The organism is Bacillus bingmayongensis, assembly GCF_000299035.1.
GTDB classification, from domain to species: Bacteria; Bacillota; Bacilli; order Bacillales; family Bacillaceae_G; genus Bacillus_A; species Bacillus_A bingmayongensis.
In genome coordinates this window covers 57,672-114,758 of record NZ_JH921518.1, presented here as the reverse complement: position 1 = coordinate 114,758, position 57,087 = coordinate 57,672, and the positions used below count along the sequence as shown (strand labels likewise).

64 protein-coding genes and 1 pseudogene (2 of these 65 running past the window's edge) are annotated in these 57,087 nt (G+C 34.9%); 50 read left to right on the top strand and 15 right to left on the bottom strand.

All coding sequences use genetic code 11. The features are described 5' to 3' along the window. From Y7E_RS0115175 to Y7E_RS0115165, 3 genes are all read left to right on the top strand, one after another. Window positions 1-206, top strand: the 3' end of a protein-coding gene (locus Y7E_RS0115175) for a Dps family protein (protein WP_017152121.1). Its footprint begins 238 nt before the window's first position; 206 of the gene's 444 nt are visible here — the last part of the coding sequence; its start codon lies off the left edge, out of view; the stop codon is at window positions 204-206. Window positions 207-303: 97 nt separating this feature from the next. After that, window positions 304-759 (top strand): DUF3939 domain-containing protein, encoded by a 456-nt coding sequence (locus Y7E_RS0115170; protein WP_017152120.1) that lies wholly within the window; start codon window positions 304-306, stop codon window positions 757-759. A 280-nt stretch (window positions 760-1,039) separates the two neighbouring features. Then, entirely contained in the window at window positions 1,040-1,990 is a 951-nt protein-coding gene (locus Y7E_RS0115165) for an alpha/beta hydrolase (protein WP_017152119.1), read from the top strand. A 57-nt stretch (window positions 1,991-2,047) separates the two neighbouring features. Here Y7E_RS0115165 and Y7E_RS0115160 read toward each other — a convergent pair whose 3' ends face one another. Both Y7E_RS0115160 and Y7E_RS0115155 read right to left on the bottom strand, forming a co-directional pair. Then, the gene (locus Y7E_RS0115160; RefSeq protein ID WP_017152118.1) at window positions 2,048-3,049 is read right to left on the bottom strand and encodes an LLM class flavin-dependent oxidoreductase; all 1,002 of its coding nucleotides are present in this window, start codon (window positions 3,047-3,049) and stop codon (window positions 2,048-2,050) included. A 105-nt stretch (window positions 3,050-3,154) separates the two neighbouring features. Continuing rightward, on the bottom strand, window positions 3,155-3,346 hold the full coding sequence (locus tag Y7E_RS0115155) for a DUF3896 family protein (protein ID WP_017152117.1): 192 nt from the start codon (window positions 3,344-3,346) through the stop codon (window positions 3,155-3,157). Between the two features lie 184 nt (window positions 3,347-3,530). On the opposite strand from Y7E_RS0115155, the gene Y7E_RS0115150 reads away from it, so the two are divergent. Beyond that, on the top strand, window positions 3,531-5,003 hold the full coding sequence (locus tag Y7E_RS0115150; protein WP_017152116.1) for a flavin monoamine oxidase family protein: 1,473 nt from the start codon (window positions 3,531-3,533) through the stop codon (window positions 5,001-5,003). Between the two features lie 145 nt (window positions 5,004-5,148). Further along, on the top strand, window positions 5,149-5,733 hold the full coding sequence (locus tag Y7E_RS0115145) for a GNAT family N-acetyltransferase (RefSeq protein WP_017152115.1): 585 nt from the start codon (window positions 5,149-5,151) through the stop codon (window positions 5,731-5,733). 34 nt (window positions 5,734-5,767) lie between these two features. Here the strand turns inward: Y7E_RS0115145 and Y7E_RS0115140 are convergent, their stop codons facing one another. Continuing rightward, on the bottom strand, window positions 5,768-6,670 hold the full coding sequence (locus Y7E_RS0115140; protein ID WP_017152114.1) for an aldo/keto reductase: 903 nt from the start codon (window positions 6,668-6,670) through the stop codon (window positions 5,768-5,770). 317 nt (window positions 6,671-6,987) lie between these two features. On the opposite strand from Y7E_RS0115140, the gene Y7E_RS0115135 reads away from it, so the two are divergent. Then, window positions 6,988-7,947, top strand: a complete 960-nt coding sequence (locus tag Y7E_RS0115135; RefSeq protein ID WP_017152113.1) for a CobW family GTP-binding protein — start codon at window positions 6,988-6,990, stop codon at window positions 7,945-7,947. On the opposite strand, the gene Y7E_RS0115130 is transcribed toward Y7E_RS0115135, so the two are convergent. Continuing rightward, complete coding sequence (locus Y7E_RS0115130) at window positions 7,944-8,420, bottom strand: GNAT family N-acetyltransferase (RefSeq protein ID WP_017152112.1); 477 nt, start codon at window positions 8,418-8,420, stop codon at window positions 7,944-7,946. The genes Y7E_RS0115135 and Y7E_RS0115130 overlap by 4 nt on opposite strands. Before the next feature lie 134 nt (window positions 8,421-8,554). Next, window positions 8,555-9,508 carry a metal ABC transporter substrate-binding protein gene (locus Y7E_RS0115125; protein ID WP_017152111.1) on the bottom strand — a complete coding sequence of 318 codons (954 nt, stop codon included), beginning with the start codon at window positions 9,506-9,508 and terminating at the stop codon, window positions 8,555-8,557. 547 nt (window positions 9,509-10,055) lie between these two features. On the opposite strand from Y7E_RS0115125, the gene Y7E_RS0115115 reads away from it, so the two are divergent. Beyond that, window positions 10,056-10,715, top strand: a complete 660-nt coding sequence (locus Y7E_RS0115115; RefSeq protein WP_017152109.1) for an oxidoreductase — start codon at window positions 10,056-10,058, stop codon at window positions 10,713-10,715. Window positions 10,716-10,756: 41 nt separating this feature from the next. Here the strand turns inward: Y7E_RS0115115 and namA are convergent, their stop codons facing one another. Further along, entirely contained in the window at window positions 10,757-11,797 is a 1,041-nt protein-coding gene (gene namA, locus Y7E_RS0115110; protein ID WP_017152108.1) for an NADPH dehydrogenase NamA, read from the bottom strand. A gap of 132 nt (window positions 11,798-11,929) precedes the next feature. On the opposite strand from namA, the gene Y7E_RS0115105 reads away from it, so the two are divergent. The 6 genes from Y7E_RS0115105 (at window position 11,930) to Y7E_RS0115080 (ending at window position 16,957) form a co-directional block, all read left to right on the top strand. Beyond that, complete coding sequence (locus Y7E_RS0115105; protein WP_017152107.1) at window positions 11,930-12,382, top strand: methylated-DNA--[protein]-cysteine S-methyltransferase; 453 nt, start codon at window positions 11,930-11,932, stop codon at window positions 12,380-12,382. Window positions 12,383-12,537: 155 nt separating this feature from the next. Next, window positions 12,538-13,482: a DUF2628 domain-containing protein gene (locus Y7E_RS0115100; RefSeq protein WP_017152106.1), complete on the top strand. Its 945-nt coding sequence runs from the start codon at window positions 12,538-12,540 to the stop codon at window positions 13,480-13,482. Window positions 13,483-13,628: 146 nt separating this feature from the next. Next, a complete protein-coding gene (locus Y7E_RS0115095) occupies window positions 13,629-15,290 on the top strand; it encodes a peptide ABC transporter substrate-binding protein (protein ID WP_017152105.1) in 1,662 nt (553 codons plus the stop codon). A 56-nt stretch (window positions 15,291-15,346) separates the two neighbouring features. Continuing rightward, complete coding sequence (fosB, locus tag Y7E_RS0115090; protein WP_017152104.1) at window positions 15,347-15,763, top strand: FosB/FosD family fosfomycin resistance bacillithiol transferase; 417 nt, start codon at window positions 15,347-15,349, stop codon at window positions 15,761-15,763. A 19-nt stretch (window positions 15,764-15,782) separates the two neighbouring features. Beyond that, window positions 15,783-16,328: a short-chain dehydrogenase gene (locus Y7E_RS0115085; RefSeq protein WP_017152103.1), complete on the top strand. Its 546-nt coding sequence runs from the start codon at window positions 15,783-15,785 to the stop codon at window positions 16,326-16,328. Between the two features lie 11 nt (window positions 16,329-16,339). Further along, complete coding sequence (locus Y7E_RS0115080) at window positions 16,340-16,957, top strand: phosphoserine phosphatase 1 (RefSeq protein WP_017152102.1); 618 nt, start codon at window positions 16,340-16,342, stop codon at window positions 16,955-16,957. Between the two features lie 59 nt (window positions 16,958-17,016). Here the strand turns inward: Y7E_RS0115080 and Y7E_RS0115075 are convergent, their stop codons facing one another. Beyond that, window positions 17,017-17,427: a CotG/ExsB N-terminal domain-containing protein gene (locus Y7E_RS0115075; protein ID WP_017152101.1), complete on the bottom strand. Its 411-nt coding sequence runs from the start codon at window positions 17,425-17,427 to the stop codon at window positions 17,017-17,019. A 183-nt stretch (window positions 17,428-17,610) separates the two neighbouring features. Between Y7E_RS0115075 and cotH the strand changes: the two genes are divergently transcribed. The 8 genes from cotH (at window position 17,611) to Y7E_RS0115035 (ending at window position 25,778) form a co-directional block, all read left to right on the top strand. Next, a complete protein-coding gene (cotH, locus tag Y7E_RS0115070; RefSeq protein ID WP_017152100.1) occupies window positions 17,611-18,687 on the top strand; it encodes a spore coat protein CotH in 1,077 nt (358 codons plus the stop codon). A gap of 393 nt (window positions 18,688-19,080) precedes the next feature. Then, window positions 19,081-19,698: an NUDIX hydrolase gene (locus Y7E_RS0115065; protein WP_017152099.1), complete on the top strand. Its 618-nt coding sequence runs from the start codon at window positions 19,081-19,083 to the stop codon at window positions 19,696-19,698. 152 nt (window positions 19,699-19,850) lie between these two features. After that, window positions 19,851-20,453 carry an undecaprenyl phosphate transporter UptA gene (uptA, locus tag Y7E_RS0115060; protein WP_017152098.1) on the top strand — a complete coding sequence of 201 codons (603 nt, stop codon included), beginning with the start codon at window positions 19,851-19,853 and terminating at the stop codon, window positions 20,451-20,453. A 95-nt stretch (window positions 20,454-20,548) separates the two neighbouring features. After that, a complete protein-coding gene (locus Y7E_RS0115055; RefSeq protein ID WP_017152097.1) occupies window positions 20,549-21,928 on the top strand; it encodes a putative polysaccharide biosynthesis protein in 1,380 nt (459 codons plus the stop codon). A 184-nt stretch (window positions 21,929-22,112) separates the two neighbouring features. Continuing rightward, window positions 22,113-23,054, top strand: a complete 942-nt coding sequence (locus Y7E_RS0115050; RefSeq protein ID WP_017152096.1) for a magnesium transporter CorA family protein — start codon at window positions 22,113-22,115, stop codon at window positions 23,052-23,054. Window positions 23,055-23,253: 199 nt separating this feature from the next. Continuing rightward, window positions 23,254-24,150, top strand: coding sequence for a permease (locus tag Y7E_RS0115045; protein WP_017152095.1), 897 nt, complete (start codon window positions 23,254-23,256; stop codon window positions 24,148-24,150). A 3-nt stretch (window positions 24,151-24,153) separates the two neighbouring features. Beyond that, window positions 24,154-25,023, top strand: a complete 870-nt coding sequence (locus Y7E_RS0115040) for a TIGR03943 family putative permease subunit (RefSeq protein WP_017152094.1) — start codon at window positions 24,154-24,156, stop codon at window positions 25,021-25,023. 248 nt (window positions 25,024-25,271) lie between these two features. Next, a complete protein-coding gene (locus Y7E_RS0115035) occupies window positions 25,272-25,778 on the top strand; it encodes an acyl-CoA thioesterase (protein WP_026049221.1) in 507 nt (168 codons plus the stop codon). A gap of 84 nt (window positions 25,779-25,862) precedes the next feature. Here Y7E_RS0115035 and Y7E_RS31800 read toward each other — a convergent pair whose 3' ends face one another. After that, window positions 25,863-25,949, bottom strand: coding sequence for a YjcZ family sporulation protein (locus Y7E_RS31800; RefSeq protein WP_000505094.1), 87 nt, complete (start codon window positions 25,947-25,949; stop codon window positions 25,863-25,865). A gap of 160 nt (window positions 25,950-26,109) precedes the next feature. On the opposite strand from Y7E_RS31800, the gene cls reads away from it, so the two are divergent. Both cls and Y7E_RS0115020 read left to right on the top strand, forming a co-directional pair. Then, a complete protein-coding gene (gene cls / locus Y7E_RS0115025) occupies window positions 26,110-27,294 on the top strand; it encodes a cardiolipin synthase (RefSeq protein WP_026049220.1) in 1,185 nt (394 codons plus the stop codon). Window positions 27,295-27,326: 32 nt separating this feature from the next. Continuing rightward, the gene (locus Y7E_RS0115020) at window positions 27,327-27,785 is read left to right on the top strand and encodes a spore coat protein (RefSeq protein ID WP_017152091.1); all 459 of its coding nucleotides are present in this window, start codon (window positions 27,327-27,329) and stop codon (window positions 27,783-27,785) included. Window positions 27,786-27,829: 44 nt separating this feature from the next. Here Y7E_RS0115020 and Y7E_RS0115015 read toward each other — a convergent pair whose 3' ends face one another. Further along, window positions 27,830-28,615 (bottom strand): SDR family oxidoreductase, encoded by a 786-nt coding sequence (locus Y7E_RS0115015; protein WP_017152090.1) that lies wholly within the window; start codon window positions 28,613-28,615, stop codon window positions 27,830-27,832. A 188-nt stretch (window positions 28,616-28,803) separates the two neighbouring features. Between Y7E_RS0115015 and Y7E_RS0115010 the strand changes: the two genes are divergently transcribed. Next, a complete protein-coding gene (locus tag Y7E_RS0115010; RefSeq protein WP_017152089.1) occupies window positions 28,804-28,986 on the top strand; it encodes a hypothetical protein in 183 nt (60 codons plus the stop codon). A gap of 111 nt (window positions 28,987-29,097) precedes the next feature. Continuing rightward, window positions 29,098-29,718, top strand: coding sequence for an NAD(P)-dependent oxidoreductase (locus Y7E_RS0115005; RefSeq protein WP_017152088.1), 621 nt, complete (start codon window positions 29,098-29,100; stop codon window positions 29,716-29,718). A gap of 24 nt (window positions 29,719-29,742) precedes the next feature. On the opposite strand, the gene Y7E_RS0115000 is transcribed toward Y7E_RS0115005, so the two are convergent. From Y7E_RS0115000 to Y7E_RS0114990, 3 genes are all read right to left on the bottom strand, one after another. Further along, window positions 29,743-30,225 carry a DUF456 domain-containing protein gene (locus Y7E_RS0115000; protein WP_017152087.1) on the bottom strand — a complete coding sequence of 161 codons (483 nt, stop codon included), beginning with the start codon at window positions 30,223-30,225 and terminating at the stop codon, window positions 29,743-29,745. 1 nt (window position 30,226) lies between these two features. Further along, entirely contained in the window at window positions 30,227-31,534 is a 1,308-nt protein-coding gene (locus tag Y7E_RS0114995) for a hemolysin family protein (RefSeq protein ID WP_017152086.1), read from the bottom strand. A 212-nt stretch (window positions 31,535-31,746) separates the two neighbouring features. After that, window positions 31,747-32,637 (bottom strand): hypothetical protein, encoded by an 891-nt coding sequence (locus Y7E_RS0114990; RefSeq protein WP_017152085.1) that lies wholly within the window; start codon window positions 32,635-32,637, stop codon window positions 31,747-31,749. A gap of 354 nt (window positions 32,638-32,991) precedes the next feature. Between Y7E_RS0114990 and cbpA the strand changes: the two genes are divergently transcribed. The 4 genes from cbpA to Y7E_RS0114970 all read left to right on the top strand — a co-directional run bounded on the left by cbpA (window position 32,992) and on the right by Y7E_RS0114970 (window position 36,352). Further along, entirely contained in the window at window positions 32,992-33,639 is a 648-nt protein-coding gene (cbpA, locus tag Y7E_RS0114985) for a cyclic di-AMP binding protein CbpA (protein ID WP_017152084.1), read from the top strand. Window positions 33,640-34,093: 454 nt separating this feature from the next. Next, window positions 34,094-35,431: a branched-chain amino acid transport system II carrier protein BrnQ4 gene (gene brnQ4 / locus Y7E_RS0114980; RefSeq protein ID WP_017152083.1), complete on the top strand. Its 1,338-nt coding sequence runs from the start codon at window positions 34,094-34,096 to the stop codon at window positions 35,429-35,431. Between the two features lie 66 nt (window positions 35,432-35,497). Further along, window positions 35,498-35,827 carry a chaperone CsaA gene (gene csaA, locus Y7E_RS0114975; RefSeq protein ID WP_017152082.1) on the top strand — a complete coding sequence of 110 codons (330 nt, stop codon included), beginning with the start codon at window positions 35,498-35,500 and terminating at the stop codon, window positions 35,825-35,827. Window positions 35,828-35,845: 18 nt separating this feature from the next. Beyond that, window positions 35,846-36,352, top strand: coding sequence for a DUF1572 domain-containing protein (locus Y7E_RS0114970; protein ID WP_017152081.1), 507 nt, complete (start codon window positions 35,846-35,848; stop codon window positions 36,350-36,352). On the opposite strand, the pseudogene Y7E_RS34450 reads toward Y7E_RS0114970, so the two are convergent. Next, window positions 36,349-36,647 (bottom strand): annotated as a pseudogene (locus Y7E_RS34450) (permease). The gene Y7E_RS0114970 and the pseudogene Y7E_RS34450 overlap by 4 nt on opposite strands. A gap of 20 nt (window positions 36,648-36,667) precedes the next feature. Next, window positions 36,668-36,961, bottom strand: a complete 294-nt coding sequence (locus tag Y7E_RS31795; RefSeq protein ID WP_081584640.1) for a hypothetical protein — start codon at window positions 36,959-36,961, stop codon at window positions 36,668-36,670. A gap of 89 nt (window positions 36,962-37,050) precedes the next feature. Here Y7E_RS31795 and Y7E_RS0114960 point away from each other — a divergent pair, with 89 nt between their 5' ends. From Y7E_RS0114960 to Y7E_RS0114940, 4 genes are all read left to right on the top strand, one after another. Beyond that, the gene (locus Y7E_RS0114960) at window positions 37,051-38,205 is read left to right on the top strand and encodes a stage II sporulation protein P (protein ID WP_017152079.1); all 1,155 of its coding nucleotides are present in this window, start codon (window positions 37,051-37,053) and stop codon (window positions 38,203-38,205) included. A gap of 210 nt (window positions 38,206-38,415) precedes the next feature. Next, a complete protein-coding gene (locus tag Y7E_RS0114950; RefSeq protein ID WP_017152078.1) occupies window positions 38,416-38,913 on the top strand; it encodes a GNAT family N-acetyltransferase in 498 nt (165 codons plus the stop codon). Between the two features lie 11 nt (window positions 38,914-38,924). After that, window positions 38,925-39,665 (top strand): M15 family metallopeptidase, encoded by a 741-nt coding sequence (locus Y7E_RS0114945; protein WP_017152077.1) that lies wholly within the window; start codon window positions 38,925-38,927, stop codon window positions 39,663-39,665. Between the two features lie 23 nt (window positions 39,666-39,688). Next, window positions 39,689-40,135 carry an NUDIX hydrolase gene (locus tag Y7E_RS0114940; RefSeq protein ID WP_017152076.1) on the top strand — a complete coding sequence of 149 codons (447 nt, stop codon included), beginning with the start codon at window positions 39,689-39,691 and terminating at the stop codon, window positions 40,133-40,135. A 376-nt stretch (window positions 40,136-40,511) separates the two neighbouring features. On the opposite strand, the gene Y7E_RS0114935 is transcribed toward Y7E_RS0114940, so the two are convergent. Further along, the gene (locus Y7E_RS0114935) at window positions 40,512-41,690 is read right to left on the bottom strand and encodes an MFS transporter (RefSeq protein ID WP_087957957.1); all 1,179 of its coding nucleotides are present in this window, start codon (window positions 41,688-41,690) and stop codon (window positions 40,512-40,514) included. A 317-nt stretch (window positions 41,691-42,007) separates the two neighbouring features. Here Y7E_RS0114935 and Y7E_RS0114930 point away from each other — a divergent pair, with 317 nt between their 5' ends. From Y7E_RS0114930 to alr, 17 genes are all read left to right on the top strand, one after another. Then, a complete protein-coding gene (locus tag Y7E_RS0114930; protein ID WP_017152074.1) occupies window positions 42,008-42,436 on the top strand; it encodes an NfeD family protein in 429 nt (142 codons plus the stop codon). A 2-nt stretch (window positions 42,437-42,438) separates the two neighbouring features. Then, window positions 42,439-43,407 (top strand): SPFH domain-containing protein, encoded by a 969-nt coding sequence (locus tag Y7E_RS0114925; protein ID WP_017152073.1) that lies wholly within the window; start codon window positions 42,439-42,441, stop codon window positions 43,405-43,407. 307 nt (window positions 43,408-43,714) lie between these two features. Next, window positions 43,715-44,866, top strand: a complete 1,152-nt coding sequence (gene spoIIP, locus Y7E_RS0114920) for a stage II sporulation protein P (protein WP_081584683.1) — start codon at window positions 43,715-43,717, stop codon at window positions 44,864-44,866. A gap of 200 nt (window positions 44,867-45,066) precedes the next feature. Beyond that, window positions 45,067-46,539, top strand: coding sequence for a 4-hydroxyphenylacetate 3-hydroxylase family protein (locus Y7E_RS0114915; protein WP_017152071.1), 1,473 nt, complete (start codon window positions 45,067-45,069; stop codon window positions 46,537-46,539). A gap of 152 nt (window positions 46,540-46,691) precedes the next feature. Continuing rightward, a complete protein-coding gene (locus tag Y7E_RS0114910) occupies window positions 46,692-47,438 on the top strand; it encodes an IclR family transcriptional regulator (RefSeq protein WP_017152070.1) in 747 nt (248 codons plus the stop codon). A 19-nt stretch (window positions 47,439-47,457) separates the two neighbouring features. Next, a complete protein-coding gene (locus tag Y7E_RS0114905; RefSeq protein ID WP_017152069.1) occupies window positions 47,458-48,006 on the top strand; it encodes an FAD synthetase family protein in 549 nt (182 codons plus the stop codon). 28 nt (window positions 48,007-48,034) lie between these two features. Then, window positions 48,035-48,574 carry a 3-hydroxyanthranilate 3,4-dioxygenase gene (gene nbaC, locus Y7E_RS0114900; RefSeq protein WP_017152068.1) on the top strand — a complete coding sequence of 180 codons (540 nt, stop codon included), beginning with the start codon at window positions 48,035-48,037 and terminating at the stop codon, window positions 48,572-48,574. Then, the gene (locus Y7E_RS0114895) at window positions 48,559-49,602 is read left to right on the top strand and encodes an amidohydrolase family protein (RefSeq protein WP_034278614.1); all 1,044 of its coding nucleotides are present in this window, start codon (window positions 48,559-48,561) and stop codon (window positions 49,600-49,602) included. The genes nbaC and Y7E_RS0114895 overlap by 16 nt, the downstream gene beginning before the upstream one ends. Beyond that, the gene (locus Y7E_RS0114890; RefSeq protein WP_017152066.1) at window positions 49,574-50,032 is read left to right on the top strand and encodes a RidA family protein; all 459 of its coding nucleotides are present in this window, start codon (window positions 49,574-49,576) and stop codon (window positions 50,030-50,032) included. The genes Y7E_RS0114895 and Y7E_RS0114890 overlap by 29 nt, the downstream gene beginning before the upstream one ends. Window positions 50,033-50,044: 12 nt before the next feature. Continuing rightward, the gene (locus Y7E_RS0114885) at window positions 50,045-51,514 is read left to right on the top strand and encodes an aldehyde dehydrogenase (RefSeq protein ID WP_017152065.1); all 1,470 of its coding nucleotides are present in this window, start codon (window positions 50,045-50,047) and stop codon (window positions 51,512-51,514) included. A gap of 75 nt (window positions 51,515-51,589) precedes the next feature. Further along, entirely contained in the window at window positions 51,590-52,369 is a 780-nt protein-coding gene (locus Y7E_RS0114880; protein WP_017152064.1) for a 2-keto-4-pentenoate hydratase, read from the top strand. A gap of 32 nt (window positions 52,370-52,401) precedes the next feature. Beyond that, window positions 52,402-53,301 carry an acetaldehyde dehydrogenase (acetylating) gene (locus tag Y7E_RS0114875; protein ID WP_017152063.1) on the top strand — a complete coding sequence of 300 codons (900 nt, stop codon included), beginning with the start codon at window positions 52,402-52,404 and terminating at the stop codon, window positions 53,299-53,301. Beyond that, window positions 53,288-54,313, top strand: coding sequence for a 4-hydroxy-2-oxovalerate aldolase (gene dmpG / locus Y7E_RS0114870; protein ID WP_017152062.1), 1,026 nt, complete (start codon window positions 53,288-53,290; stop codon window positions 54,311-54,313). Before Y7E_RS0114875 ends, dmpG begins: the two co-directional genes overlap by 14 nt. Window positions 54,314-54,316: 3 nt before the next feature. Then, window positions 54,317-55,105: a 2-keto-4-pentenoate hydratase gene (locus Y7E_RS0114865; RefSeq protein WP_017152061.1), complete on the top strand. Its 789-nt coding sequence runs from the start codon at window positions 54,317-54,319 to the stop codon at window positions 55,103-55,105. A gap of 21 nt (window positions 55,106-55,126) precedes the next feature. Continuing rightward, window positions 55,127-55,321, top strand: a complete 195-nt coding sequence (locus Y7E_RS0114860) for a 4-oxalocrotonate tautomerase (RefSeq protein ID WP_026049218.1) — start codon at window positions 55,127-55,129, stop codon at window positions 55,319-55,321. A 119-nt stretch (window positions 55,322-55,440) separates the two neighbouring features. After that, complete coding sequence (locus Y7E_RS0114855) at window positions 55,441-56,217, top strand: Cof-type HAD-IIB family hydrolase (RefSeq protein ID WP_017152059.1); 777 nt, start codon at window positions 55,441-55,443, stop codon at window positions 56,215-56,217. A gap of 200 nt (window positions 56,218-56,417) precedes the next feature. Further along, on the top strand, window positions 56,418-57,087 hold the 5' portion of the coding sequence (gene alr / locus Y7E_RS0114850) for an alanine racemase (protein ID WP_017152058.1). Its footprint extends 506 nt past the window's final position; the window shows 670 of its 1,176 coding nt (coding positions 1-670); the start codon lies at window positions 56,418-56,420; its stop codon lies beyond the right edge, outside the window.

Sequence of the window (57,087 nt, the reverse complement as noted above, 5' to 3'; positions counted from 1 at the left end):
CTACTGTACATGAAGGTACAAGTAAAGAATCAGCTGAAGAAATGGTACAAACATTAGTAAATGATTTCTCAGCAATCATCCAAGAGTTAAAAGAAGGTATGGAAGTAGCAGATGAAGCTGGAGATGAAACATCAGCAGATATGCTATTAGCTATTCATACAACATTAGAACAACACGTTTGGATGTTAAGTGCATTCTTAAAATAAGATATAAAAAAACCTATTGAAAATTCTTTCAATAGGTTTTTTTATGATTTTTCAGCTTTCTTTTTATGGTATAATATAGTAAAAAGGAGGCGATGCAATGTTTCGCTTTTTCAAAAGTGGAAAAGAGGAGAGGTCAATTACGAAAGACGAATTAGAGCAAGCAATGGCTAAATTTCTGGAAACAAATGCAAATATTGTTTATACAGTATTAGTCAATGAAGATTATACAGTGAATTATGATTTGTTAAAACCGTATTTACCAGCATTTCCTACAAATACGTTCATTATAACGAAGGAAACACTGGAGGTATTTGAACATACAGAAGAAAATTTAGAACTCGTAAAAGAGATTGATCTTGTGCAAAGAGCAGTAGACCAATACGTTACAGAAAAAGAAATGTTTCCTATTGTAGAAGACGATGAGAATCGTCTTATATGTGGAATGAAACTAGCACCGTATTTAGATCGTATATTAAAGCGAAATTTATATATTTCAGAGAAGCATTATTTAGTATCCAGTCAGCCGGATAAAAGTAAAAAAAATATTGTTTAACAAAAAACAACAATTATATAATTGTTGTTTTTTGTTACGAAAAGAAATTTGAGTCTAGAATAATAGATTGATTTTTCTGTCTATTGGTGTTTTATTTAATATATAAGAGATTGAGAGGAGCGATGTATTATGAAAAATTATAAGTCAATTAATGAACATTATCCTAAGAATAGAGGTAGTTACTGTTAATTTGACAGTATAGTATTTACCGGAACCTTAGGATAACTGAAAATGTGTTAGAGAAGTATATATCCCTAAAAAGGTTACGGGAGGAATTTATGTGAGTAACATTACGTATACAAGTTTATTAAATGAAACACTAGCATGTTATACAAAGAAAGGGAGTTTAGAAGCGTATCGATATATCACAAAAAATGCTGATAAGGTAACTGGTAATAAAGCTCAAATATATAATTTTAGATATGCATTAGCAAGCGCGTCTGGACTTGAGAAAGAAGCTTTACATATAATGAAAGAAGCGATTGTAGAAAATAAATTTTGGTATAGCTATGAGTACCTAATTACAGACGACGATTTGAAAGCCCTTCATAGATATAAAGAATTTCACCAGATGATTCAGCTATGTAAAGAAAGGGAAGAAGTAGCAAAGAAATCTGAACAAGCTGATTTGAAAATTATACAAGGAAATAACGGTATTGATAACAATTTACTCATTGCATTGCATGGGGATCAAGAAAATATAAAAATAACAGAACCATATTGGCAATCGGTTGTGTCGCAAGGTTATTTGTTAGCATTACCGCAATCTTCTCAAATTCAATTTTCAGAAGGATATGTATGGGATGATATAGAAAAGGGATCGCGTGAGTTAAAGGAACACTATGGAAGTATTGTAGCTAGGAATCGTGGTGAAGTAGAGCATGTAATTATCGGGGGGTTCTCCGCTGGAGCAAGAGTTGCATTACATGCAATCTTAAAGGAACACATTATTGTAACAGGCTTTGTTTTTGTGGCACCATGGATTCCTGAGATTGAAGAGTGGGAAGACTTGCTGAATCAATTGAAAGATAAAGGTATTAAGGGATATATTGTTTGTGGAGATCAGGATGAAGATTGTTTTGAATGTACACAGAAATTTGTGAAGCTATTGGAAACGAAAAATATAAATCATGAGTATAAAGTTATATCTAACTTAAACCATGATTACCCTGAGAGCTTTGAAGAAATATTACAGCAAGTAGTTGGATATATTGCAGGTACAGATTTATAAAAAAGATAGGATAAAAAAGGAGTGCATTACATAGAATGATGCACTCCTTTTTTTGTATTATAAGTCAAAAGCTTCTGCCAACAAACGATATGACTTTAATTTATCCTCAAATTGATGAGTGATGGTTACAATCATAAATTCCTCAGTATTGTAAGCCTTACTCAAGTTTAAGATTTGTTCTTTGACGTATCTTTGATCACCTACAATCATACGTTGACGATTTTCTTTAATTCGGAATCGATCATGGGTGCTATAAGCATAATTTTGTGCTGTTTCAATGGAAGGAGTACCAGTTGTGCGTTTTCCTTGTTCTAATAATAGAATGGATAAATCTAAACTAGATGCGATTTTCTCAGCTTCTTCATTTGTTTCTCCGCAAATAACAAAAATGGAAACAATTGATTTTGGTTTGTCTCCTAAGAAAGATGGCTGGAATTGTTCTTGATAAGCCTGCATCACTTCAGGGCCACCATAACCGTTAATAAACTGAGCGAAAGCGAAGGCTGTCCCTTGTTTTGCTGCAATCATGGCACTTTCCCCACTTGATCCAAGCATCCATATTTCAGGTGCAGTAGGAATGACAGGTGAGGCCTTTAAGTTAGCATATTGATGATTTTCAGGTACTTTGTCATATAAGTACATTGCCACATCTTGAATTTGTTCAGGATATTGATCGAGTGAAACAAGTTTTCCTTCTTGTAACGCTCGAGTTGCGATGGGCATACCACCAGGTGCTCTGCCTACCCCAAGATCGATTCGATTTGGATAAAGTGCTTCTAATACACGGAAATTCTCAGCTACTTTGTATGAGCTATAGTGAGGAAGCATAACGCCACCAGAACCAACACGGATGCGATTTGTTTTTGCTGCAATATGAGAGATGAGCACTTCCGGGCTTGAACCAGCTAAACTGACAGAATTATGATGTTCAGATACCCAAAAACGAGTGAAACCTAGCTTTTCTACTTCTTGAGCAAGTGTTACAGTATTGGAAAAAGCCTCAGTTACTGTACTACCATCGGAAATGGGGGATTGATCTAATACGCTTAATTGAATCATAGAATATACCTCTCTATCCTTAATGTACATTCTATTATATATTTACTTACGAAAAATGCGTAAAGAAATGCTCAAAGGAAAAAGCGAATGCTTTCACACCCGCTTTTAATGAGAAATTCCTCGTTCATAATGATTCATTTCCACTAAAGTTAGAATATATTCGTAGTTATCGATCTCCATCTTAATTTGATTTCGATCCTCTTCAGTTAAATTTACATCTAATAATTTTTTACATAATAGTTGTTTTTTCAATTCTAAATGTTTTTTTGTTTCAGGATAGTCGTAAGTACGTTTCATTTTTATCAATCCTTTCCTTACATTTCCTATCTATATCTTTATTATATGATAAGGAATATGAGATGAGAGCAAATCTCTGTGAATTATTAGTGAATATTCAGAAATGTAATGTGTTGTTCTACTATACTCGTGAATACAATTCAGAGAATCACTGTTTTGTATTTCAAAAGTAAGGGGTGGAATGATGCGAGTGCATACACAATCCCATGTCACAACGGATGAAATGATGGGAATTATTGATAAGGGATTACCAAAAACAGTAGCGCCAAAACAAATTATTATAATTGGTGCTGGAATGGCTGGCCTAGTATCAGCATCGTTACTTAAGAGTGCAGGACATCATGTGAAAATTTTAGAAGCAAATAATCGTGTAGGGGGCCGAATTGAGACTGTTAGAATGAAAGACACTGGATTATATTTAGATGTAGGAGCAATGCGTATTCCTTATATACATACATTAACGATGGCCTATATAAGAAAGTTTGATTTACAAGTGACTCCTTTTATTAATCGGAATGAAACGGATATTATTTATGTAAATGGCAGAAAAACAACGCTGCAACAATATGAGAAAAATCCAAGTATTTTAAGGTATCCAGTTGCAGTGAATGAAGTGGGAAAGACTTCTGAAGAGTTATTATTGTTAGCAGTGCAGCCAATTATTGATTTTATTAAAAGAAATCCAGATAAAAACTGGGGGATTGTTGAAAAAGACTTTGGAAAGTATTCAACAGCACAGTTTTTAAAGTATCACCCTTATCAATATAATACGTATTTTTCGCCAGTAACGATTGAGATGATTGGTGTGCTTTTAGATTTAGAAGGATTTTTAGAAAGGTCATTTGTTGAAACATTACGCTTTATATATATACTGCAGCAGGAAAGTGGTTTTTGCGAAATTAGTGGCGGCAATGATAAATTACCTAAATCTTTTTTACCTCAGTTAGAGGGAGATATTATTTATAATCAAAAATTAATGAAGCTTTATCAACATGATAAAGGTGTGACAGCATATTGCAGACATGAAGAGACTTTTGAATATAGCAGCATAACAGGTGATTTAGTTATTATTACAATTCCATTTTCCACAATGCGCTTTGTTGAAATTGATCCTTTTGATTCTGTATCACATGAAAAGTGGAGAGCGATCCGTGAATTACATTATATGGCGGCTACTAAAATAGGGATTCAGTTTAAAAGTCGCTTTTGGGAAGAGCAAGGGCAATTAGGTGGAAGGATCATAACGGATTTACCAATCCGTTATGCATATTATCCAAGTCATGGTATTGGGACTAAGGGACCAGCTATGATGCTTGGGAGCTATACATGGTCATACGATGCATTATTATGGGATGGATTATCAAAAGGGGATCGTATTTATTATACATTACAAAACTTAGCAACGATATTAGGTGGGCAAGTGTATGATGAATTTATGGCAGGTATATCAAAAAGTTGGACATTGGACCCGTATGCATTAGGAGGGTTTGCAATTTTTCAAGCAGGTCAAGAAACAGAGCTGCAACCAGCTATTGTAAAACCTGAGGGGAAAATATATTTTGCTGGAGATCATACGACGCTTTATCATGGATGGATACAAGGAGCAATTGAGTCTGGAATACGTACAGCGGTAGAAGTGAACCAATTGATTGTATGAGTAGTAGGAAAAGATTATGATGCCTATGAATTAGGAGAGGTATATGTAATTAGATTTGAAAATAATTTAAATTCAGAAAAAACTATTTACTGTGTAGTTTGAATTAAATATTATTATATATAAAAGAAAATAGGGAGTGTTTGTAATGAATCCATTATTACTTGATTTTCCTTCTGAGTTTTACACTGATAGACTTCTTATTCGCATGCCGAAACCAGGGGATGGAAAAGCTGTATATGAAGCGATTCGAGCATCAATAGAAGAATTAAAACCTTGGATGATTTTTGCCCAAAAAGAGCAAACGGAAGAAGAAGTAGAAGCGAGTATAAGAAGGTCACATATTCAATTTTTACAACGTGAAGATTTGAGATTACTAGTATTTTTAAAAGAAACCGGCGAATTTGTAGCTTCTGCTGGATTGCATCGTATTGATTGGGAGATACCGAGATTTGAAATTGGATATTGGATAGATTCGCGCTTTGGTGGAAAAGGTTATATGACAGAAGCGGCGAAAGGGATTATGGATTATGCTTTTACTGAGTTAAAGGCAAACAGGATAGAAATTCGCTGTGATTCACGAAATATAAAAAGTAGAGCGATACCTGAGAGGTTGGGCTTCAACTTAGAAGGGATTTTAGAAAGTAGTGGTGTAGCAGTAGATGGTAACGGATTAAGGGATACGTGTGTGTTTGCGATGACAAGAAACAGGTATGAAAAAGAAGAGCTGTAATGTATTAGCTCTTCTTTTTTTGATTGTTAGAAAATTATGGAACGGGATGTCCATTAGAACTTTCAAAGATGGTAAACCATTGCTGACGATCTAATGTAAGTTTTGTTGCAGCAATAGCTGCCTTCACGCGATCGAGTTTACCAGAGCCAACGATTGGCATCATTTTTGCTGGATGAGCAAGTAGCCATGTATACATGACAATATCGATGCCATCAACATTTAGTTCATTCGCAATCTTTTGTAAAGTTTCGCGTAAGCGTACAGCACGTTCATTTTGTCCTGTAAAGATTTTTCCACCAGCAAGAGGAGACCAAATCATAGGACTAATTCTTTTTTCTTGGCATAGGTCAATTGTACCTTTTTCAAAATGCTCAAGCTGCATTGCTGATACCTCAATTTGATTTGTAATAAGAGGGAAATCTAAATAAGAACTGAGCATGTTGAACTGAGATGGTAAAAAGTTCGATACACCAAAATGACGTACTTTTCCATCTTTCTTTAAACGTGTGAAAGCTTCTGCCACTTCATTTGGGTCCATAAATGGGTCAGGTCGATGAATGAGTAACAAATCAATATAATCAGTATGTAAGTTTTGCAGTGATTGCTCCACACTTTTCATGATATGTTCAGCGCTAGTATTATAATGAGCAATATAACGCTCTGGAAATTTTGGTGATGGGGGAGCGATTCCACATTTTGTGACAATTTGCATATTTTCACGTAAAGAACGCTGTAATTGTAATGCTTCCCCAAATAATGATTCACACGTATATCCTCCGTAAATATCGGCGTGATCAAAAGTTGTAATTCCCATATCCATACAAGATTCGACAAAAGAAAGTAATTCTTGTTTTGACATATTCCAATCTGCTAAACGCCAAAATCCTTGAATGATGCGAGAAAATTCAAGGTTATTAGCCATTTGAATTCGTTCCATTTTGAGTAGACCCCCTTGATGAATGATGATATTTTTGAAAAGGCTTTCTTATTCGGTACTATTATATAGTTATTAGACTGTACTTACAATGAATATATCTTTGTTGTAAAAACGATTTTATCCCGCTATTTGCGGGTAGTAAGCCCCCGCCTCAAGGGTAAGAGAAAGACGAGGAAGATAGGTGAGGGATAACTGTCCCTAAAAGCTCGATTCGTTCAATTAACTATCAGTGGGGCTGAAGAAATTCCACTTATGGAAGTTTCACTTTATCTGTATGGTATAATGTACGAAGATATAGCTATAAGGAGATGTACGAAATGATTCCAGTAACAATTTTAACTGGTTTTCTTGGATCCGGGAAAACAACATTATTAAATCGTATTTTATCAGAAGAACACGGAAAGAAATTAGCGGTTATTGTAAATGAAATAGGACAAATTGGCATCGATAATCAGTTAATTATGAATGTCGAAGAAGAAATTATGGAAATGACAAATGGCTGTTTATGCTGTACAGTGCGAGAAGATCTACTTGTTGCTTTAAAACAATTACTGGATGTAAAAGAAGAAGGGAAAATGGATTTTGATGGTTTAGTGATTGAAACGACAGGTCTTGCAAACCCAGGGCCGATTATTCAAACGTTCTTTTTAGATCCAGTTATTCAATCAGCATACAAAATTAATGGTGTTGTGACAGTGGTAGATAGCTATCATATACATAAACATTTTGAAAAAGGACTAGAAGCGAAAGAACAAATTGCCTTTGCTGATATGATTTTAGTAAATAAAGTAGATTTAATTGAGGAAGCAGAAAAGGAAAAACTTCTTACTGAGTTACAAGGGATTAATCCGATGGCAAAATTAATTCCAACGACAAATTGTGAAGTAGATATTCCTGCTTTATTAGAAATTCAAACGTTTAAAACCCGTGATACACTAGAGATTTACCCGCATAAAGAGCATCATCATTTAGAAGGTGTAAAATCATTTGTATTACGTGAAGAGCGTCCATTAGATTTGCAGAAGTTAAATGAGTGGATGTCAGCTGTTGTTCAAGAGTTAGGAGAGTATTTATATCGATATAAAGGAATTCTATCAATTGATGGAGTAGATCGCCGTATTGTTTTCCAAGGTGTTCATACACTATTTGCTGCTTCTTACGATAGAGAGTGGCAAGAGGGAGAAGAGCGCGTGAGTGAAGTGGTCTTTATCGGGAAAGACATTAATAAAGAATGGTTCCAAGAACATTTTAAAGAATGTGTAAAAAAAGCCTGCTAATTTAGCAGGCTTTTTCTTTCATCTATAAGTAATTCCATTACAACACCAACAACGGGTCCTTCATCGTCAATATCACCAGTTAAGTGAAAACCGAAAGACTCATATAGTCTCATTGCTGGTTTGTTTTCTGGATGAAGACTTAAATAAATTTTTTTACATTGAAATTTTTGTTGTAAATACTGGATGAGTAAGTGGAGAAAACGTTTCGCGTAGCCGTTTCCTTGAAAATGGTAATCAATCATAAAACGATCTAACCATACACTATCATCTTTTGCTGAATACCAACCGTACATTGCGTATCCAATAAGTGTTTCTCCATCATATAAACCTACTGACGTTCCATTTTCTTCATATAGAGATTCCGCTAAAGAAAATGTATTACTTTCAATGAATTGTTGCTGCTCCGTTGCTACGTCTAGAGCAGCGACTGAACGCCAATTATTTGCTGTTACTTCACAAATGTGAAGATTCATAGTTCCAACTCGCTTTCTGAAATGTTATAAAGCTAACACATGGATAATTTTACTTGTTATTTTGTGCAAGTCAAGTTGAAGCGTACGGAAAAAACAGCTGAATAGGATTCAGCTGTCTGATAGGAAATGTAAATTTAACTTGTAGCTTCTTTTAAAGCGTTCACGTTCTCTTCCATTAATGTAAAGTAATCTTTATTTTTCTTCGCATCATCTTCAGAAATAGTAGCCAGGTGATTCAACCGTAAAATTTTTGTTCCTGTTTCTTTTTGAATAACTTCTGCTACTTTTGGAGTAGAGAATGTTTCAAATAGAATATATTTCAAACCATGATCTTTTGCTGTTTTTGTAATGTTAGCAAGTTCTTTTTGTGACGGCTCATCAGAAGCAGAGATGCCAGCAACTGGTATTTGTTTTAAGCCATAGCGTTTTTCCCAGTATCCATATGCAGCGTGAGAAACTAAAATATCTTTCGTTTTTGCATCTGAAATAACAGATTTAAAATGATCATCTAAGTCAGTGAACTTTGTTTGCAGAGCAGCGAAGTTTTTCTCGAATTCTTTTTTATGATCTGGTTGCAATTCTACGAGTGCATCTTTAATTTTTTCAGCTTGCTTCATCGCAAGTGTAGGATCAAGCCATACGTGTGGGTCTTTGTCGTGATGGTGATGTTCTTCCTCTTTATGACCTTCCTCGTGCTCATGGTGTTCTTCTTCTGATGAAGCGATAAGATCGAAACCTTTAGAGGCATTAACAACTTTTACATTCTCTTTTTTTAATGTTTTTTCCATTTTTTCTGCAAAGGGTTCTAATTCTGCACCGTTATATACGAATAAATCTGCCTTTGCAACTTGTACCGTTTGTTTTTGACTTGGCTCATATGTATGAGAGTCAGCGCCAGGCGGATAAATTGTTTCAACATTTACATACTCACCACCGATTTTTTTAGCGAAATCAGCAAGTGGAAAAATGGTTGTATACACAGAGAGTTTTCCATCTTTTTTTGCCAATCCGTCTTTTTTGCCGGTACATCCAGCGAAAATTAATGTAAAAATAAGTATAAAAGAAAATACCATTAACCTTTTCTTCATGTCATTCTCCTCTTTTCTTTCTTTTCCAATTTTATTTTCTCCAAAAATAAGAGAAAAAATATCTTTTTATAGCAAAACGGAATAATTACGTTTTAAGTTGCGAACTTAGTATAATACATCTTTACGAAAGTTGCAATAAATAATAATCATTACGATTTGATTTTGTTATAAAGTTGTCAAAAAGGACAGTATTAATTTTTACGAATGTCGCATATGTGACAACACGTCTTTCATATATTGAGGTAGGGGGTATGAAAAGGGGATGAGAGGTTGGATTACTTAATGGAGGCAATCTTATTGATATTAGCGGTAGTTTTACCATTAACATGTGTTTTGATTTTCCTCAAGACATTAATTAGTAATCTAGGTGACTCTACAATAATTACAAAGCTACCGACAGAGAAAAAAAGAGAGAAGAGTAAGTAAAGCACTTGCATCACGCATAGTGCTTTACTTATGATAGAATAAGTAAAAGGAAACTCCTATAAATAGGATTTGTACTGCCTGGTTGGACGGTATAAAATTAGATAAAGAGGTATAAAGATAAATGAATAAAAGAACAGCCTTAGTACTCGGTGCAAGTGGTTTAGTTGGACAAGAAGTGACGCAGCTATTGCTTGACTCAGATTACTATGATTCGGTTATGGTTTTTGTCAGAAAACCACTGCAATGGGAACATGAAAAGTTACAGCAAAAACAAGTCGATTTTTCTACATTAGAAGAGTATAAAGAATTGTTTGCTGTTGATGATGTCTTTAGCTGTCTTGGGACAACAATTAAGAAAGCAAAAACGAAAGCGAATTTTAAAAAAGTAGACTATGAATATACATTACGAGCAGCTTGTTTAGCAGAAAAACAAGGTGTACAAAATTTTCTTGTTATTTCTTCTATGGGGGCCAATTCAAAATCACTTTTCTTTTATTCACAAGTAAAAGGGAAGATGGAGGAAGAACTTCAAAAGTTGGTGATTGGAGGGATTCATATATTTAGACCATCACTATTGCTTGGGGATCGAGAAGAATTTCGTTTTGGAGAAAGATTGGCTGAGAAGATATTTGGTGTTTTGCCATTTGTATTTAATGGTACTTTAAAAAAGTATAAGCCGATTACAGCCGAACAGGTTGCAAAAGGGATGTATTTAGCGGCACTACGCGAAGAATCTGGTGTCCATATTTATAATTCCACAGAGATTACAATGATGGAATAATGAGAACGAGAAGGGGGAGCCCTTCTCGTTTTTATGTCGTATTAGCGGCGAGTCGGGGCTATTTTACCATGAGCACGTTGATATTGACGTGGCTCTTGTAATTCAAATCCAAGTTCATTGGCTGCTGTTCTTGGAAAATATGGATTACGAAGTAACTCGCGACCAATAAAGATTAAGTCTGCTTCATTATTTGCTAAAATTTCTTCTGCTTGTATACCACTTGTAATTAGTCCTACTGCACCTGTCGCGATGTCCGCTTGTTCTTTTATATGATTTGCATATTTTACTTGATAGCTAGGGTAAACGTCGATTTGAGCAGGGACAACTGCACCAGAGCTGCAATCAATTACATCTACACCTTGTTCTTTCATCCATTTTGCAAATTGAACATAGTCATGTACTGTTAATCCTTCAGGATGATAGTCATTTGCAGAAATACGAACGAATAAAGGACCATTCCAAACTTCATTTACAGCATCAATGATTTCTCTTAAGAAACGATAACGATTTTCAGGTGATCCGCCATATTCATCAGTTCGGTTGTTTGATAATGGAGAAAGAAATTCGTTAATGAGATAGCCATGAGCCGCGTGGAGTTCAATAATATCGAAACCTGCTTGTTTGGAACGGTATGCAGCATCTTGAAAAGCGGAAATTGTCTTTTGGATTAGCTGTTTACTCATTTCTACTGGGATTTTCATTGTATCATTAAATGCAATAGCCGAGGGTGCTACAGCATCTGTATGTAAATCAGCTTTTCGTCCAGCATGTGCTAACTGAATAGCTGATTTTGCGCCATTTTCATGGATGAGTGACACCGTTTTTTGTAACCCTGGAATATGATCATTATTCCATATACCTAAATCTTTATTAGAAATACGTCCCTCAGGTACAACAGCTGTAGCTTCAAGCATAACAAGGCCTACTTGACCAGCTGCTCGAGATGCATAATGGATATGATGGAAATTTGTAACCTTTCCATCTTCGTTTTCTGAAGAGTACATACACATTGGTGACATAACAATACGATTTTTTAATGTAATGTCTTTAATCGTATAAGGTGAAAAAAGATGATAGTCCATAGTTATTCCCCCTTATTGCAGTTTCCTTTATTGTATCATCATCATTTTTGTTTCCATAATGAAACGCTTATTCTCGAAATTTTGTACATATATGTTACAATTACTGAAATGAATCAAATTGGGGGATAGGGCATGTACCGAGCTTATTATGAAAGTGAAATAGGTTTGCTTGAAATTACTGCAAATGATGAAGGGATTACTTCTGTTATTTTTGTGGAGGAACGGAAAGAAGAGAATAAAAGTCAAATTGTAGAACAGTGCCTCGCTGAATTAGATGAATATTTTAATCAAAAGAGAACTGAATTTACAGTACCACTGTCAGCAGTTGGAACGCCATTTCAAAAGAGTGTTTGGGATGCGCTTTATACAATCCCATATGGTGTGAGTGCTTCTTATTTAGATATTGCAGAAAAGGTTGATAACACAAAGGCAGTGCGTGCGATAGGCGGAGCGAATAGCCGCAATCCGATCTCTATTATTGTTCCATGTCATCGTGTAATTGGAAAAAGTGGTAAGTTAGTTGGCTATGCAGGTGGCCTATGGCGAAAAGAATGGTTATTGAAACATGAGGGAATTTTGAAATAATGATGAAACTCTTTGTTTTAATATGAATGGTTTAATCTGTTATTTATGAGGAGGTACCATCATATAAAAGTCTCTTTTTTCAAATAACTAAGTTTTTTAGTATGTGGGACAACAGAAGTATAAGTAGGGGATAAATCAAGGAAAGAGGGATTATTTTGCATTGTATAAATTGTGGGAATCCTTGTTCTGACGGTCAGTTTAATTGTGAAGCTTGTCAGCAAATTTTACATAATAGAACAAAAGAGGAGACCTCACCAATCGAAAAAAATATGGAACAATATGTGGGAGTGCACTATCCATATTATAAAAGAAAATGGGATAAAGAAAGGAAACGAATAGCAAGGTGGAGTTGGAATGGATGGGCTGCTATTTTCAATGCTGGATGGTTTGGTTATCGAAAGTATTACTTACCTGCTTGTTTATTTGTAATTTTATTAGTAGCTTGTGATGCATTTTCATATTATATGGGATTTAATGTAGCACTCCCAATTATTAATATGGTTCCGCTTACTTTTCTATTGCTCATTTTGATGATGATAGGAGTCGGGATTTTTGCTAATGGGTTATATTATCGATTTGCTGAGCGGAAAATATATCGGATAAAAGCAAGAGGAATAAAGAATGAAGCTGTTGAGGGGTATCTTATCCGTGATAGTGGTGGAACAAGCAAAATTGGAGCGGCTGTTGTTACAATTTTGACAGCTGCTAGTATATTTATGAGTCACTTTTTCTTTCCGACAGATCAAGATGTCATTCAAAAAGTACGAGCGAGTTCCCTTTATGAGTATCCTTTCTTTCCTATCGGAGAATCGTTTGAGCAGCATTTTCAGCAACCAAACTGGGGTTATTATCGCGGGGGAGATGGATTGGAATTAGTAGAATTTCATGGGTATAATCGTGGTATGACAAGACAGAAAATTGTCATTCAATTTGTTGTAGATTACAGGTTGCATGAAATTGAACCATATTCTTTTACAGTTAACGGTGAGCCACAAGATGAAGAAGAATTCTTAAAAATGATGGAAGATGTGTTTCGTACGCAAGATCTTTTTGAGTTAGATGATGGATTACACAAAGATGATAAAAAAGAAATGTTATAAGAAATGAATGTAAAAGCAGATGAAGTAGCTTTTACATTCATTTCTTTTTTATTTTAGGAAAGAAAAATATTTCAAATAATCAGAATGTTTTGTATAATACTATCATACATGCTTTATTGTATACATACAGATTGGGGGAAGGAAGAATGAAGAAAAAAGTTACAACACTTGCGGCACTTGCATTATCAACAAGTATGTTCGTTGCAGGTTGCGGAAATGGGGAGAAAGCATCGACAACGAAGAAAGAAACTGATAAGGGAATGGCCGATAAACAAGTGCTAAATTTACTAGAATCAGCAGAAATTCCTTCGATGGATACGTCAAAATCAACAGATTCTGTATCATTCCGAGTATTTGTAAATGCAATGGAAGGCTTATATCGATTAGATAAAGATAATAAACCGACTCCAGGTATGGCAAAAGATGTGAAGATTAGTGAAGACAAGAAAACATATACTTTTGAATTACGAGATGCAAAGTGGTCGAATGGTGAGCCAGTTCGTGCACAAGATTTTGTATATGGCTGGCAACGTGCACTTGATAAAGCAACAGCAGCCGAATATGCATTTATTTTATTTGATGTAAAAAATGCTCAAAAAGTTAATAAGGGAGAGTTACCACTTGATCAGCTAGGTGTAAAAGCAAAGGATGATAAAACACTAGTAGTAGAACTAGAACAACCAGCTCCCTATTTTCTTGATCTTACATCATTTCCAACGTTTTTCCCTTTAAATGAGAAGTTTGTAAAAGAACAAGGAGATAATTATGCATTAGAAGCTGATAAAATTTTATATAATGGACCGTTTACGTTAAGTGAATGGAAACATGAACAAAGCTATCAATTAAAGAAAAATCCAAATTATTGGGATAAAGATACTGTAAAACTAGAAGAAATTAATGTCAGTGTCGTAAAAGAAACGAGCACTGGTGTGAACTTGTATGATAGTGATCAAGCAGATCGCGTAATTTTAACTTCAGAGTTTGTTGATAAATATAAAAAGAGTAAGCCAGATGAATTCAAAACGAAACTAGATCCGCGTATGTATTTCTTACGTTTTAATCAACAAAATCCAACATTTAAAAATCAAAAAGTGCGTGAAGCGATTGATTTAGCTTATGATAAAAAAGGTATTGCAAATGTCATTTTAAATGATGGCTCATTACCAGCATATTTCTTAGTACCGGAAAAATTTACAACAGGTCCGGATGGAAAAGACTTCCGTACTGTAAATAAAAACTTCCGTGATAGTAAAGACAATGCGGAAAAAGCGAAAAAGTTATGGGAGGAAGCAAAAAAAGAATTGGGTCAAGATACAATTACGGTAGAATTACTAAATGATGATAATGGTAGCCGGAAAAAAGTTGGCGACTTTATTAAAGAAGAGCTTGAGAAAAATTTACCTGGAATTAAAGTGAATTTAAAACAACAACCATATAAACAAAAATTAGATTTAGAGAAGAAATTACAATATGAGTTTTCACTATCAGCATGGAGCCCAGATTATCCGGATCCAATGACATATATTGATATGTTTATTACAGGAAGTTCATTTAATGAAATGGCGTATTCAAACCCGAAATATGATGACTTAGTTGCTAAATCGAAAGGTGAGTTGTTAACAGATGATGCAGCGCGCTGGAAAGCCCTTGCAGAAGCTGAAAAAATCTTAATTGGAGAAGATGCTGCAATTTCACCGACTTATCAGCAAAGTACAGCATATTTAGAAAAACCATATGTAAAAGGAATTGCAAATCATACATTCGGTGGCGATTTTAGTTATAAATGGGCATATGTTACAAAAAAATAGTATAATAAAAGATGCGTGAATTTTTACGCATCTTTTATTAGTGAGGTGGACTAACATTGCTAAAGGGTATTAATCATATTTGTTTTTCTGTTTCAAATTTGGAAAAATCTATTCAATTTTATGAAACAGTATTAGAGGGGAAGTTATTAGTAAGAGGGAGAAAACTGGCGTATTTTGATATATGTGGAGTATGGGTAGCGCTCAATGAGGAAGTAGATATTGCAAGAAATGAGATTCATCAGTCTTATACACATCTTGCGTTTTCTGTTAAACAAGAGGACTTTGGTCGGCTATTACAGCGATTAGAGGAAAATAAAGTTCATATTTTACAAGGAAGGGAACGTGATGTAAGAGATTGTCAGTCTATATATTTTATTGATCCAGATGGACATAAGTTTGAATTTCATTCAGGTACATTACAGGATCGTTTAAATTATTATAGAGAAGCAAAGCCGCACATAAAATTTTATTAATAAACATAGGGGGGAGAGAATGCATGCACTGATTATTGGTGGTACGGGGATGTTGAAGAAAGTATCTGTTTGGCTTTGTAATCAAGGAGTTCATGTTTCTATTATTGGACGAAATAGAAATAGATTAGAAGATGTGAAACAGGCATGTCATTATCCAAGAAGTGTCACATGTATCTCTCTTGACTATCATGACAGCAAAGCTCTACAAGAAGCTATAAGGGAATCTATTAAGCAAAATGGACCTATCACATTAGTAGTAGCTTGGATACATACAACTGCTAAAAAGGCGTTGCAAGTAATTTGGGAAGAAATTGAATTACACTCTAAGGCGTATCGCTTATTTCATGTGTTAGGGAGTAGTGCTTCTCGATTGGAACGTCAAAACATAGGAAGTTCCTTATGTAATTATCATAGAATTTTATTAGGATTTGTTTTACAAGGTGAATATTCAAGATGGTTGACTCATGAAGAGATTGCTAAAGGGGTTATTGCAGGAATTCAAAATAAAAAAAGTGAATGGATTGTAGGAACATTGGAGCCATGGGAATTACGGCCAGGATGGTAAGGGGGATAAAAATGAAAACAACATTATATGTAACACGTCATGGAGAAACGGAATGGAATGTAGCAAAGCGTATGCAAGGAAGAAGGAACTCGAATTTAACTGAAACAGGCATGTTACAAGCGAAGCAGCTAGGGGTACATATAAAGGATATACCACTTCATGCGATATATAGTAGTCCAAGCGGAAGAACAATGCATACGGCAGAATTAATAAAAGGGGAGCGGAATATTCCAATTATAGCTGATAAGCACTTCTATGAGATTAATATGGGAACCTGGGAAGGGCAAATGCTTGCAGATTTGGAAGTGCAGTTTCCAGAGGAAGTACATACGTTTTGGAATGAACCACATCGTTTTTGTTCGACATCAGGCGAAAATTTTTTTGATGTGCATAGTCGGGTGATGGCAGGAGTAAACCTTCTTTTAGAAAAACATAAAGGAGAAAGTATTTTAATTGTATCACACGCAGCGGCAGCAAAATTACTTGTGGGGCACTTTGCTGGTCTATCTGTTGAAAAAGTGTGGGATGATCCATTTATGCATAGCGCGAGCTTAAGTATCATTGAATTTGAAGGAAAAAAAGCTAGTGTTAAACAGTTTGCCGATATAAGTCATTTTCAGCAAGTATAAAAAAGACCGCAAGAGAGCGGTCTTTTTTACGTTCACTGTTAACAAAAAGGTATAAAGAATTAATAATTACGTTTTTTATACCAAAAGTGATCGAATTTTTTCTTCTTTTTACAGAATGAATGTTTGTGATGATTGCAATCATGGCATCTTGAATGCGAATCATCATCACATGATGAATGTTCGTGGTGATCACAATCACAATCATGATCCCTATAGAATACACTTTTTTTACAGAATGATCGTTTAGTCCAGTAAAATTTCTTTTCAAAACGAACGCATTTCGTAATGAGTTTACATTTTTTTACACGTGTAACTTTTGTGACAAATGTCCATTTTTTTACATGAGTACATTTTGTTTTTGGACATCCACAATCTTCGTCATGATCAAAAGTACTTGGATCTTGATGTAAAAACTCCTCCATCCCTGCACTTTTGATTTCTTCAACGGCTTTTCGAATATCACGTTTCATAGAAATCCTCCTTATCGCTAACTAAAATGAAAAAGTAGCCTTTTACATTAATCATGATATGAAAGTGTTTATCACTCTGTATGAGACAAGAGTTTAATTTTCATAGAAAATAGATATATAGCGGATGTATGGACAAAATCATGAGCATACATTGAATGAAGAGAAAAAGAAGGAGGGGAGAACATGTTGCCTTCTTATGATTTTTTTATTCATCCGATGTATCTTGTCGAATTAAAGAAAGACATTTGGTCTGACAGTCCAGTACCTGCTAAATTAACATATGGGAAAAGAAAATATGATATTGACATTGTATACCGCGGAGCGCATATTCGAGAGTTCGATAAAAAATCATATCATGTTATGTTCTATAAGCCGAAACAATTTCAAGGAGTGAAAGAGTTTCATTTGAATTCTGAGTTTAAGGATCCGTCACTTATAAGAAATAAATTATCACTTGACTTCTTTAGCGATATTGGTGTGCTCTCGCCAAAATCTCAGCATGTTTTTATCAAAATCAATGGTCAAATTCAAGGGGTATATTTACAATTAGAATCTGTTGATGAAAACTTTTTGAAAAGTCGTAAATTACCGAGTGGCTCAATTTATTATGCAATTGATGATGATGCAAATTTTTCTTTAATAAGTGAGCGTGAGAAGGAGGTTAAAACAAATCTATCTGCAGGCTATGAGTTTAAATGTGCAAATGAACATAGTGAGGAACAGCTTAGTGAATTCGTTTATCAGGCAAATGTACTATCACGAGAAAAATATGAAAAAGAAATTGTAAATTATCTTGACGTTGAAAAATATTTGCTGTGGCTAGCAGGTGTTATTTTGACTCAAAACTTTGATGGATTTGTTCATAACTATGCATTGTATCATAATGATGAAACGGGTTTATTTGAAGTAATACCATGGGATTATGATGCTACATGGGGGCGTGATGTAGAGGGGAGGCCACTTAACCATGAGTACATTCGAATTCAAGGATATAATACGTTGAGCGCCAGAATTCTTGATATACCGATATTTCGAAAACAATACCGTAATATTCTTGAAGAAATTTTGGAAGAAAAATTCACAGTTTCTTTTATAAAGCCGAAAGTAGAGGGGATGTGTGAAGCGATTCGGCCATACCTTATACAAGATCCCTATATGGAAGATAAAATAGATATTTTTGATCAAGAAGCAGAGTTTATTTTTCAATATATAACCAATCGGCGTCAATATATATATGAACATTTACATGAGTTGTCATAAAGAGAAACTTTAATCAGTGCGGGCTTCATCCCCGCAAATAGCAGGATAAAACAAGAAAGAGGTTGATATATTGTCAATCTCTTTTTTATGTATAGAAATCAAAATTTAAAAACCGACATAAACCCATTCTTTTTAGGCGGGGGAGAGCATCCGGCCATGCATAGAAGCGGTCAAATCCTCTTTCTGCCCCATGGGAACGAGTGCAAGTCACCTTTTTTCTTTGTAGCAGCAACTTATATGTCGAAAAATTAAAAAGGATTTATCTCTTTCATTATAAAAAATAATAGGCTTCTATAAAAACATTTGATTTCTTTTAAAATTTGTGTGAATAGGATACTATTTGTATAGGTGAGGTAAATTGAAACATTACACTATTTATAGGATGGTGAGAATATGGAAGTGAAATGGATCGAGTGGGTAAAACAAATACAAGCCATCGCTCAGGCTGGATTAACGTATTCAAAAGATGTGTATGATATTGAACGTTTCGAGCAATTACGTGATCTTTCAGTTACTATGATGTCTCATTATACGAAGACAGATTGGGAAGTGGTAAAGAAATTATTTGCTAATGAAACAGGTTATCAAACACCAAAAGTAGATATTCGGGCTGTTGTGCACCAGGATGACAAATTATTATTTGTGAAAGAAAAAAGCGATGGAAAATGGGCTCTACCAGGGGGCTGGGCAGATGTTGGGTATACGCCAACAGAAGTGGCGGCAAAGGAAGTAAGGGAAGAAACGGGTTATAAAGTTGACCATTTTCGATTATTAGCAGTATTCGATAAAGAGAAACATCATTCATCCCCATCAATAGTGCATGTATATAAAATATTTATTGGCTGTGAAATTGTTGGAGGAGAAAAACAAACAAGTATTGAAACAGAGGAAGTAAAATTTTTTGGTGAAAAGGAAATTCCAGAGTTATCGACTGCTAGAAATACAGAGTGGCAAATTAGAGAGATGTTTGCTTATATGAAAGATAGGAATAGAAGAGCCTTACTTGATTAAGAAAAGTGTATAAATCTCTTTTTCTTTCCATTCATGCTTGGTATATTTATAATGAAGTGTACATATTTTGGGTAGAGAATGCGGAATATATTGGCATGCATAAATATTTGTGGGATAATAGAGGGGTATGTGAGCAGAAAAGGAGATAGAAAATGTTAGCGAATTTAATAGAGCAGTTATTACAATTTTTCGCAAGTCTAGGATACTTTGGAGTTGCCTTAGGGTTAATGATTGAAATCATTCCGAGTGAGATTGTTCTCTCTTATGCTGGATTTTTAGTTGCAGACGGTAAAATCAGTTTTGTTGGAGCGGTAATTGCTGGTACAATCGGTGGTACTTTGGCGCAAATCTTTTTATATTGGCTAGGATATTACGGGGGACGTCCTGTAGTTGAAAAATATGGTAAATATTTATTGATTAACAAGCATCATTTAGATGTGGCGGAAGGCTGGTTTAATCGATATGGGGCGGGAGTAATCTTCTCAGCACGCTTTATACCAGTTGTGCGTCATGCAATTTCGATTCCAGCAGGATTAGCGAAAATGCCTTTGAAAGATTTTACGCTATACACAGTAATCGCAATTATCCCATGGTCGATTTTGTTTATTTATTTAGGAGAAAAACTAGGTGGGAATTGGCGTCATATTAAAGAATATGCAGCTGACTATACACATTACATAATTATTGCGGCAGTGTTCTTTATTGCTCTTTATTTCGGTTTAAAGATATTGAAAAAAAGAAAAGCAGCTCGTTAAAGTCAATGATTTCATTGGCTTTTTTTATATTTTTCAGTTCTAAAATAAAGAAGTTGTCCATAATGTGTAATAATAAAGCGTAGCGGGGGAATGAAATGAAAGGATCACCGTTTTTACGTGGAACACTATTTTTAACAATGGCAACGATGATATCTAAAATGCTCGGATTTATATATGTTATTCCATTTACAGCAATGGTTGGTACTGGAGGATACGTATTATATACGTATGCATATCGACCATATACAATTATGCTAAGCATTGCAACTATGGGATTACCACTAGCTGTTTCAAAAATGGTCTCGAAATATGATCAGTTAAATGACTATCATACAGTAAAACGGGTATTGAAAAGTGGAATATTTTTTATGATTTTTATGGGAGTAGTTTCATTTCTAGTTCTTTATATGTCAGCTCCATATCTTGCAAGGCTAGTGATTGATGGAAGTGATCAAACTGGTAATAGTATGACTGCTGTTACCTATAACATTCAAATTGTTAGTTTTGCATTATTGATTGTACCGGTGATGAGTCTATTACGTGGTTTTTTTCAAGGATTTCAGTCTATGGGACCCTCGGCATCTAGTGTAGTTGTGGAACAGTTTTTTCGTGTGTTAACAATTTTAATAGGAAGCTTTGTTGTTTTGCATATTTTGAAAGCATCTGTTTCGTTAGCTGTTGGAGTTTCAACTTTTGGTGCATTTATGGGGGCGGTAGCTGGATTAACTGTTTTGATTGGATTTTATATGAGAAGGCGGAAATACTTAAAACGGAAAGAAATTGCCAGTATCCCACAGACAACGAAGTCTTTTTTCGCTTTATACAAAGAGTTATTTACGTATTCAATTCCATTTGTTGCGGTCGGATTAGCGATTCCGTTGTATCAAACAATTGATACATTTACAATTAATAAACTTTTAATAGAGATAGGTTACGTACAAATCGAAGCAGAAAAAATAAATGCGATAATTGGGCTTGTTCAAATGGTTGTACTTATCCCAGTTTCGGTTGCAACAGCTTTTAGTATGTCTCTCGTTCCTGAGATGACGAAAGCTTACACAGCTGGAAATGTACAATTATTATATAAGCATTTCACGAAAACGAATTTACTTGTTGTAGCGATTACAATTCCGGCAGCAATTGGAATGATGATATTAGCTAAACCTATATATACTTTTTTATTTGGAGTAGGAAATGATCCGAGTTTAGGAAGTGTTATTTTACAGTATTATGCACCGGCATGTATATTATTTTCATTGTTTACAGTTACTGCTGCGATGTTACAAGGGATCGATCAGCAACAAAAGACAGTTCTAGGTTTAACTTTAGGAATTATAATAAAAGTCGTACTAAATATTGTATTATTACCGTATTTTGACTACACCAGTTTTATTATCTCAACATATGCAGGCTACAGCGTTTCGGTTTCATTTAACTTGTGGATGCTTTCTAAATATGTTATAAAGGCAACATGAGCTTTTGAAAAGACAGAGCAGTCTCTGTCTTTTTCTATTTTGAAAGAAATTATGAAGAAAAGCGTTTTCAAAATAATTTTCTATTGAAATTTGAACGTTTGTTTCATATGCTGAAAATGGCGGTTCAAAAACTGTTGTTTAAGTGAGGTAGATTCCCACATGTAAAAAGAATCGGGGTGATAGTATGTTAAATATTTATTTAACAGACCGAAACGGAAAACTACAAGAAATAGAGGAAATTGAAAAAGGTTGTTGGATTAATGTACTCCATCCGACAGAAGAGGAAATTCAATTTTTAGTGCAAACATTGAATGTAGAATTAGATTTCATTAAGGATCCATTGGATGATGAAGAGCGATCTCGTATTGAAAAAGAAGATGATAATGCACTAATTATCGTTGATATTCCAACAGTGAGGCATGATGAAGAAGGAAACTCAATATATGACACGATTCCAATTGGTATGATTGTAATGCCGGAATGTTTCGTTACAATCTGTTTGGAAGAAAATCCAATTTTTGAGCGGTTTATTAATCAACGTATTAAAGAATTTTATACGTTTAAAAAGACACGTTTTGCTTTGCAGCTCTTATATACGATTTCTACTTATTATTTACGATACTTAAAACAAATTAACAGAAAAACAATTGACTTGGAGCATGAACTAAATAAGTCGATGAAGAATAAAGAAATCTTTACATTACTAGGTCTTGAAAAAAGTTTAGTGTATTTTACAACATCTTTAAAAGCAAACAAAATCGTTATTCAAAAGTTAATGCGCAATAATACGTTTATTAAAATGTATGAAGATGATCAAGATTTACTAGAAGATGTATTAATTGAAAATAAACAGGCCATCGAAATGGCTGAAATATATAGTAATATTTTAAGTGGTATGATGAATACATTTAGTTCGGTTATTTCAAATAACTTAAATAGTGTCATGAAACTGTTGACTTCTATTACCATTATTTTATCATTACCGACAATGGTTTCGAGCTTTTTTGGAATGAACGTAGAAATTCCTCTTGGTAATAATCCACATGGTTTTATAATTGTAATGATTATATGTGCAACATTATCTTGCACTTTAGCATTTATTTTTTGGAAAAAACGTTATTTTTAAAGATTGAAAAAGCTGCTCTAGCATAGTTATGAAACTACGCTAGAGCAGCTTTTTTGCTTATAGTAAAGGCTTTTTAATATATGGAATATGATTGCTAACAAGTATAATATTATTATTTTCAAATTATATAAGACTTGTTAAAATTGCTATTTGGCGTTAAAATTACACATTGTTAATGAAAAGATGGAGGAAATACATCATGGAATTGTTTCAGTTACCGAAAGCATTCCTGCAAATGAATACAATATTTATCTCAATCTTAATTGAAGCACTACCATTTGTGCTAATTGGTGTATTTATTTCAGGATTCATTCAAATGTTTGTGACAGAAGATATGGTGGCAAAATGGATGCCGAAAAATCGATTTCTTTCTGTATTGTTAGCTACTTTTCTTGGAATGATGTTTCCAGGTTGTGAGTGTGGAATCGTTCCAATTGTAAGGCGGTTAATTGGGAAAGGTGTCCCGCCGTATGCTGGAATTGCATTTATGTTAACGGGGCCAATTATTAACCCAGTCGTATTATTTGCAACGTATGTAGCGTTTGGAAGTAGTATGCATATGGTATGGTATCGCTCAATTGTGGCAATTATTGTCGCGATTATTGTTGGACTGATATTATCATTTATGTTTAAAGATCATCAACTACGTAATGACCATTTTCCGGAAGTGGACCATAAGCGTCCGTTACGTAAAAAAATGTGGGATGTTTGTACACATGCGGTTGAAGAGTTTTTCTCAATGGGAAAATACTTAGTTATGGGAGCGTTAATTGCTGCTGCTGTTCAAACGTTTGTACAAACTTCAACACTACTTGCTATAGGTCAAGGGCCGTTTTCTTCATCAGCTGTTATGATGGGACTTGCTTTTATTTTATCGCTATGTTCAGAAGCGGATGCCTTTATTGCTTCCTCGTTCCAAAGTACGTTTTCAACAGCGTCACTTGTCGCGTTCCTCGTATATGGACCGATGGTGGATATTAAAAATATGTTTATGATGCTTGCGACATTTAAAACAAGATTTGTAATTGTTGTGACTGTTACTGTTACACTCGTTGTTTATGCAAGCTCACTACTCATTTATGCGATGGGGTGGTAGGTTATGTTTCGAGCGTATATTTTACTTGGTTTTACAATTTTAATAGCACAGCTTCATATTTCTGGAAATATAACGAAATATATTAATATGAAGTACGCGTATTTATCAACAACTGCTGCAATTATTTTAGGATTTTTAACGATTGTTCAAATCATTATTGTGTTTCAAAAAGAACACGGGAAGAAAGCAGAAGAACATGCTTGTGGCTGTGACCATAACCACTGTGGACATGATCATTCAAAAGATGAAAATACATGGTGGAAACGCACTTTTGCTTATACCTTATTTTGTTTCCCTATTATTACAGGGTTATTCTTTCCAATTGCGACATTAGATTCGGATATTGTAAAAGCGAAAGGGTTTCATTTTCCAGTTTCGCAGCCAGATAGTCAAGATCCATTTATGAGAAGACAATTTCTAAGGCCGGATACGAGCATTTATTATGCGAAAGAAGGATATAGAGATGTAATGGAGAAAGGGAAAAAACAATTTGTAAATAAAGATAAGATAGCTTTAAATGATGAGAACTTCTTAAAAGGAATGGAAACAATCTACAATTATCCTGGAGAATTTACAGGGAAGAAACTTTCTTTTAAAGGATTTGTCTTCCGCGATGATTCTGCAAAGAAAGAGCAATATTTCTTATTCCGCTTTGGTATTATTCATTGCGTAGCGGATTCAGGTGTATATGGTATGCTGGTGAAAAAACCAGAGGGAGTAGAGTGGAAGAATGATGATTGGATTGAAGTGGAAGGTGAAGTTTCAACGGAATTTTATCAACCATTCCACGCAAATATTCCTGTTTTAGAAATAACAAAATGGAATAAAGTTGAACAGCCGAAAGAACAATATGTATTTAGAGGAGCCGATTGATTATAATCGGTTCTTTTTTATAGACGTAAAGTTCTAAAAATTGTTAATATATAATATATAGTTCACTTAGTGTAATTTTTGTATGCAAGATGAACAAAAAAGTATGAGAAAGCTCGGAAATTCTCATATTAATTAGTATGTTGGACATGTGGGATTGTGAGAAATTAGGGAGTAGTTATTTAGTTTCTATGCCATTTGATATTTACGAATGAATTTAAGAGGTGAAGGAAATGGGAGAAATAAAGGAAATGGGAGAAATAAAGGGGAAAACAGTTAATGAATCACGAGTTTTTAAAACAAGTCGTGTCTTTCCAACAGATTTAAATGATCATAACACATTATTTGGGGGTAAAATATTAGCTGAAATGGATATGATTGCATCTATCTCAGCAACGAGGCATTCACGAATGGAATGTGTCACGGCATCGATGGACTGGGTGGATTTCTTACATCCAGTTCGTTCAACTGATTGTGTTAGCTATGAATCATTTGTTGTTTGGACCGGGAGAACGTCGATGGAAGTGTTTGTAAAAGTAGTGGCGGAAGATTTAATTTCTGGTGAAAAACGAATTGCAGCAACATCTTTTGTTACATTTGTGGCCCTTGGGAAAGAAAATAATCCAGTTCCTGTTCCACGTGTGATTCCGGAAACAGAAGGAGAGAAAAAATTACATGAGATTGCTGTTTTACGTGCGCAGCAACGTCATATTCGAAAAGCAGAAAGTAAGAAAATTGCAACGTTATTAACTTTATAAGTGACTTGGAATGAAAAGCGGACACCTAAATTTAGGTGTCCGCTTTTATAGTTTTTCATCTGCATATCGCCTTGGGAGAGCTAGCTAGCAAAAGCAAGCAGCACCGACGATAATTAAGAGGATAAATAGTACGACAAGTAACGCAAATCCATTTCCATGTGCGAAGCCCATTGTTATTTCCTCCTTTTATTGTAAGATACAACATACAATATGCAAATTCACTTTTGTTTGACAGGGACATATATCACGAAACTGTGGATTTTTCTTGTATGTTAACGTAAAAAAAAGGAAAGATATAGGAATAACAGCTTTTGAAGAAAGGGTTTTATCCATGAAAAAATGTATAGCCATTTTGTTATGTATCATAGGGATATTCATATGGATGAACATCGATCTAGGAATGGGGAAGAAAATGGCGAATCAACTTGAAATATCACAAATTCGGCAGGGGAGTTTTCAGTCATTTGTAAATGGAGAAGATTTATATCGGAATATGTTTGAAGATATCAATCGTGCTAAAAAATTTATTTATCTTCATTTTTATATTGTAGGTAAGGATAAAGTCAGTCGTGAATTTTTAGAACTATTAGAGAAGAAAGCATCGAGTGGTGTGGATGTGAAATTATCGGTAGATCGAATTGGTGGCTATAAAATTAAGAAAAAAGTAATTCGGCAGTTAAAAGAAAAGGGTGTTAAGTTTACTTTTAGTAAAAAGCCTAAATTAAAAAATCTGTTTTATTCATTACATCAACGTAATCATCGCCGTATTGCAGTGATTGATGGAAAAGTTTCTTATGTCGGTGGTTTTAATATTGGAGAGGAGTATCTCGGAAAGGATCCTAAATTCGGGAGATGGCGTGATTATCAATTGCGCATTGAAGGGGATGGCGCAGTTGATATGGAGCGGAAATTTGCAGAAGATTGGCATGCAGATACTGGTGAAAAGCTTTCCTTATATAAAGAGGTTTCTACGCAAGGAAGTGCAAAATATCAGTATGTATTTTCTGATGGGAAAGGATTTTGGAAAGAGTATAGTGCACTACTAAAGCAAGCTAAAAAGTCAATTATCATTGCAACGCCATATTTTGTACCAGGAAAAGAAATGATAAACGTTTTACAAGAGGCATTGCAGCGAGGAGTTGCTGTAAAGCTTCTTGTTCCATTTAAAAGTGATGCTCTGTTATTAAAACAAGCTGCCTATCCACATTTAAAAAAGATGCTAAATGCTGGTGCAGAGATCTATCAATACCGAGATGGCTTTTTTCATGGAAAGGTGACAATCATTGATGATGTAAGTGCTGATGTAGGGACAGCTAATTTTGACATGCGCAGTTTTTATATAAATACAGAGTCAGACTGTTTTATCTATGATAAAGCAGTTGTTGCTGAAGTATGGGAGAAATTACAAAAGGATTTTCATGATTCTAAACGATTAACAGACAAAGATTTTGACAAAATAAATAGTTGGGATTGGTTTCTAGCAAAGGTGGCAAACGTTCTGGCTTTCTATTTATAGGCATATATTTAGAAGAAAGGGGGAGTTATAATATGAGATGCATGGAAGAATTAATGAAGTGTAGTTATGAAGTGATTCATATGATCGGTGAGTGTATGAATAAGGTGGAAGATGAAGAACTAGGAAATATATTAAAACAACATTTGCCCTATATTTTACAAGCTTACAATGAACAGGTGAATTTTCAAGAGGGTGAAAATGTACAGCATATAATTTGTGAACAATTGGAGTCTCCACTTATCCAAAATAATATACCAATGAAAAATACTAGTAAAAGCGATATCAAAGTTGCTATTTCTTATATTTCAAATTTAAAAAGATTAGCACTCAGGTTTGCCCAAGTTGCAGTAGAAGTTGCGAATCCAGAGTTTCGTTCTTTTTTGGAAAGTTGCTTCGTTAAAATGAATCGTTATGCATATAGTGTGTGGCAATATGTTGTGAAGAAAGAGTATAAGATTGAACATATATATGAAGATGAAAAATTTGCATAAAAAACAAGACGGAATAGTAGCCGTCTTGTTTTTTTGTATAAGAATTATAAACTTTTTACCATTCCACCATCAACAAGGAATGATTGCCCGGTCATATAAGTATTTGCATCGGATGCAAGGAATGTAGCAAATTTAGCGAATTCACTAGGATGACCATATCTTCCAAGAGGGATAATTGCTTCATATTGTTTTTGAACGTCTTCTACTGCAATTCCGCGTTTTTCGGCAGCTGTTTCATCGAGAGAAGCGATGCGGTCTGTAGCGATACGTCCAGGTGCAATCGTATTAATTAAAATATTGTATGGAGCAAGTTCAGATGCTAACGTTTTTGCTAACCCTGTAATGCCGACTCGGAATGTATTCGATAATAGTAATCCGGGAATTGGCTCTTTAATAGAAGAAGAAGCAATGTTAATAATTTTGCCACCTTGCTCCTTCATATATGGAAGTACTTCACGAATCATACGAACGTAACTTAATAAATTGAGTTCAAATGAGCTGTACCAATCTTCATCCGTTAATTGTTCAAATGTACCTGGCTTTGGTCCGCCAGCATTGTTAACTAAAATATCGATTGTACCAAAAGTTTGTATAGTATATGCTACCGCTTGTTTGATATTTTCTTTATTTGTGACATCACAAACTGTATACATGGCAGTACCTTTGTTAAGAGCAATCAGCTCTTTTTGTAAGGATGCTAGCTTTTCTTCATTACGACTAAGTAGCATAACATTTGTTCCTTCTTTTATAAGCTCTGTAGCAATTGCTTTTCCTAAGCCTTGACTAGAAGCGACAACTAGAGCAGTTTTTCCAGCTAATCCAAGTTCCATATGTATCAACCTTTCTCTTTTATATTACTTTTATTATAGGTGAAAACACTGCGAAATTAAAAAAATAAGATCGGTGTTATCAGAAAATTTACAAATATTTACCGTATCTTTACTCTTTTCTAATATTTCCTTCAAAAAAGAGAAGTAATATGAGATTGTACATATTCTATCAAAAGGGGGATAAGCAAATGAGTAAATGGGTAAAAACTTTGACTGCTATGGCACTTGCGAGCTCTTTATTTCTGGTAGGTTGTAATAATAATGATGAGGAAAAGAAGAAAGATGAAGAAACTACAACTCAGCAAGATGAAAAGACAGATCAGGAAACGAGTAAAGATAGCAATTCTTCAGATTCAAAGGAAAAAAAATAAGATTATGTTATGTATAGTGGAGCTTCCTCAGGTGATGAGGAAGCTTTTTTAGTTGTATATTTTTCGTTTTTGAGAAAAAATAGAGAGAAATAGAGAATAAGGAGAAGAGAAATGAAAATATGCATATTTGGAGCAACTGGAAGAGTTGGGGCCCAGTTAATGAAACTGGCATTACAAGATTCACATGATGTCACAGTATTAGTTCGTGATCAAAATAAGCTTGTGGTAAAACATAACAATCTATATATAGTAGAAGGGGATGTATTGCAAGAAAATGATGTGAAGAAGGCTTTAAAAGGAGCTGAAATTGTTTTAAGTGCTCTTGGGACAGATGGAAATAGAACGTTATCGAATAGTATACCTAGTATTATAAAACATATGGATGAAGAGGGAGTAAAAAGGATTATCACGATAGGAACAGCAGGTATTTTACAGGCTCGAACAAATCTGAACATATATCGGTTTCAATCGGAAGAATCAAAAAGAAGAACTACAACAGCTGCAGAAGATCATTTAGCTGCTTATGTAGCTTTAAAGAACAGTGGGCTATACTGGACAATTGTTTGTCCCACATATCTAATTGATGGTGAAGAAACGGGTATGTACCGGACGGAGGCAAATATGTTACCACTGGATGGATCAAAAATTACGGTAGGAGATACGGCTTGTTTTACATGGTCTCTAATAAATGAAAAAGTATATGAAAATAGCCGCGTAGGTATTGCTTATTAAAAAACCATCCCTGAAAAGGGATGGTTAAAAAAGAATGTAACATACAAAAATGATAATCATAATGATTTGTAAGATTGCTTTTGCTACTGTACTGCTTAAAAAGCCGACGACTGTAGCGATTCCGACCATAAACGCTTCTTGCGGTGTCTTTTTATGCATTATTTCTGTCACGAAAACAGATAGAAATGGAATGATAATGAGACCAAATGGTGGGAAGAAAAAGGATCCGATAATAATAGAAATCATTCCCACACGTTCGCCCCATCTGGTACTTCCGTATTTTTTTAAGAAGTATCCATTTGCAATAAAATCAGCAACGAAAATAATGATGGTAAAAATGATTTGAAAGATCCAAAAACTTGTTGTTAGCTCCCCGCCATTTATACCAAAATGATAAATGATATATCCAGCCCACAGTGCAAGTATGCCAGGGATGATTGGATAGATAAACGCAATAAATGATACGATAAAACAAACAATTATACAAAGTGTTAATAAAACAGTCAATTTATATCTCCTTTTTACTATCTAGTTTATGTACAGCAACTTTCTTAATTTGATGCCCGTCAAGCTCTAATGCTTTAAATTGGAAACCAGCATATTCAATTGAATAGCCAACTTCGATATTTAAATCAATAGCCTGGGATAGAAGCCAGCCACCAATTGTATCTAAATCACTTTCATCAATATGTAAACCAAACATATCATTTACTTCTGAAATGAGTACTTTGCCATCCAGTACAGTGAGTTTTGGTGTGCGTTTTTCAATCATCGGTGATTCATCTGCATCAAACTCATCTTGAATTTCACCAATAATTTCTTCAATAATATCTTCCATTGTTAATAGTCCAGCTGTTCCGCCATATTCATCCATTACAATCGCCATTTGCACACGATTTTTTTGAAGATGAATTAATGTTTTACGGATTGGTACTGTTTCAAATACAGTTAAGACCGGATGGATATACGCTTCTAAAGGTTTTTGAATTCCCTTCGTTTGATCGTGAAAAATTTCTTTTGTATTTAGCATCCCGATAATATCATCTTTATCTTTTTCAATAATCGGATAACGTGTATATTTTTCAGATGCCACGATATCCATATTTTCTTCTAATGTATTTTCGGTAGATAAACAAACCATTTCGGTACGAGGTACCATTATTTCTTTGGCAACACGATCATCAAATTCGAAAATATTATTTACATATTTATATTCAGTTTGATTAATTTCACCGCTTTTAAAGCTTTCACCTAAAATGAGTCGCAATTCTTCTTCTGAGTGAGCAAGTTCATTTTCTTTTGCTGGTTCTAAGCCGAATAGTTTTGTAAAGAATACGGCTGTACCATTAAGTAACCAAATGAAAGGATACATAATTTTATCAAACCAAATGAGTGGTTTGGCAAATTTTAATGTAATTGCTTCGGCTTTTTGAATTGCAAAAGATTTTGGAACAAGTTCACCTAATACAACATGGAAAAAAGTAATGACACTAAATGCAATGATAAAGGATAGCGTGTTAGCCATTGTCCCAGTAATATTTATTTTTTCAAATAGTGGTCGTAGTAAGTGTTCAACAGTTGGTTCACCAAGCCAACCAAGCCCTAAAGACGTGATGGTAATACCAAGCTGGCAAGCTGATAAGTATACATCTAAGTTAGAAACAACGCTTCTGGCAGCTAATGCTTGCTTATTTCCTTCATTTGCAAGCTGATCAATTCGACTTTTTCGTACTTTTACCACCGCAAATTCAGATGCCACGAAAAAGCCAGAAATGAGAATAAGTACAAAGATGAGAAAAATATTTAATATGTCCAAGTGTGTTCTCTACCCCGAAGTGGGAATAAAGATGTCACCTCCTGCAAGTATGTTATACTTTTATAATAAATCGAAATGAAAATAATAGTCAAAGGAAATGAGTAAATATTGGAATGTTTTTCTAAACATTCATGAATTTGTTGGTATTTTACCCTGAATGAAAGGGGAATAACCCTCCGTTTTTAAAAGGAGGGAGATAGCTTAAAGTTTAATTATTTAATTATTGTTTTTGAGATAGCATAAGTTTGATGTTTAGACTGGTTTGTTGTCCATACGGATTGAAGAAAGGAAAGAATGATGTAAGGAATATAAATGAGTAGCAGTCCAATTGTGACAACAGTTGGTGAACTTCCTCCAAATTGAATAATAAATTGTAGTAATCCTTTTGTATGAAAAATACATTCCATATAAAAGAATGAAAGAATAATGGAGCTTAAAATAGATTTATGATTTGAAACGATGGCCATAAATAACGTATTAATGAGAAAAGATGAGTCACGTATATCATCATGTTCTTCAGTTTTATTTAAAAACGGAATCCATTTTTTGATTGCCTGTATAACGATAATCATTGATGTACTACATATGATGATGAGGGAGGACAGGAATGGAATTGTTATGTACTTTGCAATGTATAAAGAAATTAAAACAATAGAACATTGTAATAAAGCAGTACTGAATGAGTATGGAATCCAGCGCAATATTGAAATGTATTTTTTAAATTGTTTTGGTGCCTTTAAGAATAAACGTCCAATCGCTAAGCTAATGAAAAAACCAATTGCGAGTGTGAGTGTAAAGCGAACGATTGATAAAAAGTATACTTCCCACATATAGGGGAATAGAAGTGGAGATTGTCCTGGAACATGTAACGTTGTGGTAGAATTTATAATAGGTTGAGATGAGAAAAGAATGGATTCATGCATCCAATCAATCATTGGGATGGAAATAGACGGAAAATGAGTGAAATTATGGAAAATCCCAATTAAACCTTTTAAATAAGAAGATTCATGCGTTAATAATATAGCGGGAAGAGGGCTTATGATAAGAATGATTAGGAATCCAGCTAAAAAGCGATATGTGTAAGTACGAAATAATGAAGACATAATTGCTCACCTGCTCTTTGAATGTTCAGAAAATTCTTATTCTTATTCTAACGCTTTTTTGAAGAAGTTACAATATCTTTTTCTTTACATATGGGTATAAGTTATGATAATAAGTAATTCTCTTTATTTTTAAAGGAAAACGGTAATGAAAAATAACAATCTATTTATAAATTTTTTAGTCAGCAATTAAGTCCAAAAGGATAATCTCTAAATTTTTCAAAATATGAATCATTCATGAACAAATAATGACAATAATACGAAAATTTTCAGAAAAATAAAATAAATCATTTATTTTTTTCTGAAAATATAATATAGTTATGGCACAGAAAGTATTTTAACATAAGGAGGCTTTTTATGAGAGTAAAAGGAAACTATGTGTCAAAAAGAGAAGTCTTATTTTGTTCTGCTTCATTTACGATAGGTGAAGCATTGGATCATTTAAATAAAACGGGTTATCGTTGTGTTCCGGTACTAGATGAAAAGAAAGAGAAATTTTTAGGGAATGTATATAAAGTAGATATTTTAGAATATAAAGGATCATTAGAGGATAATTTATTAGAATTATTAAGTGATAAAGATGGATATGTGAAAGAAGATTCTTCTTTCTTTAAAGTGTTCTTTACAATTAAAAAGTTACCATATTTGTCCGTTATTGATGAGAAAGGAACATTTCTTGGAATCCTAACTCATAAAAAGGTATTTGAGCTATTAGAGGATGCATGGGGTGTTCATTCTAGCAAGTATTCCGTCATGATAGGAACTCAAGATTATAATGGAGCGATTCAAAAACTATCTACAGTTTTGAAAAAATATAGTGGTATTCAAAGTTTAATGACATTTGATAATGATGCGTTATTAGTACGCAGAATTATGTTTACACTAGGTGAGGAATTTAAAGAAGAAGGGTTAGAGACTTTACTAAAGGATTTAGAAGATCACGGATTTCGTGTTGTATATGTAGAAGAAATGAATAATCCACGTGAAGTAGAGATAATAGAATAGATATGGAAAGCCATCTGTTTGATTTAGGTGGCTTTTCATTATATTAGTTAAGGAAGACTAAAGATATTTTGAAATAACAAAATGAGGGTAATGGCTTTTTCTGTAGAAATATTTTTACAAAAGAATAACATAAAAAATAAGTGTATACTATTTTGTTTTTCGAAAAATTCCATATAAAAAATATGTTTCTATTTTTCAACTAAATGTGTTACTATATGTGTGACAAAAGTAAAGAGGTCCGACCTATTAACTCTGTGATTTAACACTATAATGTTTTGAATATTCAAAAAAATCAAAATTCATTAGTTGGAGTAATAAAAAGGTGAAATGGAGAAATTATGGGAAAAGACATTGCTTTTTGAGGGACATATATAATCAACATGGATAGAGAGGAGGATGCATAGCATATTGTGAAAGAGATAAAAACAATAGAGACATGCTATGCAAAAGAGAGATGAAGGGACGATTAAGGCCAGGAGATACGCTAGCAATCGGTTTAATGTTATTTGCATTATTTTTAGGAGCAGGAAATTTAATTTTCCCACCAGTATTAGGTCAACAAGCAGGAGAGAATGTTTGGATTGCCACAATTGGATTCCTTGTGACAGGAGTCGGTCTTCCTCTACTAGCTGTAACTGCTGTAGCTTTTGTAGAAGGAGACTTGAAAGCGTTATCCTCAAGAGTACATCCTATATTTGCGTTCATTTTCCCACTGATTAGTTATTTAGCAATTGGACCATTTTTTGCAATTCCGCGGACGGGAGCAGTTTCATTTGAAATGGGAATGAAGCCGTTTTTATCAGAAGCATTTGTGTCAGAGTGGTATATGCTGTTTCTATACACAGCAGTTTTCTTCGGTATTACTTGGTATCTATCACTAAACCCATCGAAATTAATTGATTGGTTTGGAAAATTTCTTACTCCATTATTAGTATTAATTGTCGCTGTAATTGTAGGGAAAGCTATTATTGATCCAATTGGAGCTCCCGCTGCACCGGTAGAAGCATATAAAGAGACTGCATTTTTTGGTGGGTTTATTCAAGGATACTTAACGATGGATGCTATTAGTGCACTTGTATTTGGCATAGTTGTTGTACAAGTTATTCGTTCAAAAGGGATAAAAGAGAGCGGACAAATTGCAAAAACAACAATTGTATCTGGAATTATTGCTGTATTAGGTTTAACGTTAATTTATTTATCACTCGCTTATCTTGGTTCGACGAGTACATCGCTTGGCGTTTCTGATAATGGAGGTCTTATTTTAACAAAAGTTGTAAATGAGCTATATGGAACGAGTGGCAAAGTATTATTAGGCCTTGTTATTACACTTGCTTGTTTAACAACTTCAGTTGGACTTACATCGGCCTGTGCGGGATTCTTTACAAAGTTATTCCCTAAATTATCACATAAAATGATTGTAACATTGGTATGTGTGTTTAGTTTAGTTGTATCAAACTTAGGATTAACACAGCTTATTGCTGTAACATTGCCAGTATTGATGATTATTTATCCTGTTGCGATTGTACTAATTGTACTGTCTTATTTCCATAAATGGATTGGAGAGCGAAATACAATATATATTGGTGCAATTTTAGGTGCACTAGTTATTAGTCTATTTAACGGTTTAGAAAGTGTAAATATTAAGTTTGATGCAATAACAAATGTGCTAGAAATGCTTCCTTTATATAAGGAAGGAATTGGTTGGTTACTGCCATCGTGTGTTGGTGGAGTTATCGGTTACTTCCTATATAGACCAAACGAATCAAGTGAGTTGCAAAAGAAAGGTGCTTAGGCATCTTTCTTTTTTTAGAGGAAATGTGTATGTTTTGTCTAAATGAAAATTGGGAGGGGGAATAAAATGGCTAATTTTGAAGATTTTTTACAGTTAGATTTACGTGTAGGAACGATAATAAAAGCAGAAGAGTTTAGAGAAGCTCGTGTACCTGCGATTAAGCTGGAAATTGACTTTGATGAACTTGGTATGAAGCAGTCCAGTGCTCAAATTACGAAGAGATATACACCAGATGGGCTAATCGGCAAACAGGTTGTAGCTGTCGTGAATTTTCCGCCCAAACGTGTTGCAGGCTTTAAATCAGAAGTACTTGTGGTAGGTGGAGTTCCCGAAGCCGGGGATGTAATCTTACTGCAACCTGATATAGAAGTCCCAAATGGAACACCTATTAGTTAATATGGGAGAGGATTAGAAATGGATGTTGGAAAGGTCTATTTAGAATGTGCCATTTCAAACTTTAAGGCAATGCAAAAGCAAGGAGAACGGACACTTTCACAGTTATCATATGAACAAATAAGTTGGACACCTCATGAAGAAGCAAACAGTATTGCGATTATAATCAAACATTTACATGGAAATATGCGCTCAAGATGGACAGATTTTTTAACGAAAGATGGTGAAAAATTAGATCGAAATCGTGATGGTGAATTTGAGGGTGGTTATGCTTCAAAAGAAGAGGTGCTAATAGCATGGCAGGAAGGCTGGGAATATGTTTTTCAAGCGCTGCAATCATTAACTTCACAAGACCTCTTAACAATCGTCCATATTCGAGGTGAAGTACATAGTGTTATGCAAGCAATTGAGAGACAAATTGCTCATTATGCTTCACATGTTGGACAAATTATTTATGTTGGAAAAATGTTAAAAGAAGAAGATTGGGAGTGTTTGAGTATTCCTAAAGGACAGTCTAATCGTTATTAGCAAAAGTGACGTTCAATATAGTAGTAAGAAATCAACCGACATAGGGCAGGTGTTAAAAAGAAAATCCAAATAACTGATGGTTCAGTTAAGGATAAAATACTGCCTATAACGAGAGTATACCAAATGAAATATACTCCAAATAGTGTATTAATAGGAATAAAGCTAGAAAAGAACAATTGTTGGCTAAAACAAGCTTCGTGAAATAAGTAGATACGTATGTAAAATATTGTGGTAATAAGATCTTGCTTTCTGATAATTTTTTTTTGCAGTTATGACATATAAAAGTTGGTCTCATTTTTACACTCCATTTAAACATTAAGTTCTTCTTAAATTTGTTACTAGTTTATAAATGAGGAGATATAAAGAGTATACCCCTACATAAGCCCCGGTGATGAGAAATAATGGATTCAACAAAATACCGTGGATGGTTGTCATAAACACTAAGCCGTGCAATACAACATCATATATGTTAAAAGCAATTAGTATACCAAGTATATATAAAGAAAGGTACGCACAAATATCTAAGAAAATACGGACTTTAGGATGTGCTGCAAATAATAAAAAAACAGATGATAAAAAAATAGGAATTATACCGATAATTAGCTTCAATTCATTTCACCTCTATGACAATATAGCCGAAATTTAGGCGGTCTATTCTCTATAGCTTGTACATAAGTTGAAACAGAGAGGGTGATGTTATGAATCGAGGCTTTTTTTATGTGAAATTAACAAGTGTACGTAAGCTTATTTTATTTGTTGTCATTATGATGTTAGCAACTTTTTTTCTTATTAGTATGATGGTGACTTCATTGAAAGAAACAAAGTCAGCATATTTATATAATTGGTTGAATGAGTTATCAATGAATGGGTATATGTATGTAATTGGAAAAGAAAATCATTATTTTACACAAGAATATCGAAATTTAAACCAAGACTTTTCGATTTCATCTTTTCTTTTTTCTACAGCGACAAATATTCGATTTGATGATGTTCGCAGTTTCGTTGGGAAAGAACTTCCTGGGTTTGGAAGGTATGATACAGAAATTGTCATTGCCGGTGAAGGGACTGATTATTCTAATTTACCAATAGAATCAAGTGTTCCGCTTGAAGAATTGGTGAAAGAAAGAACGGGAGAAACTGGACAGGTTCCTAAAACGGATACAAATAAAGAAAAGAAAAAACCTGCTCAAACGACGGGGAAAAGACAAGTTGCATTTATCTATCATTCTCACAGCTGGGAGTCTTATTTACCTTTATTAAATTTAACAAATGATCCAGATCCTAATAAAGCAACAAGTTCAGTGACGAATATTTCTATACTTGGAGAACGGTTCCATGACCAATTAGCGAATGAAGGGATAGGAGCGGTTAATGATAAAACGGATGTTGGGAAAAAGTTGATTAGTAAGGGGTTAAATAGTAATAGTTCTTATAAAATGTCTCGAGAAATTGTACAGGAGGCAATGGCAGGCAATAAAGAACTACAATACTTTTTCGATTTGCACCGAGATAGCGCCCGTAAAAATGTCACGACAAAAGCAATTGGAGATAAATCGTATGCGAAGCTTGCTTTTGTCATCGGAAAAGGAAATAAAAATTACGCAAAAAACTTACAATTAGCAACTGCACTGCATGAAGCGATTAATAAAAAATATCCAGGGGTAAGTCGAGGGGTTATACAAAAGGGGTTTCAAACAGGGAACGGTGTTTATAATCAGGACTTGTCAGGACAAGCGATTTTAATTGAAGTGGGAGGTGTAGATAATACAGCCGAAGAATTAAATCGTTCAATTGATGTATTGGCGAAAGCATTTAGTGAATATTTTTGGCAAGCAGAAAAAGTAAATGGATGAACGTAAGCGAGGGCTTACGTTTTTTTGTGCTCAAAAAGAAGAAAAAGATAGGAACCAAGATTTTTCTAAATAAAGTTGCATCTTCATTATACTAATATCGAAATTTGTCTATTTATCCTATGAAAAATAGAAAGGTATTTCATAAAAAAATAGCGAAATTCTCTTTATGAATAAAATTTTTAATCTTAAAAAATCGGCAGGGTGATAGAGATGATTCGAGAAATTCAAGTAGAGGACGCAGCAGCATTTTTGCAATTAGGAAAACAATTAGATGAAGAAACTGCCTTTATGTTATTGGAACCAGGGGAACGAGATACAACAGTGGAGCAGCAAGCGAAGATGATTCAACGTTTCATAAATAATCATACTTCTACAATATTTGTAGCTACTCATGAAGAACAAGTGGTAGGATTTATTTTAGCTAATGGTAGTGATTTGCAAAGAAAAAAACATGTTGCAACAATTGTGATTGGAATTTTACAAGAATATAGTGGCCAAGGTATTGGGACAGCTTTGTTTAAAGAAATGGAAAAATGGGCAAAATTACATGATGTATGGCGTTTAGAATTAACGGTAATGGCCCATAATACGCGAGCGCAGGCACTATATAAAAAAGCAGGATTTGAAAAAGAAGGTGTCAAAAAAGCTTCTCTTATTGTTGATGGAAAAAATATCGACGAGTATTATATGGCCAAATTATTAAAATAAGAGGTCGTTTTATGAAAAAAAGATGGGCACTACTGAGTGTCGTAGTAGTTGCAATTATTATTGGAGTGGCAGGTATTAATTATAAAATGTATAAAGATAAACAAACGCAAGAGGTGAATAGTAGCATTGTATTTCCAAAAGAGCAAGAAACAATCGCTACAACAGAAGGCGATATTGCGGTTGTGAATAATCCTGATTCTATACTTGTACTTGTAAATAAAAGCAGACGGTTACCAGATCACTATAAGCCACAAGATTTAGTCATTCCGAAAGTACGTTACTCAAGTGAAGGAGATCAAGAGAAGAAGAAAATGAGGAAAGAAGCAGCGCAGGCACTTGAGAAGATGTTTCAGCAAGGAGATCAAGAAAGAATGTTTCTTTTTGCAGTCTCTGGGTTCAGGTCTTTTGACCGGCAAAAAGCATTGAATACAATGTACAAAATTCAAGATGGAGAAGCGAAAACAGCTATGTCGAGTGCGATTCCAGGAACGAGTGAACATCAAACGGGACTTGCAATGGATATTACATCACAATCTGCTAAATTTCAATTAGAATCTATTTTTGGGGATACAAAGGAAGGGAAATGGCTTGCTGAAAATGCACATAAGTTCGGCTTTGTCATTCGATATACAAAAGAAAAGGAATCTATTACTGGTTATCGGTATGAACCTTGGCACGTACGTTATGTAGGGAATCCGCAAGCTACGTATTTATATGAAAATCAACTCACCTTAGAAGAAGCGATGAAATAATCAATTGAGGGGAGATGGACCAGATGACGATGTTATATAAGAAAAAGGTATATGCATACATTACAAGGGAAAAAGAAGGAGTTACACAATTACTTGTTTTTACACATCGTGATATGCCAGAAGCAGGTATACAGGTCCCAGGTGGAACAGTTGATGAAGGAGAAAAATTAGAACCAGCAGTACTGCGTGAAGTATTACAAGAGTCTGGAATTCGTCATTTATGTATAGAACGTTTCATTGATGATTATATCATCTATGTGAAAGAAAAACAGGAGTATCAAAAGCGTCACTTCTTTCACATTTCATTATTAACAGATGTAAAAGATATGTGGGAACATATAGTAAGTGCAGGAGAGGAAGATGAGGGCCTAACATTTTGTTATGAATGGGTTGATATAGCAAAGTGTCCTGTATTAGCAGGGAATCAAGGTGAATTTGTACATTTGTTAGAGGACGTATATGTGAAATAAAAGAGAGTTTGAAAATAGGAAGAAAATAAATGTGATTGTTACCAACGTTTTAGATAGTTTTATTCGTCTAAGGCGTTTTTTATTTTGTTTGAAGGTTTTTATGTATGGTAGACGAAATGTTTAAACAGATGTGAATTTGTCAAAATGAGGAGACAAGGCAATGATTAAAGCTAATAAGTAATAAGATAAGATTTGAAAGTGCGCAAGAATATGACGGAGTTAGCGAAGGGACTTTAATCAAACTTGTATACGCGTTTGAACAAGCTACAAAGCATAGAAGAAGCCCAAATTTGTCGTAAATATAGTAGTAAAAGGATAGAAGATACTCTATCCTTTTTGTATGCTGTAAAGTTTTATATGTAAAAAAACAGTGAAATCAAAGAGAAACATCCTTTTCTTGTTGCTTCGTATGTTTTAGTAAAATAAATGATAAACAAGCAGAACATAAAATGAGGATAGAAGCAATGATATAGATAGTACGGACACCGAGCATATCGGTAATAATACCAACACTTAGCATAGAAATCCCTGAAACAGTCGAAGTAAGAGCGCCGTGAGCTGTATACATTTTTGATAATAGAGATGGCGGTACACTTGATTGTAAAACGGTTGTTTGAGAAATATCCCGAATTTGATAGGAAGGCCCCATTAGAAGACAAAGAAACAGTGCAATAAATCCGTTACTTGTGATGCCATATAAGAACGTAAGTACGCTAAATAGAAGTGATCCTAAAGCCATTGAGCGTATTAAATTATTTTGAATATATGTACTGATTCGCCATGCTAATAGCCCACCAATTAATGTTCCGATATAATAACTCGTGTTGATATACCCCCACCATTCTTCTCCTTTATGTAGAGCGGTTGTTACATATGCCATCGTAATACCGCCAATCCATATCGTTCCAGCAAATGTTTCAATTAAGTCCATATATGTAACTGTACGGAGGGAAGGATGCTGAAATAACAGTTTCCATCCTTCTATTAATGTAGCTGATTTGGAGGGTGATTTCTCTATTGTTTGTTCAGTTTGTATAGTGCGCAATGAAACATATAATGCAATACACCCAAAAATCATTAATATGTTGTTTATCATAAATGTAGAAGTAGCTCCAATGAAAAGGACAACTACACTTGTGAATGAATAAGCAGCCGCCTGAACAATTTGCGTTGAAAAGGAAAAGACACTATTTACTTTCACTAATTTTTCTTGCAGTGTTAGGCGTGGAATAACGGCGTATAATAAAGGAGAACTCCAACCTCTACATAATGAAATAAGAATAATGAAAGTCAAAAGAGTTATAACGTTTGATGATAGAATAGGAAATAGTATAGTCAAGAGAATTAAAAGGAACGTTTTGACCCATTGTAGCGTGAAAAGTAATGAATAAGACGGAAAACGATTCATTAGAAGTGGTGCAGATGTACTTGCAATAAGGCTTGCAATAACTCGTAATAATGGAAAAAGAGCTGTGATAGTAGCTGATTTGGTTGTCATATAAATATGAGTAGTAAGAATCATTACATAAACAACATCGGCGAGAGTGATACACATTTTTGAAAACCAATAACAGGGTAACGAGTGTTGGTTCAATAAGAGTACCGCCTTTCAAATAATAACGATTTTTTCTTTGAAATAATTATAATCTGAAAAATTAATTTTTAAAAGAATTTTATTTTTTGTAACTTTTATAAAGGGATTTTTATGTATAATAAAGAATATATTAATATATCATTTTAATAATACCCATTGTAACAGTGAATATGTATAGTAGCTTCCATCAAAACGTCCCGTATGCATTAGGAGGACGTGATAAACAATTCTTTTTTTCATATACATATAGAAAATAAAAAAGAAAGTGAGGGTTGCATATGGCTGGATGGGTAGTTTGGTTTATTATAGCTGGTGTTTTATTTATTGCAGAAATGCTATCGATTACTTTTTACATGTTATGGCTTGGAATCGGAGCGGTTGTCGGAGGTCTAATTGCACTATTTGCCCCAGAAGCGCTATTCTTACAAGTTGTTATAGGGGCAATTGTGAGTTTAACATTGACTTTCTTTACGAAACGAATCTCTAAAAATTTCCGAGAGGCAAAAGGGTTTATTGATACTGTCGATAAACTGGCTGGTAAAAAAGGAATTATCATGCAAGCGATTACAAATGAAGAGAATGGAATTGTGAAAGTAGATGGAGATACTTGGACTGCTATTTCAGATGTTCCCATTTCCGCTGGGGAAAGAGTCATTGTTATAAAGAGGAGCAGTACAGTTTTACATGTGAAAAAGGAGAGTGAATAAACATGGTAGCATTAACATTAACGATTATTTTTGCATTAATTGTTGTTGTATTTGTAGCGTTAACAATTAAAATCATTTCGCAGCAAAAGGTGGCAGTTGTTGAAAGGTTTGGTAAATTTCAACGCATTATGCATCCAGGATTAAACATTTTAATTCCTATTGTAGATCGCGTTCGTGTTTATCATGATTTACGTATTCAACAAACAAATGTACCACCACAAAAAGTTATTACGAAAGATAACGTACAAGTAGAAATTGATACGATTATTTTCTATCAAATCGTTGAACCGGAACTTGCGACATATGGTATTTCAAATTATGAATATGGTGTTCGTAATATTACATCTGCAACAATGCGTCAAATTATCGGTAAGATGGAACTGGATGAAACATTATCAGGGCGTGAAAAAATTTCAACAGAAATTCGTTTAGCACTTGATGAAGCAACAGAAAAATGGGGCGTTCGTATTGAACGTGTAGAAGTTGTTGATATTAATCCGCCAAAAGATGTGCAAGCGGCGATGGAAAAACAAATGAAAGCAGAGCGTAATAAGCGTGCGATTATTCTAGAAGCAGAAGCGGCTAAACAAGATAAAGTTCTTCGTGCTGAAGGGGAAAAACAAAGTAAAATCTTGATGGCTGAAGGGGATAAAGAAGCGCGTATTCGCGAAGCGGAAGGTATACGAGAAGCGAAAGAACTAGAAGCACAAGGGGAAGCGAGAGCGATTGAAACGATTGCGAAAGCAGAACAAAACCGAATCGAATTACTACGTGCAGCTGATTTAGATGAGCGTGTTCTTGCTTATAAATCATTTGAGTCATTGGCTGAGGTTGCAAAAGGACCAGCTAATAAAGTCTTCATCCCATCTAATGCAATTGAAACACTTGGCACACTTGGTGCAATCGGTGAAATTTTCAAAGAAAAACAAGCGAAGAAATTGCCTTCTTCTGATACACCAAAAGAACAATAGCAATGAGAAAGAGAAATGGGTCGCCATTTCTCTTTTTTATTTAGAGGGAATCATATGAGAAAGGCTTTAAAAAGGATGGAAATCTGTATGGTGGTAGTATTTGTTTTGATTTGGTACTGGGGCTGAAAGATATTATTTACACTATTCTGTTTGGTTACATTGGCTGTATATCATTTGATTTTTTTTAAGTTTTATCAACGCATATCAATCGAAGAAAAAAGTATTTGCATTGCTATTCTTTTTAGCTGTTGTATTAAATATAACAAGGGTATTCAAAATGTATATTACATAAAGCTTGTACATATCCATGTATAGAGAGGGTGATACATTGAAAAAGTATGCAACTCATATACATGGAAAGAAACTGATATTTTTAATCTTGTCGTATGCATTTGTCGTGATAGTAGCGGCGTCTATTGTAACTTCGCTTTTACATACAATGAAATCTTATTATGCAAATCAGTGGTTTGGTAAAGTTTCGATGCAAGGGTTTGTTCAAATGCTGGAGAGTGAAAATCATTATTTTGCATTTGATTATTTTAAAACAAATAAACGAGAATCAGTTGGGAATTTGATATTTTCTATTGCAACGGATCTTAAAATACAAGATTTAAGAACATTCGTTGGGAAAGAAGTGCCGGGAATGTCAAAATACTATTCTAATATTATCGTAGCAGGAGAAGGAACGGACTATACAAATATTCCGAACGAATCCAGTGTCCCAATTGAAGAGGTAACGAAAGAACGTGAAGTCGCAAAAGGTAAAGTTACAGAAGCAGATAAAAAGAATCCTGTACAAAAAAATAAAAGCGATGTAAAAGGTGAAAAAGCCGTATATATTTATCACACGCATAGTTGGGAATCTTTCTATCCATTGTTACCTGGGGCGAAAAATCCATCAAGTCCTGATGTAAATGTCTCGCTACTAGGAGAGCGTCTAAAAGAACAGCTGGAAGGACAGGGAATACCGGTTCTTCATGACAAAACAAATATGGGGGATTTATTAGCGAATAAGAAATGGAAATGGTATCAAGCGTATACTGCATCTCATGGATATGTGAAAGAAGCGTTGTCACAAAATAAAAATATTATGTTTCCAATTGATATTCACAGGGATGATCAGCGGAAGAATGTTACGACAAAAGTGATTAATGGAAAATCTTATGCGAGACTGTATTTTATTATTGGGATGGAAAATAAAGGACGTTCTAATAATGAAAAGATTGCAAAAGCGATAAATTCATATTTAGATGAAAATTATTATGGATTAAGTAGAGGCATTTTCCCGAAATATAAAAAAGATGGAAATGGTGTTTATAATCAGGATTTATCAAAAAATGCCATGCTGATTGAAGTGGGCGGTGTTGATAATACGTTGGAAGAGCTGTATAACACAATTGATGTTTTGACAGAGGCGTTTAGTAAATATTATTGGGATGCAGAGAAGGTGAATGGATGATGTAAGAGGGACAGGAAACTGTTCCTTTTTTTATGTCTCTTAAAAAATTTACTAGAATTTCATAATGTGAAATAAGGCAGTCGTTTTGAGTAGAGATTGTTTTATAATAATTAAAAATTCTGTCAATTATAAAGGGTGACTAGAATTTCTAAACTTATTTGTATAGTAAACTTCAAAATGTATATATTGGAGGGGTAAACATGGCGATTCGAACAGGGGCTCAGTATATTGAAGGATTAAAGGCGAGAAATCCTGAAATTTGGATTGGTGGAAGAAGAGTAACAGATGTTGTAAATGAAGATGTTTTTCGGGAACCGATTTTACAAATTGCAAACCTATATGATATGCAGCATGATCCAAAATATCAAGATAAGATTACCCACATATGCGAAGAGACCGGAGAGCGGGTTTCGAATGCATTTTTAGTGCCGAGAAATTATGAGGATTTAAAAGCGCGTCGTGAATTGTTTGAGGTATGGGCTAAAGCTACCTTTGGTTTAATGGGCAGAACGCCAGATTTTTTAAATGTTACGGTCACTTCAATGGCGAGCAATGCATGGTTTTTTGAAAAATTTGATTCCTCATGGGGGGGAAATATAAAGAATTATTATAAACATATACGTGATCAAGATTTGTTTTTAACACATGCGATCATTAATCCACAAAATGACCGAAGTAAAGCGTCACATCAACAAGAAGATGAAACGATGCATTTAGGTGTAGTGAGTGAAACGGAAGAGGGAATGTATGTGAGCGGAGCTAAAATGTTAGCAACTCTTGCACCGATTACAGATGAAGTAATCATTTATTCCTATCCGAGCTTTAAAACAGGTGATGAGCGTCATGCAATCTCTTTTGCAGTTCCAATTGATGCACCAGGGTTAAGAATTCTTTGTCGTGAGCCAATGCAAGATGGAAAACGATCATTATTCGATCATCCACTTGCATCAAGGTTTGAAGAAATGGATGCATTACTTGTATTTCATAATGTATTTATTCCATGGGATAAGGTGTTTATTTATCAAAGTGTAGAGGCTGGAAATCAGCTGTATCCTAAAACAGGAATTGGACATCAACCGGCACACCAATCGGGAATCAGGGGTCTGGTAAAGCTTTCTTTTGCCGCTGAAGTGGCGATCAAGCTAGCAGATTCAATTGGAGTAGACGGCTTTTTAAACGTACAAAATCAGTTAGCAGAATTAATACAAGATGTAGAAACAATTCGAGCGCTCTTACAAGTAGCAGAATATGAGTATGAAATGAATGCATATGGTGAAGCTGTACCAGCAAGGTTACCTCTTGATACGATACGTAGTTTATTACCTAAAATGTATCCGCGTGCTATTGAAATTATTCAAACAATTGGTGCTGGTGGACTGCTAATGTCGCCAACTGGTGCGGACTTTATGAATCCAGAAATTCAAGATGATATGCATAAATATTATCTTGGGCGTGAAGGGGTATCTTCTGAGGAACGTGTTCGCTTATTTAAATTAGCTTGGGATTTATGTGGTGAAGCATTTGGACAACGTTTATTACAATATGAGCGTTATTATTCTGGCGATCCAGTTCGAAAAATGGGTATGTTTTATAATGCGTATAAAAAACAACAATCTTTATCCCTTGTGAATAATGCTTTGCAAACGAGTTCATCTGAAAGCGCATTAAGTTAACTACAAAATGATTGCGCTTACAAATTTGAGTGGAAAAGGAAGGAGCAACAAATAGATAACAAGAATTTTACTGTTAGGATGTAAATCTTCCTATAGGTTTAGCTCTATATGAATCTGAAAATATGTAACTGGAATAGAGGAGGTAAGTTATTTTGATCGCTTCTATCAGTAAAATTTGCAAAATTCTAAATTGTTTCACGAATGATGAGCCAGTATTAGGAAACTCAGAAATTGCAGCGAAATTAAATATGAATCCGAGTACAGTTCATCATCTTGTTCGTACATTGTGTGAAGAAGGTATGCTCATTCGAGATGAACAAAGAAAATACCGGCTTGGTTGGAAATTACTTGAGTGGGGCAATCAAGTAATGTTCCAACAAGAGATTTATAGTGGGGCAATTCCAATTGTAGAAGAGCTTGTGAGGAAATTTAATGGAACAGTGCATATTGGTATGTTTGATCGCGGAGACGTTGTATTTATTTTGAAAGTTTCATCAAAGGATTCCGTTCAAATTTCAACTCATGTTGGATCTAGGAAGCCTGCATATTGTACAAGTACAGGGAAAGTACTGCTTTCATTTAATCCTTCTTCTTTAGAGTACACTTCAGAGCATGCGCTTTTGCCCAGGGCGCCAAATACGATTACCTGTATGAAGAAATTTCAAAAGGAATTACAGACAATTCGTAAGCAAGGTTATTCCATAAGTGATAACGAAAATGAGCATGGACTATATGGAATTGCCGCTCCTATTCGTTCTTACACTGGAAGAACGATTGCGGCTCTTAATATTGTTGGGCCAATAACGTATATGCAAGGCAGTAATCGTCAAGTCATGATTCGAAGTGTAATGAATACGGCAAATTTAATTTCAAAAGAATTTGGTTATTTAGATATTTGATGCCGATTAAAAAAGAGAGGTGAAAATCATTTATATACATGATCATTGTGTACCTAAATTAATAAAATCGATTGTTTCCATTGGAGCTTTTGATGGTGTTCATAAAGGACATCAAACTGTTATTAGAAACGCGGTGGAGAAATCTAAAGAACTACAGATTACAAATGTCGTGTATACATTTGATCCACCACCACGTGCTTATTTCAAGGGAGCTCAAGTATTAACAACAATTGATGAGAAATTAAATCGATTTCAAGAACTTGGTGTTGAACATGTAATTGTTATTCGTTTTGATGAAGCGTATGTAATGAGAACGGCTAGTCACTTTGTTCAAGAGTTACAAAAGTTATGCCCAGTAGGGATTTATGTAGGAGAAGATTTTCGGTTTGGAAAAGATCGTGAAGGTGATATAGGACTGTTAATGAAATATTTTGATGTTTCTATTGTTGAAGAAATTTGCTGTGAAGAAGGTGAAAGGATTTCTTCAACGAGAATTCGAAATCATTTATTTCAAGGAGAATTACAGAGGTCTCAATCTTTATTAGGATGGTCTCTTAAAACTATATAAATGGGATGAATTATAAGGAGGAAAAAACATGTCAAAAACATTACAATCTTTTAATTTACTAAAATGGATTGATGAAAATAAAGAGTTATTGAAACCACCGGTGAATAACAAGGTAATTTGGCAAGACTCAGAGTTTATTGCCATGATATTAGGAGGGCCAAATAGAAGACGTGATTTCCATGTAGATCCTTCAGATGAATTTTTTTATCAAATAAAAGGCGAATGTTATGTGGAATGTATTACGGAAGAGGGGAAACGTGAAGTTGTTACAGTGAAAGAAGGCGATGTATTTATGTTACCAGCTATGGTGCCACATTCGCCGCACCGCGTTGCAGACACGTATGGATTAGTAATTGAAAGGAAACGTAATCAAGGAGAACTTGAAGATTTTGTTTGGTTTTGTGATGAGTGTAATCATGAAATGCATCGCGTACGAGTTCAATTAAACGATATTGAAAAGCAAGTGAAAGAAGCGATTCATAGTTTTAATTCAAATAAGGAAATTCGTGCGTGCAAAAACTGCGGGCATATTATGCCAGAAGAAGTGGAGGAATGGAAGTGCGAATAGATTTTCATACACATATTATTCCTGAAACATTTCCGGATTTTGAGGAGAAGTTTGGTGGTGGACGTTGGCCAATATTAAATCGCACTTGTACATGTGGTGCGGCCATTATGATTGGAGGGAAAAACTTTCGCGATGTGACAGATCAAGTATGGTGTCCGGAGAAAAGAATTGAAGATATGGACCGTGAAGGCGTAGATATACAAGTACTATCACCAATTCCTGTTACATTTTCTTATTGGGCAAAACCAGAAGAAGCAGAAGCAATGGCGCGTATTCAAAATGATTTTATTGCGGAAACAGTCCAGGCATATCCAGATCGTTTTGTTGGATTAGGAACAGTGCCGATGCAAGATGGAGAAACTGCAGTTCGTGAGATGGAGCGATGTATAAAGGAATTAAGGTTACATGGAATCGAAATTGGAACGAATGTAAATGGGAAAAATTTAGATGATCCCTCATTTATTGAATTTTTCCGAATGGCTGAAAAGTGGCAAGTCCCGATTTTTATTCATCCATGGGAAACATTAGGACGTGATAGAATGCCACATCATAATTTTATGTATACCGTTGGGATGCCAAGTGAAACGGCACTTGCCGCAGCCACACTTATATGGAGTGGGATAATGGAGAAGTTTCCTAGGCTAAAGATTTGTTTTGCTCATGGTGGTGGTTCATTCCCGTATATTTTGCCGCGATTAGATCAAGGATGGCAAGTATGGCCGCATCTGAGACTAACTACGTACCCTCCTAGCCATTATGCAAAGAAATTTTATTTCGATTCTTTAAACTATGATCCTATCAATCTTAAATATATGATAGAGCGATTTGGACATGAAAAGATTTTTATGGGATCGGATTATCCGTTTTTACTACGGGAAATTCATCCAGGTAAAGTAATTGACGAGACACTTGAGTTATCCGAGGAGCAAAAGGAAGCTATGCTTGGTGGAAATGCAGCGAGCTTCTTAAATATTGATATGAAAAAAAGAGGTGTAGTATATGCAGAAAGTACAAACACCAGAGAGTAAATTAAATGAAATGGGACTTACACTACCAGCTATTCGTCCGGCGGTAGGTAATTATGTAAGTTGTGTAAGGGTTGGAAACTTATTATTTACTGCTGGACAAGGTGTTGACCAGTACCACGGGAAATTAGGTAAGGATGTATCAATAGAAGATGGATATAAAGCAGCAAGACAGTCAATGTTGAACGTATTAAGTGTCGTAAAGAATGAAATAGGTGATTTAAATAAAGTGAAACGAGTTGTGAAGTTACTTGGTTTTGTAAACAGTACAGAAGATTTTATTAATCAACCAAAAGTGATGAATGGTGCATCTGACTTATTAGTAGATGTTTTTGGTGAGAAGGGAAAGCATGCTCGTTCTGCTGTTGGAATGGCTCAACTACCGAACAATACAACAATTGAAATTGAGATGGTTTTAGAAATTGAAGAGTAGGAGGCAAAGAGTGTGAATAAAGAACTGTTAACTGAAAAAATGAAAGTAAAAGATGCAAAGTTATTTATTGGTGGTGAATATGTTGATGCGATGTCCGGCGAAACGTTCGATACGTTCAACCCATCGACAAATAGAAAACTTGCCTCTGTTGCACAAGCAAATGAAGAGGATGCAAAGCGAGCGATAGATGTGGCAGAGCGTACGTTTACAAATGGTATTTGGAGTAAAATGCCTGTAGAAGAACGGTCCACTATTTTATGTAAAATGTCCGATTTGATTATGGAAAAAGTGGATGAGTTAGCGTATATTGAGACACTTGATGTTGGAAAGCCGATAAAAGAAAGCCGTGGCTTCGATATTCCGCGTTCTGCTCATAATTTTCGTTTCTTTGCTGAGATGGCAAAGTATATGGTGCATGAACATTATGATAAACATAACTTTATGTCGTATGCGAAATATGCACCAGCAGGAGTGACGAGCCTAATTATTCCTTGGAATTTACCATTTATGCAGATGACATGGAAGGTGTCAGCTGCATTAGCTGCTGGTAATACAGTTGTTGTAAAACCAGCGTCTTACACACCGCTAAGTGCAGTTATGCTTGGCGCAATTGCGAATGAGGCTGGGCTACCTCCTGGCGTACTTAATATTATTACTGGTCCAGGGAGTACGGTAGGAACAAAAATGACGACATATCCTGCTGTAAGGCGTATTTCATTCGTAGGAGAAAGTAATACAGGAAAAACAATTATGCGGAATGCCTCAGAAAACTTAATACCAGTTTCGTTAGAATTAGGCGGGAAATCAGCGAATATTGTATTTGAAGATGCTGATTTAGATGAAGCGATACAAGGATCAATTGAAGCGATTTATCGGAATCAAGGAGAAATTTGTTTAGCTGGCTCAAGGTTACTTGTACAAGAAAGTGTATATGAACAGTTTTTAGAGAAATTTGTAGCAGCCGTAAAAAAGATAAAAGTGGGAGATCCCCTTGGTGAAGATACAGATATGGGAGCACTTGTTTCAAAATCACATTTAGAAACAGTTGATCGTTACGTAGAAATTGGTCTTTCAGAAGGAGCAAAATTAGCCCATGGCGGAAAAAGGATCGAGGGTCTAGCGCAAGGGAATTTTTATGAACCAACTGTATTATATGATGTTGATAACCGTATGCGTGTAGCCCAAGAGGAAATTTTTGGTCCAGTTTTAGTTGTTATTCCATTTAAAACAGAAAAAGATGCAATTCGTATCGCAAATGATTCTATTTATGGCTTAGCAGGGGTTGTTTGGACAAATGATCTTCGAAGAGCACAGCGAGTTGTTTCGCAAATTGATTCGGGCTTGTTATGGATTAATTGTTGGTATGTTCGAGATTTACGTACCCCATTTGGTGGTTCTAAGGCAAGTGGTATTGGCCGAGAAGGTGGACGCCATAGCTTTGAATTTTATACGGAAGCGAAGACAGTCACGATGAAATTATAAAGTGAAACTCCATCAGTGGAATGGTATTTCCACTGATGTGTTATAAATATAGATTCTAATAATGAGGTGAGATAAATGCAAGTGTTAATAAAGGAATTAGCAGATGAACTGTTGCAGGCAGAACAAACGTGTAGACCAATTTCTTCTTTTACAGAAAGGTATCCAAATTTATCAGTTTCAGATTCGTATAGCATTCAGCTCGAAGTAGTGGGACGAAAACTAAAACAAGGACGTAAAGTGATTGGGAAAAAAGTCGGACTTACGAGTCATGCCATGCAACAAATGCTTGGAGTAAATGAACCAGATTACGGACATTTACTAGATGATATGAAAGTAGAAAGTGGAAGTATAATCTCTGTAGATTCATTTGTATCTCCGAAAGTAGAAGCAGAAATTGGATTTGTTTTAGCAGAGGATTTGAGTGGACCTAATATTACATATATAGACGTTTTAATGGCAACGAAATATATTGTACCTACACTTGAAATTATTGATAGTCGTATTGCAGATTGGAAGATTAAGCTTGCTGATACAGTAGCGGATAATGGTTCATCTGCGAAAGTAGTCGTTGGTGATAAGTTTTCTGATGTATCTGAAGTAGATTTACGTACAGCTGGAATGGCGTTTTATAAAAATAATAGTTTAATTGCTACTGGAGCAGGGGCAGCGGCATTAGGACATCCTGCGCAAGCTGTTGCTTGGCTAGCGAATAAACTTAGTGAATTTCATATTTCATTGAAGGCAGGGGAATTAATTTTGCCAGGTGCATTATCAAGCGCTGTTTCAGTTCAATGTAATGATGTAATTCAAGCTGATTTCGGGTCTCTTGGTTCGGTTTCTATTAAATTTGTATAATTTTATGATTGTGTGAAAAGGAGGGGATATATGTGAGGAAAGTGAAGGCGGCTATTATAGGTTCTGGAAATATCGGTACGGATTTAATGTACAAATTAAGAAAAAGTGAAGGTATCGAAATGACTGCTATGATTGGGATAGATTCTGAATCAGACGGATTAAAGCGAGCGGAGAAAGAAGGGTATGCGGTTTTTGATAATGGTATACAAGCAATCATTGAGAATCCTAGTATAGCGGATATTATATTTGATGCAACGTCAGCCAAAGCTCATATTCGGCATGCGGAAGTTTTAAGAGGGCTAGGAAAACTAGTAATTGATTTGACACCAGCAGCATGTGGTCCATTTGTTTGTCCAGCAGTGCAAGGTGAAAATCATATAGAAGTACGAAACGTCAATATGATTACATGTGGCGGGCAAGCAACAATTCCGATTGTCCATGCTATTAATGAAGTAGCGGACGTTACGTATGCGGAAATAGTTGCTACGATTTCGAGTTTAAGTGCAGGGCCAGGTACACGGGCAAATATTGATGAATTTACGATTACAACAAAGCGTGGGATTGAAGAAGTCGGCGGAGCAGATTGTGGAAAAGCACTTATTATATTAAACCCTGCAGATCCTCCTATATTAATGAGAGATACAGTATATTGTGAAGTTAAGCATATGGATGAATTCTCACTTCAGCAGGCGATTTGTAAGATGGTTGAAATAGTTAAGTCATATGTTCCAGGGTATTCTTTAAAACAAGAACCAATGTTTGATGGGAACTGTGTGACTGTATTTTTGGAGGTAGAAGGAGCTGGAGATTACTTTCCTCCTTACGCTGGTAATTTAGATATTATGACAGCGGCGGCATTAAAAGTTGGAGAAGGGTTTGCATGCCGAATAATTGAAAGGCAGGAACGAGGTGTGATGAATGAAACGAAATAGTGATATGCCAATCAAAATAACTGAAGTTTGTTTACGTGATGGAAGTCATGTAATGAGGCATCAATTTACAGAGGAACAAGTTCGTTCTGTAACTAGGTCGTTGGATGAGGCTGGTATGCATTATATTGAAGTCAGTCATGGGGATGGGTTAGGTGGTTCTACACTGCAATATGGAAAGTCGTTAGTAGATGAAATGAAACTTATTGAAGCGGCAGTAGAAGAGTGTAAACATGCTAAGGTAGCGGTTTTACTTATTCCTGGCATTGGTACGATCCATGAATTAAAACAAGCAAAGAGCATTGGAGCGAAACTTGTTCGCGTAGCAACTCATGTAACGGAGGCGGATGTTTCGGCGCAGCATATTCACTTTGCGCGAGAGTTAGGTATGGAAGTGTGTGGATTTTTAATGATGGCACATTCGGCACCTATTGAGAAATTAGTAGAACAAGCAAAGCTTATGGAGAACTATGGAGCACAAGCTGTCTATGTAACAGATTCAGCTGGCGCTTTATTGTCACATGAAGTACGCGAACGTATTCAGGCATTACGGCAATCTTTAAATATTGAAATTGGCTTCCATGGTCATAATAATCTTTCTGTTGCAGTAGCAAATACGATTACTGCAATTGAAGAAGGAGCAACTCGTATTGATGGAAGTGTCCGCTGTCTTGGAGCCGGAGCTGGGAATGCGCAAACAGAGGTGTTATTAGCTGTACTGGATCGCATGGGGTATAAGTTAGATATAGATTTATATAAAATGATGGATTTAGCAGAAGATATTGTTGCACCGCTCTTACCGGGACCACAAGAAATTCAAAAAGGTAGTCTTGTAATGGGGTATGCCGGTGTATATTCAAGCTTTTTATTACATGCTGAGAGAGCGGCTCATAGATTTAATGTAGATGCTCGTGATATTTTAATAGAACTTGGTAAGAGGAAAGTAGTTGGTGGTCAAGAGGATATGATTTTAGATGTAGCAGCTGAATTAGCGAAGATAAAAGCGGGGGTGTAAAATATGGCTTTAGTTAAAGGGGCGGATTTGGAGATTGTTGAATATTTACTTCAGGCCGAGAGGAAACGAAAAGAAGTAGTAAAGGTAACGGATCAGCATCCTGATTTAACAGTAGAAGATGCTTACATATTGCAGAATCGGTTAGTTGAACAGAAGATGAAAGAAGGATCGAAAAGAGTTGGAGTAAAGCTTGGATTAACAAGTAAAGCGAAACAACAAATGATGGGGATTGATGAAGCGATTTACGGCTATTTATTACATGATATGTTAGCGTTTGAATGGGAACCTGTGCAGTATGAAACGCTAATTCATCCAAAAGTAGAACCAGAGATTGCCTTTTTAATGGGGGAGGATTTACAAGGTACTAACGTTACAGCGGATGATGTATTAAAGGCAACAAAATATGTTGCGCCAGCTTTGGAAATTATTGATAGTCGTTATTTGAATTTTAAATTTACATTACCTGATGTAATTGCGGATAATTGCTCATCCTCAAAATTTCTATTAGGGAGTAAATGGGTTAATGCTAAGGAAATAGATTTAGCTAATATCGGAATGGTGATGTCGAAAAATGGTAAAATGGCCACAACAGGAGCGGGAGCAGCGGTACTTGGACATCCTGCAACGGCAATTGCTTGGGCGGTAAATAAGCTTGGATTACAAAATGAGGGGTTGAAAAAAGGTGATATTGTACTAAGCGGGGCATTATCTGAAGCAATTGCTTTTAAAGCTGGTGACGCTATTATTGCACAGTTTGAAGGTTTGGGTAGTGTATCAATGTTTTGTGAATAAAGAGTAAAGTGAGAGATGAGTATGCCAATTGTACAAATTCAAATTATTGAAGGTAGAAAACAGGAGCAGATTCAAAGTCTCATTTCGAATGTTACAGATGCGGTTGCCAAAAGTTTGGAGGTGGATGCTGAACGAGTACGCGTCCTAGTAAATGAGATTCCAGGTTCACATTGGGGTGTTGGAGGAAAGGTAAAAGGTAGTGTGGAAGAAAAATAATAATTTCGAGTAGAAGCGATTCTTAATCCTAATAAGAATCGCTTATTTGTTTGAAGAATCAGAAATAATGTGTTAATATCTTTCTTTGTTTAAAGAGGATAAGAGAAAGAGAGGGTAATATGTATAAAATTGTATTTTTTGATGTTGATGGTACTTTATTGAGTGAAATTGACAGGAGTATCCTTGCGAGTACGAAAGAAGCGATTGGGAAGTTGATTGGAAAAGGAATTATAGTAGTAGTTACAACAGGGAGGCCTTACAATTTATGTGCAGAATTTAAAGAGATAGGCATAGATACGTTTATTTCCGCGAATGGTGCACATATAAAATGTAATGATACAGTTATACATAAATCAGTGCTTTCGAGAGAAACAGTTCATGATATCACAACTTTTGCCGAGTTAAATGGTCATGGTGTTTCTTATTTTACAGAGGAATTCGCAATGAATGGCATGGCTTCTAATGATGAAAGGGTAATGAAAGCATTAAAAGAGACTTTAAACCTACAACAATATCCTGAAAAAATGAAATCCCTTTCAGATGAGGTTTATTGCGTGTGTTTGTATGCGGATGAAACAGAAGCTCAAAAATTTCTAGAAAGATTTCCAGCACTTAAATTTGATCGTTTTCATGGATATGTTATGAATGTACTTGAGGATACTGAAGTTTCTAAGCTAACTGCTATTAAAAAGGTATTGGATTATCTAAATATTTGTGAATCGGAAGCAATTGCTTTTGGAGACGGTGGAAATGATGGTGATATGTTAGAGTATGTAGGTTTAGGAATTGCCATGGGAAATGGCGGGGAAAGGCTAAAGCAAAAGGCAGACTTCGTTACAAAAAAGGCAAGTGAAGGTGGGATAGCCTATGCATTAAAGGAGTTTGGTGTCATTTAAGGTGATGCAATGCAGCTTGAACAAACATTGTAATTCTCCTCGTCTCCGTATATAATAATGTCTTGAGGGTGTTATATCATATTCAAAATTCCGAAAATTCTAGTAGTTTGACTAGGGAAATGAAAAGTATTATATTGTAAAAGGTCATAATGAACGAGAAATAGAATGGAAAGCAATTATTGAGTTAGGAGTTTAGACCAATGAGTTCGAGATATGGAAGAGATACAGTTGTTGAAATTAATTTAGATGCTGTAAAACATAATGTGAGAGAATTTAAAAAACGTGTAAACGATAAAAATATTGCAATGATGGCAGCTGTAAAGGCGAATGGTTATGGACACGGGGCGGTTGAAGTTGCAAAAGCGGCAATTGAGGCAGGAGTGAATCAACTTGCTGTTGCATTTGTAGATGAAGGAATCGAACTACGCGAAGCAGGAGTTACTGTGCCAATTTTAGTTTTAGGTTATACACCAGTGGAAGCTGCTAAAGATGCGATTGAATACGATATCATGATGACGGTATATAGAATAGAAGATTTAAAAGGTATTAATGAAATTGCTAAGCAGCTTGAAAAGAAAGCCCGTATTCAAGTGAAAATTGATACAGGCATGAGTCGTATTGGTTTACAAGAAGAGGAAGTCATACCATTTCTAGAAGAATTAAAAAACATGAAGTATGTAGAAATAGAAGGTATGTTTACACATTACTCTACAGCTGATGAAATCGATAAAACATATACAAATATGCAAACGAGTTTATTTGAGAAAGCTGTAAATACAGCGAAAGAAATGGGAATTCATCTTCCGTATATCCACAGTTCAAATAGTGCTGGATCAATGGAAGTTAGCAATACATTTCAAAATATGGTCC

What these genes read in the sequence shown, in the direction of transcription:
- Y7E_RS0115170 (WP_017152120.1), top strand. Translation starts at nt 304, where the DNA reads ATGTTTCGCTTTTTCAAAAGTGGAAAAGAGGAGAGGTCAATTACGAAA.
- Y7E_RS0115160 (WP_017152118.1), bottom strand. Translation starts at nt 3,049, where the DNA reads ATGATTCAATTAAGCGTATTAGATCAATCCCCCATTTCCGATGGTAGT.
- Y7E_RS0115155 (WP_017152117.1), bottom strand. Translation starts at nt 3,346, where the DNA reads ATGAAACGTACTTACGACTATCCTGAAACAAAAAAACATTTAGAATTG.
- Y7E_RS0115150 (WP_017152116.1), top strand. Translation starts at nt 3,531, where the DNA reads ATGCGAGTGCATACACAATCCCATGTCACAACGGATGAAATGATGGGA.
- Y7E_RS0115145 (WP_017152115.1), top strand. Translation starts at nt 5,149, where the DNA reads ATGAATCCATTATTACTTGATTTTCCTTCTGAGTTTTACACTGATAGA.
- Y7E_RS0115140 (WP_017152114.1), bottom strand. Translation starts at nt 6,670, where the DNA reads ATGGAACGAATTCAAATGGCTAATAACCTTGAATTTTCTCGCATCATT.
- Y7E_RS0115135 (WP_017152113.1), top strand. Translation starts at nt 6,988, where the DNA reads ATGATTCCAGTAACAATTTTAACTGGTTTTCTTGGATCCGGGAAAACA.
- Y7E_RS0115130 (WP_017152112.1), bottom strand. Translation starts at nt 8,420, where the DNA reads ATGAATCTTCACATTTGTGAAGTAACAGCAAATAATTGGCGTTCAGTC.
- Y7E_RS0115125 (WP_017152111.1), bottom strand. Translation starts at nt 9,508, where the DNA reads ATGAAGAAAAGGTTAATGGTATTTTCTTTTATACTTATTTTTACATTA.
- Y7E_RS0115115 (WP_017152109.1), top strand. Translation starts at nt 10,056, where the DNA reads ATGAATAAAAGAACAGCCTTAGTACTCGGTGCAAGTGGTTTAGTTGGA.
- namA (WP_017152108.1), bottom strand. Translation starts at nt 11,797, where the DNA reads ATGGACTATCATCTTTTTTCACCTTATACGATTAAAGACATTACATTA.
- Y7E_RS0115105 (WP_017152107.1), top strand. Translation starts at nt 11,930, where the DNA reads ATGTACCGAGCTTATTATGAAAGTGAAATAGGTTTGCTTGAAATTACT.
- Y7E_RS0115095 (WP_017152105.1), top strand. Translation starts at nt 13,629, where the DNA reads ATGAAGAAAAAAGTTACAACACTTGCGGCACTTGCATTATCAACAAGT.
- Y7E_RS0115085 (WP_017152103.1), top strand. Translation starts at nt 15,783, where the DNA reads ATGCATGCACTGATTATTGGTGGTACGGGGATGTTGAAGAAAGTATCT.
- Y7E_RS0115080 (WP_017152102.1), top strand. Translation starts at nt 16,340, where the DNA reads ATGAAAACAACATTATATGTAACACGTCATGGAGAAACGGAATGGAAT.
- Y7E_RS0115075 (WP_017152101.1), bottom strand. Translation starts at nt 17,427, where the DNA reads ATGAAACGTGATATTCGAAAAGCCGTTGAAGAAATCAAAAGTGCAGGG.
- cotH (WP_017152100.1), top strand. Translation starts at nt 17,611, where the DNA reads ATGTTGCCTTCTTATGATTTTTTTATTCATCCGATGTATCTTGTCGAA.
- Y7E_RS0115065 (WP_017152099.1), top strand. Translation starts at nt 19,081, where the DNA reads ATGGAAGTGAAATGGATCGAGTGGGTAAAACAAATACAAGCCATCGCT.
- uptA (WP_017152098.1), top strand. Translation starts at nt 19,851, where the DNA reads ATGTTAGCGAATTTAATAGAGCAGTTATTACAATTTTTCGCAAGTCTA.
- Y7E_RS0115055 (WP_017152097.1), top strand. Translation starts at nt 20,549, where the DNA reads ATGAAAGGATCACCGTTTTTACGTGGAACACTATTTTTAACAATGGCA.
- Y7E_RS0115050 (WP_017152096.1), top strand. Translation starts at nt 22,113, where the DNA reads ATGTTAAATATTTATTTAACAGACCGAAACGGAAAACTACAAGAAATA.
- Y7E_RS0115045 (WP_017152095.1), top strand. Translation starts at nt 23,254, where the DNA reads ATGGAATTGTTTCAGTTACCGAAAGCATTCCTGCAAATGAATACAATA.
- Y7E_RS0115040 (WP_017152094.1), top strand. Translation starts at nt 24,154, where the DNA reads ATGTTTCGAGCGTATATTTTACTTGGTTTTACAATTTTAATAGCACAG.
- Y7E_RS0115035 (WP_026049221.1), top strand. Translation starts at nt 25,272, where the DNA reads ATGGGAGAAATAAAGGGGAAAACAGTTAATGAATCACGAGTTTTTAAA.
- Y7E_RS31800 (WP_000505094.1), bottom strand. Translation starts at nt 25,949, where the DNA reads ATGGGCTTCGCACATGGAAATGGATTTGCGTTACTTGTCGTACTATTT.
- cls (WP_026049220.1), top strand. Translation starts at nt 26,110, where the DNA reads ATGAAAAAATGTATAGCCATTTTGTTATGTATCATAGGGATATTCATA.
- Y7E_RS0115020 (WP_017152091.1), top strand. Translation starts at nt 27,327, where the DNA reads ATGAGATGCATGGAAGAATTAATGAAGTGTAGTTATGAAGTGATTCAT.
- Y7E_RS0115015 (WP_017152090.1), bottom strand. Translation starts at nt 28,615, where the DNA reads ATGGAACTTGGATTAGCTGGAAAAACTGCTCTAGTTGTCGCTTCTAGT.
- Y7E_RS0115010 (WP_017152089.1), top strand. Translation starts at nt 28,804, where the DNA reads ATGAGTAAATGGGTAAAAACTTTGACTGCTATGGCACTTGCGAGCTCT.
- Y7E_RS0115005 (WP_017152088.1), top strand. Translation starts at nt 29,098, where the DNA reads ATGAAAATATGCATATTTGGAGCAACTGGAAGAGTTGGGGCCCAGTTA.
- Y7E_RS0114990 (WP_017152085.1), bottom strand. Translation starts at nt 32,637, where the DNA reads ATGTCTTCATTATTTCGTACTTACACATATCGCTTTTTAGCTGGATTC.
- cbpA (WP_017152084.1), top strand. Translation starts at nt 32,992, where the DNA reads ATGAGAGTAAAAGGAAACTATGTGTCAAAAAGAGAAGTCTTATTTTGT.
- brnQ4 (WP_017152083.1), top strand. Translation starts at nt 34,094, where the DNA reads ATGAAGGGACGATTAAGGCCAGGAGATACGCTAGCAATCGGTTTAATG.
- csaA (WP_017152082.1), top strand. Translation starts at nt 35,498, where the DNA reads ATGGCTAATTTTGAAGATTTTTTACAGTTAGATTTACGTGTAGGAACG.
- Y7E_RS0114970 (WP_017152081.1), top strand. Translation starts at nt 35,846, where the DNA reads ATGGATGTTGGAAAGGTCTATTTAGAATGTGCCATTTCAAACTTTAAG.
- Y7E_RS0114960 (WP_017152079.1), top strand. Translation starts at nt 37,051, where the DNA reads ATGAATCGAGGCTTTTTTTATGTGAAATTAACAAGTGTACGTAAGCTT.
- Y7E_RS0114950 (WP_017152078.1), top strand. Translation starts at nt 38,416, where the DNA reads ATGATTCGAGAAATTCAAGTAGAGGACGCAGCAGCATTTTTGCAATTA.
- Y7E_RS0114945 (WP_017152077.1), top strand. Translation starts at nt 38,925, where the DNA reads ATGAAAAAAAGATGGGCACTACTGAGTGTCGTAGTAGTTGCAATTATT.
- Y7E_RS0114940 (WP_017152076.1), top strand. Translation starts at nt 39,689, where the DNA reads ATGACGATGTTATATAAGAAAAAGGTATATGCATACATTACAAGGGAA.
- Y7E_RS0114935 (WP_087957957.1), bottom strand. Translation starts at nt 41,690, where the DNA reads ATGTGTATCACTCTCGCCGATGTTGTTTATGTAATGATTCTTACTACT.
- Y7E_RS0114930 (WP_017152074.1), top strand. Translation starts at nt 42,008, where the DNA reads ATGGCTGGATGGGTAGTTTGGTTTATTATAGCTGGTGTTTTATTTATT.
- Y7E_RS0114925 (WP_017152073.1), top strand. Translation starts at nt 42,439, where the DNA reads ATGGTAGCATTAACATTAACGATTATTTTTGCATTAATTGTTGTTGTA.
- spoIIP (WP_081584683.1), top strand. Translation starts at nt 43,715, where the DNA reads ATGTATAGAGAGGGTGATACATTGAAAAAGTATGCAACTCATATACAT.
- Y7E_RS0114915 (WP_017152071.1), top strand. Translation starts at nt 45,067, where the DNA reads ATGGCGATTCGAACAGGGGCTCAGTATATTGAAGGATTAAAGGCGAGA.
- nbaC (WP_017152068.1), top strand. Translation starts at nt 48,035, where the DNA reads ATGTCAAAAACATTACAATCTTTTAATTTACTAAAATGGATTGATGAA.
- Y7E_RS0114895 (WP_034278614.1), top strand. Translation starts at nt 48,559, where the DNA reads ATGGAAGTGCGAATAGATTTTCATACACATATTATTCCTGAAACATTT.
- Y7E_RS0114890 (WP_017152066.1), top strand. Translation starts at nt 49,574, where the DNA reads ATGCAGAAAGTACAAACACCAGAGAGTAAATTAAATGAAATGGGACTT.
- Y7E_RS0114880 (WP_017152064.1), top strand. Translation starts at nt 51,590, where the DNA reads ATGCAAGTGTTAATAAAGGAATTAGCAGATGAACTGTTGCAGGCAGAA.
- dmpG (WP_017152062.1), top strand. Translation starts at nt 53,288, where the DNA reads ATGAAACGAAATAGTGATATGCCAATCAAAATAACTGAAGTTTGTTTA.
- Y7E_RS0114865 (WP_017152061.1), top strand. Translation starts at nt 54,317, where the DNA reads ATGGCTTTAGTTAAAGGGGCGGATTTGGAGATTGTTGAATATTTACTT.
- Y7E_RS0114860 (WP_026049218.1), top strand. Translation starts at nt 55,127, where the DNA reads ATGCCAATTGTACAAATTCAAATTATTGAAGGTAGAAAACAGGAGCAG.
- Y7E_RS0114855 (WP_017152059.1), top strand. Translation starts at nt 55,441, where the DNA reads ATGTATAAAATTGTATTTTTTGATGTTGATGGTACTTTATTGAGTGAA.